Origin of the sequence: Clostridium sp. (assembly GCF_017888565.1) — a bacterium.
Classification (GTDB): Bacteria; Bacillota; Clostridia; order Clostridiales; family Clostridiaceae; genus Clostridium.
In genome coordinates, this window is record NZ_JAGHFX010000001.1 from 1 (window position 1) to 51,191 (window position 51,191).

The window sequence follows — 51,191 nt, forward strand, 5'->3', positions numbered from 1 at the left end:
ATTGACTGTCTACATAATGGGGGTAAGACCATTTCGTTAGCCCTTTATAAAAATAAGATATTAACTTTTTTAAGGCAATAAAGCTTACTTGAAATTGAATAAATTTTATATTAAATAGATTTCTGAGACTACACATTTAACTATCATTCTAATTCATTTCTATATTATCAAATTTATTGTTTAAAATTAATATATCAACTCTTCTATTTTTAGCTCTTCCTTCTTCTGTAGCATTATCTGCAACTGGTCTATATTCACCATAACCTACAGCTGATAATCTACTTGGAGATATTGATCCATAACTTATTAAAAATTCAACTACATTAGAAGCTCTAACAGATGAAAGTTGCCAATTTGAATGGTAATCAGAAGTAGTTATAGGTAAATTATCAGTATGTCCTTCTATTCTTACATAATTATCAAATTTATTTAAAATATTTGATACTGAAATAAGTTTAGGTTTTAATTCCTCTTTTATATCCGCCTTTTCACTATCAAAAAATAAACTATCAGTAAATCTTATAATAAGTCCTCTTTCTTCTATACTTGTAGTTACACTTCCTTCTAACTCTAAATCTTTTACTATATCATTTACTTGAGTTTCTATACCTTGTAATTTTTCCTCTTCTGTTTGAACTAATGGTTTTAACTCTCTCGGCTCATCAGTTGAACTACCTGAATTTTCAGCACTTCCTAGAACTGAAGATCCATCAGTAAATACATCTCCCATAGAAGTAGCTAACTGCTTATATTTTGACTCATTCACACTAGAAGCAGAATACAATACAACAAAAAATATCATAAGTAAAGTTATAAGATCTGAATATGTAAGCAACCATCTTTCATGATTTTCTGGTTTTTCCACTCTTTTTTTCATCTATTTACCCTCGCTTGATTCAAGCTTTTTTATGTCCTCTTCAGTTAAAAACCCTTCTAATTTACTTATTATAAAGCTTGGACTAGCCCCATAACTGTTCCTATAATCCCCATTGTTGGCGCGTACCCACCTGCAGCTTCAAAAATAGAAATTCCTTGATGATGCCTTTCTGAAATTTGTTCTAATCTTGTTTCTAATTATCCTTTCATAATCTCTGGATCAACTCCATCTACAATCATTTGCAGACCTTTTTTGATAAAAGTATCTGTTTCTGGATTGTTTAAATTTGCTTCTAAGCTCAACAATCCATTTTTTCTAGTTTTCACTGTAATTTCCTTAAAGAATTCTACATTTTCTATAAGGTTACTATTTCTCTTCTTAAATACTATGCTAAAAACCTTTGGAAAGCTTTTTAAAGTCTTTCCTGGAAAAGCAACACCAACTGCACCTATTGTTCCCCCAACAACTATTAATAGTGCTGTAAATTGATATAGAGCTCCTAACGCTCCTCCCTCTAAAAGAAATCCTATTATAATACAAGCAAAAGAAAATATAATACTGATTATTATTGTTATGTCCATATTTCGCCATCCATATAATTTATTTCTAAATTATATATTTTTTATATGTACATATCAATCTCACTATTTTGTTAATTATTATCTATATTAGTCGATTTTTTCTTTTTTAAAAAAACTATTGTGTAATAACTAACTTTATCGCTACAATACACAATAGTTTATTTTTATAATCTATTTTTTAACTCTTTTACCCAGCTTCTTGCTCCATTTACTGAATCCCAAGCAGCATCTGCATTTTTCATATAATATACTGCATCTTCTTCTGTACCTAAACTTTTAAGCTCAGGCGGATTTGTAGGGATTCTTTTTTGCTTAGTTATATAATCTATAACAAATGGATTAGAAGCATTTGCAATTCTTAATGCTCTTTCTGCTTCCTCTAATTTTCCTACTTTATATAAATAAAGAGCTTTTGAAAATTTTGTAGATGGTAAATAATCATTTTTATATTTATTTAATAAAGTTAAAACTTCACCATCTAAATTCTCTGTAATTAGCCATGAAAGTAATACTCCTCTTATTAATAACCTATCTTCTGGATCTAGATTTATTAAATCAGTAAATTCTTTTACAGCTTCTAATTTTTCATTTATACTCCATAATAAATTTCCAAGTCTATATTTAGCACTATAGTAGGGTCTTGTAATCTCTAAGTCTAAGAACTTTCCTATATATTTATCTATATTTTTTTCACCTATAACGTTTTTAGCAACTTCTACTGCTTTTAATACTAAGGTTTTTTGTTCATTTATGCTTAATGAATTGTCATAAGATAATATTATATAAGCTTCCGCACAATTTCCACTTATTTTTAATGCTTCTTTAGCTAATTTAGCCTTTTTCTTATAATTTTTTTGGTTCCATGCCTCATTAGCTATCTCATTAGCCTTTTTTAAATCTTCATCTTCTATAATCCCAAATTCTACTTTTGAAACGCAAACCTCATCTAATATTTCTTTCTTTTCTTCTTCTTCGCAATCTATCTTATTATCTACAGTTTTTAAATTATCAATAGCGTTACTTTCATTGCAAGTTATTAACCATTTATCATCTTCTAAATCTATTAACGTCCTCACTTCTTTTGATTTTGAAAGACCTGTGCTACTACTTACATCAAATAATTTATATAAATCTCCAGCCTTAATAGTTATACCTATCTTATTTGTAAATAACCCATTTTTTAATCCCAAAGCATGTACAATTCCACATGCCCATGAATTTGGTTTTCCTTTATTTAAATTAACTTCTTTTAATTCAGATATTTCTTTACATAAGCTCTCTGCAAGAAACAAATATTCTTCATTTAAGTTCTTTTTACAAACCTCTTTAATAAAACCCATTACCTCTAAATATCTTTCATTACTTACTTCAGATGTTTTTTGCATTACTTATTTTCTCCTTTTTCTATTATGTTATTTAGAATATTATAAAACTTACTGTACTTAAATAATATATTCCAATTGACGATTTAAGCCGATGTTTTATATTATATGATATTTAATTACTTTTTTCAAATATTAGCATATTTTCCAAAGTTAAATAAGTAAATTTATGTAAATTTGTAATAACCTTTCAATTATGATATAATATTATTTAGTAAATTGTTATATAATATATATGCTTTCAATTTTGCTATTTCACTTAAATAAGTGTATTAACTACTTAATATCCTAATAATTTTAATTATGTAAATTGCAATTGAAACATGTATTTTAAGGAGGTTAATAAATGAAAAAAAGGATTTTAGCAATATTAATATCATTATCTATACCTTTTTCAATAATTTCTTGTGGAGCTGAAGCAAATAATAACAAAAATAATACAGAATCTAATATTACTAATAATGAAAGCACTCTAACTGATGAAGAAGATAGTAATAAAGATAGTACCACAAACGATAAAACCGATAGTAATAGCTCTAATTCTAATGAAACAATAACTGATGATGCAAAGATTTATTATTACGATGTCGTTAGTGACAAAATAGTTTACATAAATAAAACTATTGAAATTAAAGATAAGGCTGTAGCAACTGCTTTAGTTAATGAATTAAAGAAAGCTCCAAGCGAAGAAATTGCCTCTGCTTTAAAAAGTGATATTTCTTTAAACTCAGCTAAAGTTGATAATGAAAATGATACTATAAAACTAGATTTTTCATCTAATTTTGTCGAAGCTCAAAACTTAGGCTCCGGTCCTGAGTCTAGTACTTTAACTGCTATTTGTAATACGTTTGGTGATTATTTTGATGTAACTAATGTTATTATAACTTTAGATGGAAAACCTTATAATTCTGGACACATTTCAATGAAAGATGGAGACACATTTAAAGTTAACTTAAATAATACATTTGAATTAACTAAATAAAGCTATAATCAATAATAATTTAAAATAAACTTCTTGTTATATTTTTGATTATAATTATGCCCTATAGAGTAATTAAACTAATTCTCTATAGGGATTTTCTATTCTACTTATATTCAATTCCTCTTGTATAAAACAAATCATCAGAAATTGCTGCTATGCCTCTAATTTTGCTACCTTTCTTTAATCTTTCTTCTTTAACTGGGTCTAAAGGATATGCATTTCCATTAAATTTTAATATCCTAAAATCTTCTTTATCACTATTTAACATCTTTACTACTAAGTCCCTATACCCGTTTGTTTTGCTTTCAGATATTATAATTGGATTTGTGATATTACTTATTTTTGATAAAATTTTATATTCATTATTTTTTTCCTCTAATATGGCTAAAGTGGCACCTCTTTCAGTACAAAATCTAGGTCCTTCTAAATAAACTAATACTTGATAACTATCATCATCTTTTAATTTAACTTTATTATATAAGTAATTAACTTTATCTTCATCAGGATTTAATAAAAATTCTTTTTCAATTATCCTTTCTATAGCTTCATCCTTAGCTAATTCAGATTCTATGAATTCAACCTTTGAAAAATCTAAGTAATCTTTACTTAACTTATTTTCTCCCCTAACTAACATATTTGGTGTCTTTTCACCTAATAGGCCTACAAAAGAATCTACTTTACTAAAATCAATACCTTCAAAGCTTAAAATATTACTCATTACGCCTAAAATATCTTTCTCATTTTTCCCTGTTATCTTTTGTATAACTAAAAGATCTAATATATCACTTCTTCTTAAATCTATTGGACTTAATCCAGATACATATAGAACCTTCCCTAGTATTCTTTTCTTTAAAATTCCATTATTATTATATAGGCTATTTAAATACTCCTTATCTTTTCCACTTATATCTATGGAATAGGTCATTCCCCTATTTATATCTACAACATCCACCATATATTTATCTTGATATATAACTTGATATGAATCAAGTTGATTATAATGATTTGTATCGAAAATCTTTATAGCTTTATCTCCATCTAAATAATACATATTAGCCGTTATATATCCATTACTCCCCACATCCTCTATTGTAAATAATATTTCATTATCTCTTGTAACTTTAAAATTCTGTAATACTATTCTAGGATTATATCCTTCTATACCACTTAAATCTATAGATATAGTTTTTCCATTTTCACCATCAGAAATTATAATTTGCATATTATAATAAATTTTATTTTTTCCAGTTCCTCTCTTATTACCAACTAAGTAAATAATATCTGGATCACTACTCCCTTTTACATCACTGATTCTAGTCATAATAACTTCTCTTTGTTTTTCTACATTTACTTCATTTCTCATTAAGTTTTTTACATACCTAGCCATAAAAACCTCTTATATAATATTATTACATTATATAATATTATATTATCGTAATTTGTGTTATTTAAATTATAATATTACCTATAATGTAGAATCTAAGATGTTTATTTTTGAAAATCAAATTTTAGTTGTTAAATGATATCAAATTAGCAAAAAAATAAGATAGGATAATCCTATCTTTATAATATAAATTTAAAACATATTTTTATAATTAAATACCTTGCAACTAATTATTAGATAATTTCTTTATAATTAAAATTTTCCTTCTCCATCGCAAACAGGGCATATAAAATTTCCATCGCCATTACAAGTTATACATCGAGAATTAGGTAATTCTTCTGTTCCACAATCACATTTTATTCTTCCTGTTCCACTACAACTTATACATTCACTCATATATTCTTCTTTATTAATATTCATTTATATTCCTCCTTTGCTAGTTCTATCTATTAATTATTGTCTTTTAAAATATTTTTATTCAAAATTTTCTAAATATTCAAAACAAATATAAAAGTCATAATACATTATGACTTTTAAAAATAATTATTCTAAACAGTAATTTCACTCTTTATTTCTAATGCATCTTTATTTAATTCTATGATTGGATTTATATAATTTTCTATAAATTCTACAACTTGACTTGGAGCTCTTCCTACAAACTTAGCTGGATTAATTATATTTCTTATTTCTTCTTCACTTAACATAAAACTATCATCTTTTATAATTCTCTCAATTAAATCATTATCTAATCCTTCACCCTTTACTCTTTGTGCCGCTGCCATTGAATGAACTCTAATTTTTTCATGAAGTTCTTGTCTATCTCCACCTCTTTTAACTGATTCCATCATAATATTTTCTGTGGCCATAAAAGGTAACTCATTATTTACATGTGCAGTTATTACTTTTTCATATACAACCATATTTTCTGCAATATTTATATATAAATTTAAAACTCCATCTAAAGCTAAGAAAGCTTCTGGCACTGCAATTCTTTTATTTGCTGAATCATCTAAAGTTCTTTCAAACCATTGAGTCGCAGCTGTTATTGCTGGATTTAAGGAATTCACTATAACATATCTGGCTAATGAACCCATTCTCTCACTTCTCATAGGATTTCTCTTATACGCCATAGCAGATGATCCTATTTGATTCTTCTCAAATGGCTCTTCAATTTCTTTCATACTTTGTAATAGTCTTAAGTCATTACTAAATTTATACGCACTTTGAGCAACTTCTGACAATTTATTTAAAACTATAGAGTCTAATTTTCTAGGATATGTTTGGCCTGTAACACCATAACTTTTTTCAAATCCCATTTTTTTTGCTACTATATTATCTAATTCCTTAACTTTTTCTTCATCATTATTAAATAAAGTCATAAAGCTTGCTTGAGTACCAGTAGTTCCTTTGACTCCTCTTAGTTTTAACGTTGATAATAAAAAGTCTATATTTTCTATATCTAATACTAAATCTTGCATCCAAAGAGTTGCTCTTTTACCTACAGTAGTTAATTGTGCAGGCTGAAAATGTGTGAATCCAAGAGTCGGCATATCCTTATATTTTATTGCAAAATTTGATAAATGATTTAATACTGTTACTATCTTCTTTTTAATTAATAATAAAGCATCCCTCATAATAATTATATCTGTATTATCACCTACATAACAACTTGTCGCTCCTAAGTGAATAATTCCTTTTGCACTAGGACATTGTAATCCATATGCATATACATGGCTCATAACATCATGTCTAACTTCTTTTTCTCTTTTTATTGCTTCATCATAATTTATATTATATATATTCGATTTTAGTTCATTTATTTGCTCTTCAGTTATATTTAAACCTAGTTCTTTTTCTCCTTCTGCTAGTGCAATCCATAACTTTCTCCATGTTGAAAATTTCATATCATCTGAAAATATGAAACTCATTTCCTTTGACGCATATCTTGAGTTTAATGGTGAATTATACAAATCTCTCATCCTTAGATAACCTCCGAATAAATTTTTATTTTTCCATTTAATAATTCGTATTATAACATAACATAATTATTTTTTCAGTATTTTTAAAATAATTTTCAGTTATATTTTTATTATTTTTTAATATATATATACTGTATTAATTCATAAGGAGGAAAAAATATGTGTAAAATAAATCTAATTGACAAAATATCTTTTATATTAGTATTAGTTGGTGCAATAAATTGGGGATTTATAGGTTTATTAAGTATAAACTTAGTTACTTTCTTAGTTGGTGGATCGGTTTTATTACAAAGAATAGTATATATTGCAGTATTTGCCGGAGCTATCGACTTGGTTTCTTTAATATTTAAGTGCAGATCTTTAAAATTATTCAGTTAACTACATACTATTATAACTATTAATTATATAAAAAAGTGGATATATATAAGATTACTATACTACAACTTATCTTAAGATTAACTTAAACTTATATATGTCCATTTGAAAACTAAAGAAAGAAAATAATCGAATTAATATTTTTTGAATATAAATGTATCAAATACTTTATATAAACACCTTTCAAAGCTTTAAACTTTCCTATACATAAAAAAAGTGCCTATTGGCACTTTTTTTATTAGTCTTCTAAACTAGCTATTAAGTTAGAAATTTCTTCTACTGCTAAAGCTTCGTCATCTCCACTTGCTAAAACAGTAATAGTAGCTCCTTTAGTTACTCCTAAAGAAAGAACTCCTATTAAACTCTTAACGTTTGCTTTCTTTCCGTTAAATTCTATGCTTACATCTGATTTGAAAGATGAAGCTTTCTTTACTAATAAAGTTGCTGGTCTAGCATGTAAACCAGTTCCGTTGTTTACTACAACCTCTTTAGATATCATTAAAAACACCTCTTTACATTAAATTTAAAATAGTTATCTATTTAACTATTTCATTATATATGTAAATAAAAAAAATTTCAAGGCTTATAGCATCTATTTTCCTTAATATGAAAAAGAACTACTTTTAATGTAGTCCTTTTCTTTATCTCCCCTAAAATAAATTCTCTCCCCAACTTAAATTCCAGAACTTACTATCTTGGTTGAACGATTAGTTTTATTGCTGTTCTTTCTTCACCATCTATTTCAATATCAGTGAATGCTGGAACACAAACAATATCTTTTCCGCTAGGGGCAACGAAGCCTCTTGCTATAGCAATTGCTTTTACGGCTTGATTTATAGCACCTGCTCCTACTGCTTGGATTTCTACTATATTTTTTTCTTTAATTATGGCAGCTAATGCACCTGCCACTGAATTTGGATTTGATTTTGTTGAAACTTTTAATACTTCCACTTTGTCTTTACCTCCTAGATAAAAATCGTTTACAATATATTGTAGAGTTTTTTTACTCTTGCAATATATATATTCTATAAGTTCTAAAAAAATCCTCCTTTATTTTGAAAATTTTTTTATCTTTTTTTCAAATTTCTACATAAAAAATAAAGTACATTTTGCAATGCAAAATGTACTTTATATTATTTAGCATAATCGACTGCTCTTGTTTCTCTTATAACATTGATTTTAATTTGACCTGGATACTCTAATTGTTCCTCTATACTTTTAGCTAAGCTTCTAGCTAATTCTACAGATCCAGCGTCATCTAAATGATCTGGTTTAACCATAATTCTAATCTCTCTACCAGCTTGAATTGCATATGATTTTTCTACACCTTCGTAAGAATTTGCAATTTCTTCTAGTTTCTCTAAACGCTTAATATAAGCTTCTAGAGTCTCTCTTCTAGCACCTGGTCTTGCTGCTGATATTGCATCAGCTGCTTGAACTAAAACAGCTTCTAGTGTTAACATTTCAACATCTCCATGATGTGCAGCTATAGCATTTGCTACAACTTGTGATTCTCCATATTTTTTAGCTAGATCTCCACCTATTACAGCATGACGACCTTCTTCTTCTTGTGTTGCCACTTTACCTATGTCATGTAATAAGCCTGCTCTCTTAGCTAAACTTACATCTAAACCTAACTCTGCAGCCATGACACCAGCCAAATATGAAACTTCAATAGAATGCTTTAACACATTTTGTCCATAACTAGTTCTATACTTTAGTCTACCAAGTAATTTAATTATTTCAGGATGAACACCGTGAACACCAGTTTCTAATGTTGCTTGTTCTCCTTCTTCTTTAATATCATTTTCTACATCTTTGGTAGCTCTTTCTACCATTTCCTCGATTCTAGCTGGATGAATTCTACCATCCACAATTAACTTTTCTAAAGCCATTTTAGCAATTTCTCTTCTAACTGGATCGAAACTTGATAAAATAACTGCTTCTGGAGTATCATCTATTATTAAATCTACCCCTGTTAATGTTTCAAGAGTTCTGATATTTCTACCTTCTCTACCTATAATTCTACCCTTCATTTCATCATTAGGAAGGGCAACAACATGTACTGTTGATTCTGATACATGATCTGCTGCGCATCTTTGAATAGCAGTTGTTATAATTTCTCTAGCTTTTTTATCTGCTTCTTCCTTAGCTCTAGCTTCTATATCTTTGATCATTATAGCAGTTTCATGAGTGATTTCTCTTCTAACTTCTTCTAAAAGGATTTCCCTAGCTTCATCACTAGATAAGCTTGCTATTCTTTCAAGCTCCGCTCTTCTTTTAGAGTGCAGTTCCTGTACATTTGCTTCCATTTCATCGATTTCTTGTAATCTTTTATTTTGTGCTTCTTCTTTCTTTTCTAAAAGATCACTTTTTTTGTCTAGGGATTCTTCTCTTTGAATTATTCTTCTTTCAAGTCTTTGAATTTCATTTCTTCTTTCTCTTGAATCCCTTTCTAGATCATTTCTAAGTCTATGAACCTCTTCCTTCGCCTCTAAAATTGACTCCTTCTTAGTAGCTTCAGCTTCTCTTTTAGCATTTTCTAAAAGAGTTTCCGCTTCTTTTTCTAATCCATCTATCTTACTTTTAGAAGCACTTTGTATAGCTTTATAAAGTAATAAGCCAAATATGACTAATACTATAATATCAACTATTATCCAAATAAGAATATTATCCATAACAACACCTCCTCCATTCATATAAACTTATGTTTAATAGAAAATGTAGTAGGCATCATACTTAATCAACTGATATTTGAAATATGATAAAACCAGTATTTGTTATTATTTTATCTTAAAATTAAAATTATGTCAAGTTTAGTTGTATAATTCACAAAGTAAATTTAATTGTTTACATTCCCATTATTACGTAAATTTGAGCATATTTATCTTACTATTAAACAAGAAAGTCGATAATAATAATATGAAAATATTATTATTATCGACTTTTATTATTAACATATTTAGTTAATTATATTCAAGTTCCTACAAGTTTTATTTTTCTTCTACATTCTTGTCAATAGCCACTTCTTTCATAAGAGGTAATTCATATTTCTCTCTTATTCTATTTTCTATTTCCAATGCAATTTCAGGATTATCCTTTAAGTATTGTTTCGCATTTTCTCTACCTTGACCTAATCTTACATCACCGTAAGAGAACCATGCTCCACTCTTTTGAACCATACTTTCTTTTACACCTACATCAACTATATTACCTGTTCTTGATATACCTTCATTATACATTATATCAAATTCAGCTTGTTTAAATGGAGGAGCGACCTTATTCTTAATTACCTTAACTCTTGTTCTGTTTCCTACAACGCTTTCACCTTGTTTTATTGAATCTATTCTTCTAACATCCAGTCTAACTGAAGAATAGAACTTTAACGCTCTTCCTCCTGTTGTAGTTTCAGGATTTCCAAACATAACACCAACTTTTTCTCTTAATTGGTTTATAAATATAGCTATACAACCTGTTTTTTGTATAGTTCCTGTTAGCTTTCTTAAAGCTTGTGACATAAGTCTTGCTTGAAGACCAACGTGAGAATCTCCCATTTCGCCTTCTATTTCAGCTCTTGGAACTAAAGCTGCAACTGAGTCAACTACTATTACATCTATAGCACCTGAACGAACTAATGCTTCAGCAATTTCCAGTCCTTGTTCTCCTGTATCTGGTTGTGAAACTATAAGATTTTCTGTGTCAACGCCTAATCTTCTAGCATAACTTGGATCTAAAGCATGTTCTGCATCTATAAATGCAACTGCTCCTCCAAGCTTTTGTGCTTCAGCAGCAACATGTAATGCAACTGTCGTTTTACCTGAACTCTCTGGTCCGTATATTTCTATTATTCTTCCTTTAGGTAATCCCCCTACACCTAAAGCTATATCTAAGTCAAGACATCCAGTTGAAATAGTTTCAATATTTAATGCACTATTTTCTCCAAGCTTCATTATAGATCCTTTACCAAATTGTTTTTCAATTTGACCCATTGCATTTTCTATAGCTTTTAACTTATCCATATCTATATTTCCCATATGGCACCTTCCTCTCTAAAACGAACATTTGTTCTATAAGTAAATTATATATTATATGTTGACTATAGTCAACATATAATATATTATTTCGTATTAATATCTTTAATATTAAAAGTTCCAACTATCTAAGATGGAACTTTTATTTTAATTATATCCTATTTATTTTATAATAAACTACTTATTAGTATTTATTATTTTTTTATTTTTACTAAAATAGTCAATTCCAGATACTATTGTCATTATAACAGCCAGAAATAGTATAAACCTTGGACCATATGTAATAATCATTCTAAACATACTACTTTCTGTAACTAGTGCTGTTAAATACTTTGAAGCTCCTACATTAACTTGAATTAGTAAAAATATTATAGCTGCTATTTGAGTAACAGTTTTAGCTTTTCCCCAAGTACTTGCTGCAATTATCTTTCCTTCAGAAGCTGCAATAGTTCTAAGGCCAGAAACTGCAAATTCTCTTGCTATTATAACAACAGTTGCCCAAGCTGGTATAACTTGAAGTTCAACTAATGATATTAAAGCTGCTGTCACTAAAAGCTTATCTGCAAGAGGATCCATAAATTTACCAAAATTGGTTATTTGATTTCTACTTCTTGCAATATATCCATCTAATTGATCAGTTAAAGATGCAATTATAAATATAAAAGTAGCTATGAAAGTTCCATATGGAATGTTTTTTACAGCAATAAATATTAAAAATAAAGGTACTAAAAATATTCTAAGCATTGTTAGCTTATTTGCTAAATTCATCGCATATCTCTCCTACTAAATCATACTCTAAAGCTTCCTTAATTTTGACTTTTACAATATCACCTTTTTCAAGATTTTTAGTTGTATCAACTAATATATTCCCATCAATTTCAGGTGCCATTTCTGAACTTCTTCCAATGAAATATTTACCTTTTCTTCCTTCTATAATAGTATCATAAACTTTTGATATTTTCAATTTGTTTAATTCTTCTACTACATTTTTTTGAACCATCATTAGTTTTTCTTGTCTTTTTTCTTTTATTTCTTCTTCAACTTGGTTTTCCATATTAGCTGCTGGAGTACCTTCTTCCTTTGAATACTTGAAAACTCCAACGTTATCAAGTTTGTACTCTTCTAAAAACTCGCATAATTCATTAAAATCTTCTTCTGTTTCTCCTGGAAAACCAACTATAAGAGATGTCCTAAGTACTATTCCCGGAATTCTTTCTCTTAATTCATCAATTATACTAGTTATTGTCTCTTTATTTGTTCTTCTTGCCATACTCTTTAAAATATTATTGCTTATATGTTGTATAGGTAAATCTAAGTATTTTACAACCTTTGGATTCATCGCCATTTCTTCAATTAAATCTTCTGTTATTTCTTCTGGATAGCAATAAAGTAATCTTATCCATTCAACTCCAGTAACATTAGAAATTTCTCTAACTAATTCATGAAGCTTATTTTCTTTATATATGTCCATTCCATAGTAAGTCAAATCTTGTGCTATTAATATAATTTCCTTTACCCCATTTTTTACAAGAAGCTCTACTTCTTGTAATATTGCTTCTTTAGATCTACTTCTAAATTTCCCTCTTATCTTAGGTATTATACAGTAAGTACAGTAATTATCGCATCCTTCTGCTATTCTAACATAAGCAGTGTGTTTATCAGTCGTTAACAGTCTTATTCCTTCATTTATATTTTCATCACTATAATTTGTTGCAAGTAGCTTTCTTTCTCCTTTTATAAAATCTAAGATAAGCTTATGTAACTTCATATAGTCGTTAACCCCCATAAGGATATCAATTTCTGGCATAAGTTCTAATAATTCTTCACCATATCTTTGAGCTAAACATCCTGTAGCTATAAGCATCTTACATTTATATTTATCCTTATACTCAGCCATTTCTAGTATTGTATCTATAGATTCTTGCTTTGCACTTTCTATAAATCCACATGTATTAACAATTATTATTTCCGCTTCCTTAGGATCATTTGTTATTTCATAAAATTTATTTATAGTTCCAAGTATAAGTTCAGAGTCAACTCTATTCTTATCACATCCTAAACTTACCATCCCAACTTTATATTTTTCCAAAGCTACTTCCTCCTACGTTTTATAAATTATTGCTCATTTGGCCTAAATATTATTTTAATGTAGAAAAATAATATTTACAAGTTTTTTTAATCTTCCATATTTAATTCTTCTTTCGAAACTAATACTTGCCTTGGTCTACTTCCATCTTTCTCTGATATAATACCACGTTCTTCAAGTTCATCCATTATTCTTGAAGCTCTATTAAATCCTATTCTAAGTTTTCTCTGTAAGAATGACGTAGATGCTTGATTGTATTCTATAACAACCTTTATTGCTTCATCTAAAAGTTCATCACTACTCTCGTTATCACCTAAATTACCAGCATCTTTTGTTCCATTTTCTATATGTTCAATTATAGATTCTTCATAATCTACATTTGATTCTTCATCTTTTACAAAGCTTACAACCTTTTCTACCTCTTCTTCTGATATAAATGCTCCTTGAACTCTAATAGGCTTATTTTCACCTATTGGACAATATAACATATCTCCTCTTCCGAGTAATTTTTCAGCACCTGTTGAATCCAATATAGTTCTAGAATCTATTCCTGAAGAAACAGCAAATGAAATTCTAGATGGTATATTAGCTTTAATCACGCCTGTAATTACATCTACAGAAGGTCTTTGAGTTGCAATTATCAAATGCATTCCTGCTGCTCTAGCCATTTGCGCTAATCTACATATATAATCTTCTACATCATTAGGGCACGCCATCATTAAATCAGCAAGCTCATCTACTATCATAACTATATATGGTAACTTTTCTTCAATTATTCCCTTTTCATAAAGAGCATTATAACTTTCGATATTCCTTACAGATGAATCTGCAAATAGCTTATATCTCTTATTCATTTCATTAACTGCCCAGTTTAATGCTGCTGCTGCTTTTTTAGGGTCTGTAACTACAGGAATTAAAAGGTGTGGTATTCCATTATATACACTAAGTTCTACAACTTTAGGATCAACCATCAACAATTTTACTTCATTTGGACTATATTTATATAACAAACTAACTATAAGGGTATTAATACATACCGATTTACCAGATCCAGTTGCCCCTGCAATTAACATATGAGGCATTGTAGATAAATCTCCCACTACACATTTTCCTGCTATATCTTTTCCTAATGCAAAAGCCAATTTCTTATTTGATGTCTTAAATTCATTAGAGTCTAAAACCTCTCTTAGAAACACTGCTGTTTGTTTATTATTTGGAACTTCTATACCTATAGCCGCCTTTCCTGGTATAGGAGCCTCCATTCTTACACCACTAGCTGCAAGTCCTAAAGCTATATCATCTTGTAGGTTTACTATTTTCGAAACTTTTACCCCAGGACTTGGTTGAATTTCAAATCTAGTTACAGAAGGACCTTTCGTTACTTGAACTACCTTTGCATCTACTCCAAAATCATTAAGGATACCTTCTAGCTTACCTGCATTTTCTATTAACTCTTTCTTATCCTCACTTTTAAGCTTCATTTTACTATTTATATTTAAAAGCTCTACTGATGGATGCTGATAAATTTTTTCTTCCTTCTTTTCATCCGTTAAGCTTTCTTCTATTTCCTTACTTACTACATCCTTAACTGTATTATCTAATTTTTCTTTTTTCTTAACCTTTTCTTTAATTTCTTTATTTACTGCTTCTTCTTGCTTTTCTTCATCAAAAACCTCTATATTAAAAGGATTACTTTTTTTATTTTCTTTAAACTCTTCAACTGAACTTTCTAGTGCTCCTTCATCTAATGAAGAATTCTTCATAAAATCAAGAATTTTTATTTTATTATTTATTCCATTTATAAACTCTTCTCTTTCTCTTTCCTTTACCTTAGGAACTGCATCTATTAATGGAGTTTTTTCTTTTTCTATTTCTTTTTCTACATTAACTATAGTCTTTTTTTCTTTCCTTTTTGGTTTTATCTTTTGACTTTCTTCTTTAAAGAACATGATTATATCATATAAAGTTATATCAAATATTAATATTGTTCCTATTGCCCACAATGTAACATATAATATATATGACCCTATATAACCAATAAGCTTACCTAATGGATAAGAAATTAAATGTCCTATAAGTCCTCCATGTACTCCGGAAACCTTAACTACTTCTTGCCAAGTTTCATAAAATCCTTCTTTTGATTGCAATACATGAATACTACCAGTTGCACAGCCTAACGTTATTGATATTATAATAAGAGTAATACCAAAAAACCTTCTTGTTACTTTAATACTTCCCTTTGAAACTATACTATGATACCCAAAATAAATTAAATATAATGGAAGTACGAAAGCACTTACTCCTATTAACTTGTATATTACTTGCCTTGATAAAATAGATAATGCTCCTGCCCAAGCTGTGTAAATTGCTATAGCTAATAAAATACCTACTGCTATATAAACTATTCCTTTAATATCTCCATTTTCTTTTACATCATTTTTTTTATTAGTGTCCTTTTTTTTATTAGTATTTTTTGCTTTGACTCTAGACACACAATCACCTCGCAATTTCCCCATTTATTGTAAGTCAATTATTTACATAATAATATTATAAACTTTAATAAAAAAAAAGCAATTTAAATAACTATCTATTATTTAAACCGCTTAAATTAATATAATATATTCCAAAGTAAACTTATTTTTTTCATAAATTTATATAATTATTCCTTAACTTCTTTTTTACTTTAATTTTCTCCAATTAACTCTTTCAATTTATTCAGTGCATCTTTAATTCCACCCTCTTCATCTATTAATCCACATTCTACTGCTTGTTTTCCAATTAAAATAGTGCCCATATCATTTAATAGCTCATCTGATTTTAGCATCATTTCTCTTAATTCATCTTTTTTTATTTTAGATGTTCTTACAATGAAATTATCTATACGTTCTTGCATCTTTTGAAAATAATTAAATGTTTGAGCTACCCCTATAACAAATCCATTCATTCTTATAGGATGAACTATCATTGTAGCTGATGGAGTTATAAAAGAATAGCTTGATGAAGTTGCAAGAGGTACTCCAATTGAATGTCCACCACCTATAACTATTGAAACTGTAGGTTTTGATAAAGAATTTATCATTTCAGCAATAGCTAATCCAGCTTCTACATCTCCTCCAACTGTATTTAGTATTATTAATACTCCCTTTACATTATCATTACGCTCCATAGATATAAGTTGAGGAATAACGTGTTCATACTTTGTTGACTTTGATTGAGCTGGTAAAACTTGATGACCTTCTATTTGGCCTATTATAGGTAGTATTTGAATGCTTTCATCTTGCGATACCCCATTATCAGTCCCAAACTCTTTTATTTCTTCTCTCTTTTCCTTGGCTTCTTTTAGCTTCTCTTCTTCATTTTCTATATCCTTATTTTCATCTTTTGATGAGTCAAAAAAATTATTCATAATAAAATCCTCCTATACAATATTATTTTGTACAAGAGGATTTATTTTATTCACCTAAATTAAATGCTTTATGAAGTAAATTAAGAGCTTTCTTAATATATTCAGATTTAATTAAACACCATATTGTCATATTAGAATCAGCTGTTTGAAGAATTTCTATTGAGCCTTTTGATAGTGTATTTATTATTTTCGCCATTATCCCCGGTACTCCAGTCATTCCTATACCAACTATAGCTATAGTGCTACAATTTTCTATTAAATTATATTTTATATCTGCCTCATTAAGAACTTTTTCTAATTTTTCTTTTTCGCATGAATCTATAGTGAAAATTTGTTCTGTTGGAAATATATTTATCAAATCTAGACTTATATTATTTTTTGCTAAAATTTCTAATAAATATCTATAATTTGCTTTATCTTTATTTTCATTTAATCTTACTGTTACTTGTGCTCTATTATTTAAATGTGTTATTCCTGAAATAGTTCTCTCATGATTACTTGTTCCATAACTATTAACTAAAGTACCTTTACAGTTACTCATAGTATTCTTAATAACTATTGGAATATTAGCTTTTCTTGCGCATTCAATAGCTCTTGGATGGATAACTTTTGCTCCTTGGTCTGCAAGTTGGAAAACTTCATTATAAGTTATTGTATCTATTAATGATGCATCATCAACTATTTTGGGATCAGCTGTCATTATTCCATCTACATCTGTATATATCTCTATTTCCTCTGCATTTAGGGCTTCTCCTATAATACAGGCTGATGTATCGCTTCCCCCTCTTCCTAGGGTTGTTAAATATCCCTTTTCAGTTACACCTTGAAATCCAGTAACTACTGGAACTTTTCCATTTTCTAAAATACCTTTAATATTTTCTGTTCTTGTATAAAGCAAATCTGCTTCAGAAAAACTATCATTTGTTATAATACCTGCTTGGCCACCAGTAAGTGGAACTGCTTGGATACCTTCATTTATTAAAACATTACTCATTACTACACTGCTTATAATTTCTCCACAGCACATAAGCATATCAGTTGCTTGTAGGTTATTCCTCTTAAAATTATTATCTAATAAAGATAATAAAGTATCTGTAGCATAAGGTTCTCCTTTCCTTCCCATTGCAGATACAACTACTACAGGTGAAAATCCTTCATTTATTGCATTTTTAACCTTAGCTACTACTTGATTTCTCCTCTCTTCAGTAGATACAGATGTACCTCCAAATTTTTGTATAATTATTTTCAAGTAATAACCTCCCTAAAATTATGCTCTAGCCCTTTTTATCTTTTCCTTATCAGCTGAAACAACTATAACATTTGCTCCAATTTTAGTAACATAGCTCCATGGGACTTCTACATATTCTCTACTACTGAATAGGCCTAGCTTACTTCCGGCAACAGCAGCAACTATAAATTGTAAATTTCCATCTTCATCAATTATAAAATCTAAAGCTTGCTGAGTATCATATTTTTCTGCTTCTTCTGTATTGAATATTTCATATCTCTCTAAATCACTAAGAAGTCTATATTTAGATTCTCTTTTTGACTCCTCTTCATAATATTCACCTTTTCGTCTATCTCCTCTTAACATAAGATTCACCTCCACACTATCTTATGTAAATCTTATGCTAATTAAAGATAATTTAGTACATAATAATATTATAAAATCATATTCTTCTTAGTCCATCTTTATTTGAATTATCATAAGCCTTTATATTTGGCTCTATTATATTGTTTAATTTCTCCCACTCTATATCTTGACCTACATATGCTGAGCTTATTATGCCTGGTTTAAAGCAAGTATCTAATACATAATTTATGTCATCAGCATTTATATTGTTAATCCTTTTTATTACTTCCTCTTGTGTTTTAATCTTATTTTGAAGTAGCATGCTCTTTGCATTTGAAAACATTCTAGATGATGTACTTTCTAAACCTAGTATATAACTTGCCTTTATTTTTTCCTTGTTAATTTCTAGTACCTCATTAGAAATTCCTTCTATAGCAAATTTTTTAAGTTCATTATTTATAACATCTAATGCCTTATCTGCAGATTGCTTACTTACTCCTGTGTAGATATTATTTATCCCAACTCCTAAATATGGCTGTCCATATGAATAAATAGTATAACAAAGACCTAACTCTTCTCTTACATTTTGGAATAATATAGATGATGCTCCTCCTCCAAATACGTTATTTAAAAGCACAAGAGAATAAGCCTTTTCATGTGCATATGGTAACCCTTTAAACGCTAAATTTATATGAAGTTGTTCTATTGGTTTATTTGTATATTTACTTTGTGAAAGTAAAATTGGAGTTTTATATTCTGGCTTATAATCTCCTTCACCTTCCCATGAACCAAAATTTTCTTCTATCATTTTCATTAATTCTTTTTCGTCAAATTTTCCACATACAGAAACTACTGAATTATGAGGTGCATAATGTGATTTTACAAATTTCTTTATCTTTTTACTATTAAATGAATTTATATTATCTATAGTACCGAGTATAGGATAAGCTAATGAATTATCTCCAAAAATAGCCTTTGATGAATCATTATCTAAAACATCTTCTGGAGTATCTTCACTCATATTTATTTCTTCAATTACTACACCTTTTTCTTTTTCTATTTCTTCATCATCAAATTTAGAATTTAATATCATATCTGCTAAAATTTCTATAGATAAATCTAAATGTGTATTTAAAGCTTTTATATAATAACAAGTTGCTTCTTTACTTGTATAAGCATTTATTTGGCCACCTACATTTTCTATTTGTTGAACAATTTCTTTTGAAGTTCTTTTTTCTGTTCCCTTAAAAAACATATGCTCTATAAAATGTGATATGCCATTTAACTCTAGCTCCTCGTTTCTTGAACCATTTTGAACCATAACACCAACACTTATTGAATTTACATGATCTATATATTCTGTTACAACTCTTAAACCATTTTTTAATGTATATATATTGTACATAGTTCCTCCTCTTTGTTTATCTTATATTTAATTCTATATTATTATTATTCTATATTATTTTAGAGTTATGTAATACTTATTTATTTATATTTAATTTAAATTTTATCATATAAAGAAAAAAAGGCAATAAATTGCCCTTTACTAACTTTTTCTATTCGCTTTTTTCTTTATTTTCTTCTGACTCATCAGTTAATGCATCTTTTCTTGAAAGATTAACTCTTCCTTGATTATCTATTTCAGTTACCTTAACTAATATTTCATCGCCTACAGATACAACATCTTCAACTTTATTTACTCTTGCTTTATCTAATTTTGATATATGGCATAATCCTTCTTTATTAGGAAGAATTTCGACAAAAGCACCAAATGTAGCTATTTTAGTTACTTTACCTAAGTAAACTTCTCCAACTTTAACTTCCTTTGTTAAACCTTCGATAATAGCTATTGCTTTATTTACTCCATCATGATCGGCTGAAGATACAAACACAGTACCATCTTCTTTAATATCAATTTTAACTCCAGTTTCTTCGATAATCTTATTAATAACTTTTCCACCTGCACCTATTACATCTCTTATCTTTTCTGGATCTATACTTATTATTGAAGTTTTAGGAGCATATGTTGAAACTTCTCCTCTTGGTCCTGGAATACATTCACTTATTTTATCTAAAATATGAAGTCTAGCCTTTCTAGCACCCATTATAGCATCTTCTATAACTTTAAAACTTAAACCTTTTATCTTAGTATCAACTTGTATTGACGTAATTCCTTCTACAGTTCCTGCAACTTTGAAGTCCATATCAGCAAAGAAGTCTTCTATTCCTTGAATATCAGTTAAAACTTCTTCTCTTGTAAGGTCTTCTGAAGTTATAAGTCCCATAGCTATACCTGCTGCTGGTCTCTTAAGAGGAACTCCTGCATCTAATAATGCTAAAGTACTACCACAAACTGAAGCTTGTGATGTTGAACCATTAGAGCTTAATACTTCTGATACTAATCTAATAGTATATGGAAATTCTTCTTCAGAAGGTATTAATGGTTCTAATGCTCTTTCTGCTAAAGCTCCATGACCTATTTCTCTTCTTCCTGGTCCTCTAAGAGGTCTAACTTCACCTACTGAATAAGCTGGGAAGTTATAGTGATGCATATATCTTTTTGATTCTTCTTCACCTATACCATCGATTATTTGAATATCACCTACTGCTCCTAAAGTAGCAACAGTCATTACTTGAGTTAATCCTCTTGTAAATAATCCTGTACCATGAGTTCTTGGTAAAATTCCTACTTCACATGATATTGGTCTTACCTGATCAAATGCTCTTTCATCCGGTCTTCTATGGTGATTTAAAAGCATATCTCTTACAACTTCTTTTTGTAAGTTGTAGATTATTTCCTTTATATCTCCTACGTTTTCTGGATACTTTTCTTCAAATTCTGCATAAACCTTTTCATTTACTTCATCCATTGCAGAATTTCTTTCATCTTTGTCAGCTATCCACATAGCTTCTTTAATCATTTCGCCAGCAAACTCTTTGATTTCATTTTCTAATTCCTTACTTGGCTTGTATAGTTCAGGAACTATTTTTTCTTTTCCGAATCTTTGCATTGCTTCTTCTTGGAATTTAATAATATCTTGGCAACTATCAAATCCAAATTTAATAGCAGCAAGCATAACATCCTCTGGAATTTCTTGACCGCCAGCTTCAATCATCATAACTCTTTCACTTGTTGCACAAACAGTTAATTGAAGTTCACTTTCTTCTCTTTCTTTAGATGTCGGATTTAAAATGAAGTTTCCATTGATTAGACCTACTTGCACAGCTGCAACAGGAGTTGTAAAAGGAATGCTTGATAAGCATAATGATAATGACGCTGCATTAATTGCTAGAATTTCTGGTAGGTTATCCTTCTCCACTGATACTACTGTACAAACAACTTGCACATCGTTTCTATATCCCTTTGGAAATAAAGGTCTTAATGGTCTGTCAACAGCTCTTCCAAATAATATAGCATTTTCTGAAGGTCTCCCTTCCCTTTTAATAAATCCACCTGGTATTTTTCCTACTGAGTATAATCTCTCTTCATATTCTACGCTTAGAGGAAAGAAATCTATACCCTCTCTTGGTTTTTCTGAAGCATTAACATTAGTTAAAATTACTGTGTCTCCATAGCTAATAAATGATGCTACGTTTGATAACATCCCAACTTTTCCAAATTCTAACTTAAGTTCTCTACCAGCTATAGTTGTTTTCATTACATTGTTCATTTTGTAACCTCCCTTCAGGCTTATATCTTATCATTTAAAATTGTTAAAATAATAGAGCGGCTTAAAAACCGCTCTAAAGACTATCTTCTTAAGCCTAATTTTTTGATTATAGCTCTGTATCTTTCGATATCTTGATCAGCTAAGTAATTTAAAAGACCTCTTCTTTGTCCAACCATCATTAAAAGACCTCTTCTTGAGTGGTGATCTTTCTTGTGCATCTTTAAGTGACCAGTTAAAGAATTAATTCTTTCTGTTAATAAAGCGATTTGCACTTCTGGTGAACCAGTATCTCCTTCATGTCTTCCGTGTTCTTTGATTATTTCTTGCTTTCTTATTGCGTCCATTGTTCGCACCTCCGTAAAATTATCCCCTATATCCATGAAATGAGCTAGCACCCTCATATCTTAGAATTAGGTTCTTCTTTGCTATTATAACAAATGATATAGATATTGTAAATTATAATTTTACATAATTATATTACTATATCTCTATCCTTAGCAAAATTTTCGTCCTTTTTTATTTGTTCAACAAGCTCATCTAATGAATTAAACTTTATTTCTTCTCTAATTCTTTCAATAAAATAAACTTTAATCTCTTGTCCATAGATAGTATTATTAAAATCTAGTATATATGTTTCTATAGTTAATTGTTGCCCATTTACCGTAGGATTATACCCAACAGATGTAATTCCTTTATAGGCTTTATTATTATACTCTACATTAGTATAATAAACTCCCTTATCTGGAATTATAATTTTACTATCAAACTCTAAATTTGCAGTTGGAAATCCTATGGTTCTTCCTAACTTTTTGCCATGAATAACTTTTCCTTTAATTAAATATGGCTTAGATAACATTTTAGAAGCTTCCTTCACGTCTCCTTCTAAAATACTCTTTCTAATTCTAGTACTACTTATTACATCACTATTATAAGTATATGGCTTCATTACATATAATTTATATCCATATTTACTTTGAAGATCTTCCAATAGTTTTACATCCCCTAAATTTTTATATCCAAATTTAAAGTTAAATCCAACTATAATTCCTTTTACATTATAATCTACACAAAGTAATTTTATAAAATCTTCTGCAGAAACTGACATAAATTCTTTAGTAAAACTTCTTAGTACTACTATATCTACATTTTCTTCTTCTAAATACTTAAGCTTAGTTTCTAAATCCATAATTAATTTAGGTGCACTTTCTGGCTTTACTAATGTTTTAGGATGATTTTTATATGTAAAAACCATACTCTTACCATTTTTCTCTTTAGCAACTTGGACAGTCTTTTTTACAAGGGATAAGTGACCAGAATGAAGTCCATCAAAACTTCCTAATGCTACATAGTTTTCACTATCCTTATTATCCATAATAATATCATCTATTACTATCATATCCTGCTCCCCTAATTAATTAATAATTTTTCTATTTTAAAGCCTTGATGATCACTTTTACCAAGTCCTATAAAAATTCCACTTTCATCATAAACTCTATATAGTTTTCCTATTTCAATATTTTCTTTAGTAAGCCTCTTATCAAAAACTTTAACACCATTAATTAAAAGTTTTGAAAATCTACTTAAAACTATTAATTTTTCATAGGAATCTAAAGCATCTTCTATACTTATAATGTAATCTTTTATATTTTCAGAATTTATATCTTCTATATTAACAGACTCATCCTCAGTAAATTTAGATGTTTTACTTCTTTTTAGCTTTGTCATAGTAGCTCCAACATTTAAAGCTTCCCCTATATCATAACAAAGACTTCTTATATATGTCCCCTTTGAACATGTAACTTTCATACTAATATATGGATTATTTATCCTTACATTTTCTATTTTGTATATACTTATGAGTCTACCTTCTCTTTCTACTTCTATGCCTTTTCTTGCTAATTCATAAAGCCTTACACCATTTTGTTTTAAAGCAGAATACATAGGTGGAACTTGAGAATATTCTTTTTCAAAAGAATAAATAGCTTTTAATATATCTTCATTTCCAATATTAGATGGATCTTTTTCTTCTATTATATCTCCCTCTAAATCATATGTAGTAGTTTTCATACCAAGCTTAAACTCTACTTCATAGATCTTGTCACTATTCATTATATAATCAATAATTTTTGTTCCTTTTCCTATACATATAGGCAAAACACCACTTGCTTCTGGATCTAGTGTACCAGTATGTCCAACCTTTCCAGTACCTGCTGCTTTTTTTATTATTCTCACAGCATCAAAAGAAGTCATACCAGTATTCTTAAAAATATTAATTACGCCGTTCATTATAACAACTCTTTCTCTATTTCCTCTAGAATTTTGTTCTTAGCCTCGTCTAATTTTATCCCCTTTAAAGTTATCCCTGCCGCTTTTACGTGACCACCGCCACCTAGCTTTTCAGCTATATTTCTAACATCAAATTTATCTTTCGATCTCAAACTTGCCTTAGAACCATTTTCTACTTCCTTTATTAATAGTGCAACTTCTACACCTTTTATTTGTAATCCAAAAGCTATTATATCTGATGTATCCCCTATTTCTATTCCAAGCTCATCCCCATAAGCCATAGGAATTTTAATTAGCGCTACTTTTCGATCAAATAAAAGTTCCATATCATTTAATGCTTTACCTATTAATCTAATCTTTTCAAAACTCTTATTATCAAAAAGATTTTGGTGTATATAAGTGTTATTCACACCAATTTTCTTTAATTTTGCTGCAATATTATGAGTTCTAAAAGTTACATTTGAATGTCTAAATGCACCTGTATCTGTAACTAATGACGTATAAAGACACGTTCCTATATCTCTTATATCATCATTTTCATCATTAAAATCAATTCCTAATAACTCTAATAATTCAAAAACTACTTCTGCTGTAGCTGCAGCTTCTATATCTACATAATTTAACTCTCCATATTTATCATTTGTAATATGATGATCTAAATTTAATATACTTCCTTTAAAATTATCTAGATCTGCAGATATTCTTTCATAATTTCCACAATCTAATACTACAACTATTGAAGTATCATCAACTGGAGTTATTAAATTTCCTGTAGCTTCATTTGCACCTTTAAGAAACTGAAGATTTTCTGATATTATATCTTTTGAAATTAAATAAGCATCTTTTTTTAAGGTTCTTAATCCATTTAATAGTGCAAGTGCACTACCTACTGCATCACCATCAGGTGATACATGGTAGGTAATGCCAACTTTTTTACTATCTAAAATTATTTTAGATATATCTTTTAATGTATCCATTACTTTTCCTTAACCTTTTCTATAAGCTCTTCTATCTTCATACTATAGCTTATAGAATCATCAAGTTCAAATAATATTTGAGGTGTATTCCTCAAATTTATTCTTTGACCTATTTCTTTTCTTATATATCCGCTTGCACTTTTTAATGCTGCAAAGGTTTCGTTCTTTTCTTCTTCATTTTTACCAAAAATACTTACAAATACCTTTGCATATCTTAAATCTTTAGTTACTTTAACTGCTGTAATTGAAACCATAGCAGTCATTCTAGGATCTTTAATTTCATCTCTTATTATAACGCTTATTTCTCTTCTAACTTCTTCGTTTATTCTTCCACCTCTGTAATTAGCCATTTAAAATCACCTCTTTATTAAAGCTGCTTTCTTTCAATTGCCTGCATACTAAATGACTCTATTACGTCACCTTCTTTAAGATCATTAAATTTTTCAACACTTAAACCACACTCATAGCCAGTGTTTACTTCTTTTGCATCATCTTTAAATCTCTTAAGTGAAGCTAAAGTTGATTCAAATATTACTATTCCATCTCTTATAACTCTAACCTCTGAGTTTCTTATTATTTTACCATCTGTAACATAGCATCCAGCAATTGTTCCTACATTTGAAATTTTATAAACCATTCTTACTTCTGCTTTTCCATTTACTACTTCTTTATATTCTGGATCAAGCATTCCAATCATAGCTGATTTAACATCTTCTATTGCGTCGTAAATTATTCTATATGTTTTAATGTCAACGCCTTCTTTATCTGCTATAACTGTTGCATTTGAATCAGGTCTTACATTAAATCCTATAAGTAATGCATTTGAAGCTGTTGCAAGGGTAACATCTGTTTCAGTTATAGCACCAACACCACCGTGAATTACTCTTACCTTAACATCTTCTGTTGAAAGCTTTTCTAATGATTGCTTTATAGCTTGAACTGATCCTTGAACATCAGCCTTAACTATGATTCCAAGCTCTTTAACTGTTCCTTCTTGAATTTGACTATATAAATCTTCAAGAGAAACTCTATTTGCTGAATGGAAGCTTTCATCTTTAATTTTTTGTCTTCTTGTTTCAGCCATATTTCTTGCTGTTTTTTCATCTTTAACAACAGTAAATCTATCTCCTGCTGCTGGAACTTCTGAAAGTCCTAAAATTTCTACTGGAATAGAAGGACCTGCTGCTTTTATACTCTTTCCTTTATCATCAAACATAGCTCTTATTCTACCATATGTAGAACCAACTAAAATTGAATCTCCTACATGTAATGTACCATTTTGAATAAGTAATGTTGCAACTGCACCTCTACCTTTGTCAAGTTTAGCTTCTATAACAGTACCCTTAGCTTTTCTCTTTGGATCTGCTTTAAGTTCTCCCATTTCTGATGTTAATAAAACCATTTCTAATAATTGTTCTAAATTTTCGCCAGTTTTTGCTGATACAGGAACACATATAGTGTCTCCACCCCAGTCTTCAGCTACTAATTCATATTCAGTTAATTCTTGCTTAACTCTATCTATATTAGCTCCTGGTCTATCTATTTTATTTATAGCTACTATCATAGGAACTTCTGCTGCTTTACAGTGGCTAATAGCTTCTTTTGTTTGTGGCATTATACCATCATCTGCTGCAACAACTAATATAACTACATCTGTAACTTGAGCTCCTCTTGCTCTCATTGCTGTAAAGGCCTCATGTCCTGGTGTATCTAAAAATGTTAATTTTTCACCATTTACATTTACAGTATAAGCTCCAATATGTTGAGTTATACCACCAGCTTCATGAGCTGTAACATTAGCTTTTCTTATGGCATCTAATAATGAAGTCTTACCATGGTCAACGTGACCCATAACTGTAACTATAGGAGGTCTCTTAACTAGGTTTTCTTCTACAACTTCTTCTTCTTCAACTACTTCTAACTCTTCTTTTTCTTCTTTTTTAACGACTAAGCATTCATACTTTTCACATACTTTTTCAGCTGTTGCAAAATCTATTTCCTGATTTATTGCAGCCATTACTCCTGTAAAAATAAGTGTTTTTATAACATCTGCAGTTGGCTTTCCAAGTTTTTCTGCAAGTTCTTTAACAGTTATAGTTTCACCAATTTCAACTACTCCTGATCCACCTTCACCAACTGATTCAACTACATCTTCTGCTTTCTTTTTCTTTCTCTTTTTAGCTTGATTATTAACTTCTTCAGCTAATATTTCTTCATATTCGTCAACTATAGTTTTATCTGTTGCTGATCCAGCCTCTCCAATTAATTCTTTAATTAATTCTGCATCTTCATCCTCTATAACGCTCATATGATTTTTCACATCAACACTAAATTCATTCATTAATAATTCTATAAGTTCTTTTGAACTGATTTGCAGTTCCTTTGCCAATTCATATACTCTGATTTTTGACAATAAAATCACCCCCGGTTAAATTTTAACTTTTTCCTCTTCGTAAAGGGTATAAAGTTTTTTAGCCATATTTTCGTCTGTTATAGCTAGTATTTTTACTTCTTCTCTTCCAATTGAAGTTCCTAACTCTTCTTTCGAAAAGTCTTCTATAAATTTTATGTCTTTTGCTATACAATGATTTTTAAACTTCTTTTTTGTACTACTTGAAGCATCATTTGACATTATGAATAAAAAAATAGACTTTCTATTTCTTTGTTCATCACATTTACTATACCCTTCAACTAAATTTCCTGATCTTTTAGCTAGGCCTAGAAAATTAAAAAATTTATTCATTTTCAATCTCTTCCCTTAATCTATTATATATAACTTCATCTATAGCTATATCTAAGTTTCTTGAAAGTCTTTTAGCTTTGAAAGCTTTTTCTAAACATTCTTTATCTTTACAAATATATGCACCTCTACCTGATTTTTTACCAGTTAAATCAACAGAAACTTCACCTTCTGGGCTTTTAACAACCCTTATAAGTTCCTTTTTAGGTTTCATCTCCATACATCCTGTGCACATTCTTAAAGGAATTTTCTTTACTTTCATAAAAATCCTCCCTTATTCTATAGTTTCTTCAACTGTTTCTTCTTTTAATGCATCTGCTTGGGATTTGCTTTTTATATCTATTTTCCAATTTGTTAACTTCGCTGCAAGTCTAACATTTTGCCCTTCTTTTCCTATTGCAAGTGATAATTGATTATCATCTACAACTACTTTTGCAGATTTTGTTTCTTCACAAGCAACAACTTCTAAAACTTTTGAAGGGCTTAATGCTGCTGCTATAAATTCTTCTGGATCTTTGCTCCATTTTATTATGTCTATTTTTTCACCTTTAAGTTCGTTAACTATATTTTGAACTCTTGTTCCTTTTGGTCCAACACAGGCTCCCATTGGATCTACATTTTCATCATTTGAGTAAACTGCAATTTTACTTCTTGAACCAGCTTCTCTTGAAATGCTCTTAATTTCAACAACACCTTCATATATTTCAGGTACTTCTAATTCAAATAGTCTTTTTACTAATCCTGGATGAGTTCTTGAAACTAAAATTTGAGCTCCCTTTGATCCATTTTTAACTTCTACAACATATAGTTTTACTTTTTCATTAAATTTATATTCTTCTCTTGGAATTTGTTCATTTGGTCCAATAGACGTTTCTATTCTTCCAAGATTTACAAAGACATTACCTTTGTCTTTTCTTAAAACAGTTCCTGTAATTATGTCGTATTCTAACTCTTTGTATTCTGAATATACTATGTTTCTTTCAGCTTCTCTTATTCTTTGAGTTACTACCCCTTTAGCAAGCTGAGCTGCTACTCTACCAAAATTCTTTGGAGTAACTTCTAAATCAACTATATCATCAAGATCATATCTTGGGCTAACTTCTTTAGCTTCTTCTAAACTTATTTCAGTTACATCATCATAAACATCTTCAACTACTACCTTTTGAGCGTATACATGAATTTCCCCTGTTTCTCTATTTATGCTTACTTTAACATTTTGTGCTGAAGTTGTTGGACTAGCGTAGTTCTTTTTATATGCTGCAACTAAAGCATCCTCTATAGTAGTGAAAATTAAATCTTCGCTAATCCCCTTATCTTTAACAATTTCTTTAAGAGCACTTATAAACTCTTGGTTCATTTCTAATATCCTCCTTATTATATTTCCCCTTCTAAATTGGCTGATTTTATTTTATCTTTTGGAATTGTAATTAATTCATCAGCTTCGATAACAACTGAATCATCATTTACTTCCTTTAATATGCCTTTTAAATTTTTTCTTCCATTTAATGATTTTGTAAATCTAATCATTACTTCTTTTCCTATTTGCTTTTTAAAGTGATTGTCTGTAAATAATGTTCTATTTAATCCTGGTGATGAAACTTCTAAAAAGTATGCTTCTTTAATTGGATCCTTTTCATCCATAACATCACTAACTCTTCTAGATAAGGCTTCACAATCAGATAAAGCTATACCACCATCTTTGTCAATATATATTCTTAAATAATATTCTCCATTTTCCTTTACATACTCAATATGATAAATTTCATAATTTAGTTCTTCAGCTATAGGTCTTACTAATTGATCAATAGTTTCTAATAATGCATCAACTTTCATATTAACCCTCCTTTACTATATTCAGTTTTTAATTTTAAAGTTTTACTAAATCTTAACTACTCTATAAAAAAAGCAACTATTCGTAGTTGCAATTAAATAGAAAGAGCGGGCATTTATAACTCCCACTCACATTCTCTAGCTATTAGTAAATTACTTCTTTAATTATCCTATCATAATTTCCTAATAAATACAAGGGGTAGCAATTAAATTATTACGTTACTTATATTAATTACTTGCCCCATATATATTGTTTTTATACTTAATTTAAAATAAAGATAATTGATTTGTTTCTGACATCCCTTCAAGGCATCCATGATTACTTAAAGTTTCTATTACGGTTTTTGAAACTTTTGATCTTACTCTTAAATCTTCCTTAGATATAAATTCCCCTTCTTTTCTTGCCTCTACTATACTTTTTGCTGCATTATCTCCAACACCTTGAAGCGCACTTATAGGCGGTCTTATTCCATCTTTCTCAATTGTAAACTTTGTTGCTTCTGATATATACAAATCTACCTTTAAGAATTTAAGTCCTCTTGCATAAAGTTCATAGGAAAGTTCCAAAACAGTAATCAATCCTTTATCCTTTGCTGTAACTTTATTTCCAAGTTCATAAAGTTCATCTAATTTTGCTTTTATTGCTCCTGGCCCTTTGCAAATAAGGTCTGCATCAAAATCATCTGCTCTTACAGTAAAATATGTTGCATAATAAGCTTCCGGATAATATACCTTAAAATATGCTATCCTTACAGCCATCATTACATAAGCGACAGCATGCCCCTTAGGGAACATGTATTTTATTCTTTTACATGACTCTATATACCAATCAGGAACATTATTTTCCTTCATAGTTTTCTCAAATTCCTCTGTTAATCCCTTACCCTTTCTAACACTTTCCATTATAGTAAATGCCATCTTAGGTGGAACTCCAGCATACATTAAATAAACCATAATGTCATCTCTTGTGGATATACAATCTTTAAGTGTAGTATATCCTTCTTTTATGAAGTACTGTGCATTATTAAGCCATACATCTGTACCATGTGAAAGGCCAGATATTCTCACTAAATCAGCAAAACTTTTTGGTTGCGTATCTACAAGCATTCCTCTAACAAATTTTGTTCCAAATTCAGGGAGCCCATAACTACCAACTTCACATCCTAATTCATCCTTGGTTACTCCTAATGCTTCTGGTGAAGTAAATAGTGAAATAACCTTTTTATCATTTAATGGTATAGTTTTTGGATCAACTCCTGTTAAATCTTGAAGCATTCTAATCATGGTAGGATCGTCATGCCCCAGTATATCAAGTTTAAGTAGTCTTCCTGATATGGAGTGATAATCAAAATGTGTTGTAGTTACATCTGATGTTGGATCATCTGCTGGACGTTGTATTGGTGTAAAATTATAAATTTCATTATCACTTGGAACAACCATAATACCACCTGGATGCTGCCCTGTTGTTCTTTTTATTCCTGTACACCCAATAGTTAGCCTTTCAATTTCAGCACTTGTGGCTCTAAGTTCTCTTTCATCTAAATATTTTCTTACATATCCATATGCTGTTTTTTCAGCAACGGTACCTATTGTTCCTGCTTTAAATACGTATCCTTTACCAAACAAAACTTCTGTGTATTTATGAATTTCTCCTTGGTTGTCACCAGAGAAGTTAAGATCTATATCTGGTTCCTTATCGCCTTCAAAGCCTAGGAAAGTTTCAAATGGTATATCATGACCATCTTTTATATATTCAGCTCCACATTTTGGACAATCCTTATCCTCTAAATCAGCTCCAGAGCTTACAGAACCATCTAAGAAAAACTCAGAATTTTTACAATTAGGACAAACATAATGTGGTGGTAACCCATTAACTTCAGTTATATTTGACATTGTTGCAACAAAGGATGATCCAACAGATCCTCTCGATCCAACTAAGTATCCATCTGCTAAGGATTTTGCAACTAGCTTTTGTGCAATTAGATAAAGAACAGCATAACCATTATTTATAATTGAATTTAATTCCTTATCTAATCTTTTTTGAACAATTTCAGGTAGCGGATCTCCATAAATTGAGTGCACCTTTTCCATAGTCATTTCTCTTATTTCATCATCTGCACCTTCTATTTTAGGTGGATATGTTTCATCTGGTATTGGTTTTAAAACATCTATTGAGTCTGCAACTTCTCCTGGATTAGTTATTACAACTTCTTTTGCCCCATCTATTCCTAAATAAGAAAACTCTTTTAACATTTCTTCAGTAGTCTTTAAATATAAAGGGGGCTGCTTTTCAGAATCTGAAAAACCTTGTCCTGCCATTATTATTCTTCTAAAAACCTCATCTTGCGGATCTAAAAAATGGACATCTCCCGTTGCTACTACTAGTTTATTAAGCTCTTTACCTAAATTATATATCTTAGTGTTTAAAATCCTAAGTTCTTCTTCATCTTTTACATTTCCCTTATTTATAAGATACTCATTATTGCCTATAGGCTGAATTTCTAAATAATCATAAAATGCCATAATTTCTTTCAATTCTTCATCTGATTTTCCATCTAAAACAGCTCTATATACCTCTCCTGCTTCACAAGCAGAACCAATAATAAGACCATCTCTCATTTCCATAAGCTTACTTTTTCTAACTCTCGGACTCTTATGAAAATTATCGATATGAGCTTCTGATACCAATTTATATAAGTTCTTCATTCCCTCCTGAGTCTTTGCAAAAATTATTATATGATATGTCTTTTCCTTTTTAATATCCATTTTTTCAAGGAATTCTTTATTTAAATCATTAAGGCTATTCATATTTAATTCTTCAATCATCTTCTTAATAGCTATCAAGAAAATTTCTGCTGTTGCTTTTGCATCATCAACTGCTCTATGATGATTTTCAAGCGAAACTCCAAGGTGTTTAGCTACTAGATTTAACTTAACTCTTTTTAATTCAGGATATAAAAATCTTGCGAGAGGAACAGTGTCTACTATAGTTGAATTGAATTCAAGACCTAAATCATTACAATTCTTTTTTATAAATCCGGTATCAAAAGCTGCATTATGGGCTACTACCGCACAACCATCTATAAACCCCATAAATTTAGGCAAAACAACCTCTATAGGGTCTGCATCTTGAACCATTTCATCTGTTATTCCTGTCAGTTCTGTTATCTTATAAGGAATTCTACATTTAGGATATACAAATTCACTAAATCTATCTATTACTTCTCTTCCCTTAATTTTCACAGCTCCTATTTCTATTATCTTATCATTTTTAGCTGAAAATCCTGTAGTTTCTATATCAAATACTATAAAAGTATCATCAAAACTTTGCCCCATATCATTTAATGCTATTGGTATTCCATCATTAACTAAATATCCTTCTACTCCATATAGCACCTTTATTTTATTTTTTTTAGCTGCAATTTGAGCATCTGGAAAAGCTTGAACAACACCATGATCTGTTATTGCAATAGCTTTATGTCCCCACTTTGCTGCTCTTTCTATTATCTTAGTAGCTGATACAACACCATCCATGGCACTCATAGTAGTATGACAATGAAGCTCAACTCTTTTTTCCTCTGCTCCATCCATTCTTTCTATTTTACTCATTCTTAAGATATCTCTACCCATTATTACTACTTCTCTAGCATATGTATCATAAATAGCTTCTCCTCTTACTTTACAGTATAGGCCTTTCTTAACATTATCCAATACTTCTTCAGTTTCTTGTGGCTTTAAAAAGCATTTTACAGTTATTGAACTTGTATAATCTGTAATAAAGAAAGTTAATATAGTCTTACCTGTTTTAGTTTCAACTATATCTGTTTTGAACACTTCCCCTATAACAGCAACAACTCCTGAGGTCTCATCAATTTCCTTAATTGGAATAGCTTCTTGACTTATACCTCTACCTAAGATGCTATTTTCACTTTTAGGTTCTCTCTTAAATTCTCTTTTTTCATATGGCTTCTTAGGCTTAGAACTTTGCTTTTCCTCGCTAGGCTTAGTTGTAGACTGTGCCGAAATATTTCTACCACTGAAAATTTCTTTTAAAACTTCTTTTTCTTTTTCAAGCTTTTCAGTATAGTCATTTTCTACTTCTAGGCTGCTATCATACTCTAAAGTTATCTTAGATTTTATTCCAAATATACTTTCTATCTTTAATGCTATTTGTTTTGGAATATCTTTTGTATTTAGATGCTCATTTATTTTCTCATATCCACTAGATATATTTATGGTATTACCGCTAACAGTCTTCTTCCCTTTAGTAAGTACAGATTTAGATAAAGGAGCTTTTTTCATCACATCTTCTGTAACCTCAACCCAATGCTTTTCTACTATTTCATTTAGTGTTAAATTTGATATATCTCTATAAAATAAAACTTCTATATTAATATCGATTCCTAATGTTTTCTTAATTGCTCTTTTAACTTCATCTTCTTCTTGATTATTTAAACCATCTTTTCCACGTAATACTACTTTTAGAAGATTGCTTTTCTTTAAAAACTGAAACTTTATTATATTTATTCCTTTATCTTCTAATGATTCATTTTTATTTATTTCTTTCTTTATAAGTTTTAAAGCATCTTCACTCAAATAAAAACACCTCCTATATAATTGATAATGGACAATTGATAGCGGAAAATTTAAAATGGAAAATTTAAGATGGACAATACAATTATCAATTCAGATTTTAGTGTCTAATATTTGGTACTTAAACATTAACGAAATAATTGACAATGTAAAATGTCAATTAAGTAGTTATTTAACTTAATTTTTCATTATTCATTGTCAATTATTTTAATTACATATTTTCTATTTCTTTCATTAACTCTTCAATTAAATCTTCTTCTTTTACTTTTTTAACGATTATACCTTTTTTAAAGATTAAACCTTCTCCTCTACCACCAGCAATTCCAATATCTGCTTCTCTTGCTTCTCCTGGTCCATTAACAGCACATCCCATTACAGCAACCTTAATATTTTTATTTATGCTTTCTAATTTTTTTTCAACTTCTTGTGCTATTTTTATAAGATTTATTTGAGTTCTACCACAAGTTGGACAAGATATAAATTGTAATCCACTTTCTCTTAATTTTAAAGCTTTTAATATTTCTTTTGCAACCTTTATTTCTTCAATTGGGTCACTAGTTAAAGATACCCTAACAGTATCACCTATACCTTCGGCTAAAAGTGTACCAAGTCCAATACTTGATTTTATTGTTCCTCTAAAAGGTGTTCCAGATTCTGTTACTCCTAGATGAAGAGGATAATTACAACTTTCACTCATTAGTCTATAAGCCTCTATCATCATTACAACATCAGATGATTTTATTGATATAACTATATCATAAAACTCTAATTCTTCTAGTATCTTAACATGTCTTAAAGCTGATTCTACTAATCCCTTAGCAGTTGGTTTCCCATCTCTTTCTAAAATATCCTTTTCTAAAGATCCTGAATTTACACCAATTCTAATTGGTAAATTTTTAGCCTTTGCTGCTTCTGCAACTATTTTTACTTTTTCTATACTTCCAATATTACCTGGATTTATTCTTAGGGCTGATACCCCATTTTCAATAGCTGCTAAAGCTAATTTATAATCAAAATGTATATCTGCAACTACAGGGATTGGTGAATTTTCACATATCCCCTTTAGTGCCTCTGCAGCCTTCATATCAGGAACTGCACATCTTATTATTTCACATCCTGCTTTATATAAAGTATTTATTTGTTCTAATGTAGCTTCTACATCTCTTGTATCTGTATTTGTCATTGATTGAATAGATACAGGAGCATCTCCTCCTATATAACAACTTCCAACCTTAACTTTTCTTGTTTTTTTTCTTTCCATTTTCTTTTCTCTCCTAAAGTTGTATAGGGAATAATATATCTTTTATTGTAACTATAATCATAAGTCCAAAAAGTAGCATTATTCCAACGTAGTTCATCGCCCCAACTATCTTATCTGGAACTTTTCTTCTTGTAATAAGCTCTATTAATAATATTACAGTCCATCCACCATCTAGTGCTGGGAATGGTAACATATTAAACACAGCTAAATTTATACTTATGAAAGCTATAAAATACATAAGATTCCATATACCATTTTTTGCGGCTTCACTAGACATTCTAATAATAGATACCGGTCCCCCTACGTCCGTTTTAAAATTAACTTCTCCCATAATCATCATTTTTAAACTTTTATAAGTTTGACTAATTACTGATAGTGTTTCCTTGAAGCTTTGTTTAAAACTTTGCACAATACCTGGATTATCTACTCTTTCAAATCCAAAGCCTATCATGTATCTTTCCCTTCCATTTTCCTCTGTCAACTTAGGAGTAACAGTAACTTCCTTTTTCTCCCCACTTCTTTCAATTAAAAAGTTAATTGGATTATCTTTTGCAAGACTTATTCCTATTGTTAAATCATCTGCAGAAAATACTCTACTTCCATTAACTTTTAAGAATTTATCGCCTTCTTGTAACCCTGCCTCCATTGCTGGCATATTTTCAATTAAGCTATTTACCTTAGGTAAACTATATCCAAACTTATTTAAAAACACTGTAAAGATAATTATAGCAAATAAGAAATTCATAGTTGCTCCTGCTATAATAACACTTATTCTTCTAAGAGGCGATTTTGAAGAAAAGCTTCTTTCATCTTGAACCTCTTCTTCTTCTCCCATCATTTTAACATATCCTCCAATAGGAAACAAACCTATTGAATATTTTGTTTCTTTTCCTTGAGTAGAAAGTATTTTAGGTCCCATTCCAATAGCAAATTCTTCAACCTTTATTCCATTAACCTTTGCCATAATAAAATGCCCAAGTTCATGAACTATTATAAGCAAACTAAATCCTAATAACGCATAGATTATATACAATATATCTCTCCTCCTAATTCCATCTTGCCCTTATATATTCTCTTACTTTCTTATCTAATTCAATTACATTTTCTAAAGTAATTTCATTTGATTTTTCATCTTTAAAGTATTCTAAAGCTTCTTCTATTATTTCTGCAACTTGTAAAAATTTTATCTTTTCTTCTAATAGTAAAGCTACTGCTTCTTCATTAGCACCGTTTAATATACATGGTGCTAGCCCGCCCTCTCTTCCAGCTTTATAAGCAAGCTTTAAGCATTTAAAAGTTTCTAAGTCAGGTTTTTCAAAAGTTAGTGCTCCAATTTCATAAAAATTAAGTCTTTCTGCTATAGCATGTTTTCTTTCTTTTTTATTAATTGCATATTGTATAGGTAACTTCATATCTGTTGATCCTAACTGAGCAATAACGCTTGCATCATTATATTCTACCATAGAATGAATTATACTTTGCGGATGAACTACTACTTCTATGTTTTCATATGAACAATTAAATAAGAAATGTGCTTCAATAACTTCAAGTCCTTTATTCATAAGTGTTGCTGAATCTATAGATATTTTTTGACCCATATTCCATTTTGGATGTTTTAATGCATCCTTTACAGTAACACTTTTTAAATATTCAGTATCCTTTCCTCTAAATGGTCCCCCTGAAGCTGTTAAAATAATTTTCTTTACATCTTTTTCAGTATACCCATTTAAGGCTTGGAATATAGCACTATGTTCTGAATCTACCGGCAGTATATCTACTCCCATTTCTTTTGCTTTTTTCATTACTAATTCGCCAGCTACAACTAAAGTTTCTTTATTAGCTAATGCTATATCTTTTTTTGCTTCGATGGCTTTTATAGTTGGTCTTAGCCCAATCATACCCACTACTGATGTTAAAACCATATCTATCTCATCTAAAGTAGCAATTTTTTCAAGACCTTCTATCCCCGAATAGACTTCTATCTTTAAATTGTTATCTAAGCAATATTTTTTTATAGCTTTTGAACTTTCATCATCCATCATGGCTACATACTTAGGATTAAATTCCTTTATTATTTCCTTAATCTTTTCAACAGATGAATTAGCACTTATACCTATAAGCTTAATTTCATTATTTGAGTTTCTTATCACATCCAAAGTTTGAGTGCCTATCGAGCCTGTAGCCCCTAAAATTGAAATGTTTTTCATACTTACCTCCTAGCATTTAGTATTTAACTACTGTAAATCATATCTTTTGCAATTATACTGTAAATCGGACCTGCAATTATACCAACAAATCCAAACATTTTTACCCCTACATAAATCGATACTATAACTATTAATGGATGAATCTCTAGCTTACTACTTAGAAATTTTGCCTCTAATATTTCCCTAACAAACCTTTCTAACAAATATAACGAAATTAATCCAATTACTAATAAGTACCTCTTCATTATAATATTGTATATTATAATTGGCATAAAAACAATTGTTGTTCCAACAAAAGGAAGTATATCTAAAATAGAACATAGACTTCCTAAAAAAATACTATTATGTATTCCAAGTATCTTAAATCCTAAAGTTATTATAAAAGCACTTAATATTATCAATCTGACTTCTATTTTAAAAACTTCTTTTAAATTTTTTATTTTCTCCATAAAGTTATTTATAATTTCTTTAGGAAATAAGTTTTTTAGTAAATCATAAATTTTATTCTTATCTACCAATATAAAGTAATCTATTATATTTGCTAAGAAATAAGAAACAACTCCATCACCAGTCACAATCGCCCCTTGCATTATCATATTACTACTAAAGAATCCACTTAATGTTTGCAACATCTTGTTTAAGTCAAAATTTAAAAGTATTTTCATATTTTTAATAAATGCATCTACCTCTGACATATTATTTCTATAAAATTTATAAAATAAACTTAAAATTGTATTTCCGAAATAAAATATCATAATAAATATAAAAATATTTATTATGAGTAGACTTAAGATTGCGCACATAGATTTCGGTAAATTAATTTTCACAAAAAATTTGTATACTGGTTGAGTTATTAAAATCATTATAACAACAATAATAAAGGGTTGAAAATAGTTTTTTATTAATATTGTAATTAATGAAATAATAATAAATGTAATTACTAAGTTTATTATTTTATTGTAAGTATCGTATAATTTCATAATACTACTCCTTATTAACTCATATATAAGTTGTACTAGAAACTATATTTAACTCAAATATATAACCAATTGAAAGCATTCAAATATATCTAGTATTAAGTAACTTATATATAAAAAAATTTAAATACTCATATGTTTTCAATCATAATATTTTACTTAACTTAATATACTAGATATTTAATATATTAGCATATTTAAATTTACAGATTACTAATTGAAACATCAATACTATGATTATATTAATATTAATGCTAATACATACCTTACTCTTTCATAATATAAATTTATTTTAAACATGAAAAAGGTAGGGAATGGTTATCCCTACCTTTTTTAAATTGATAAATTGTATATATTCTAAATATTTGATCTTATAGTACTTTCATCTAAATTCCTACTATGAAAGTTAGGTAATAAAAAACTACAGCTGAATTAAATAATATAGAATCAAATCTGTCTAAAATCCCGCCATGTCCAGGTATTAAATTACTATAATCTTTAATTCCCACATATCTTTTTACAGATGATGCGACTAAATCGCCAAACTGACCCATTATTCCACATAATGCACCTATTAAAAAGAAATGAATTATTGAAACTTCAGGTACATAGTTACCAATTATTAATCCATATATTCCACATCCAATAGTGCTTCCTAAGAATCCACCTACCGAACCAGCAACAGTCTTTTTAGGACTCACTTCTGGGCAAAGCTTTCTTTTCCCTAAATACTTACCTGCATAATATGCAGTTGTATCTGCAATCCAAGATCCTAAGAAAATTAACCATACTAAATACTCGCCACCAACTTTACTATTTACTATAGGTATAAAGCTAAATAGCACACCTACATATAAAAAACCTAATAAAGTTATTGAAACATCAATAAATGTATATTTTAAATTTATAATAGGTATAATTAGTAAAACTATAGCCGCAAGAACTATAATATACATAATTTCTTCAAAGTTATTTCCTCTTAAATAAAAAATTACTAAAAGTACATACCCTACTATAGGTACCGGCTTAAACTTCTTTTCTTTTAATGCCTTATAAAATTCATATAAACCACATACTGAAATAACTATTGTAAAAGACTTAAGCCAAATTCCACCTAGTAAAATAAAGAGTATAAATGGAGCTATTATAGCTGCTCCTAAATATCTACTATTTAACTTCATTTTTCCACCTCAACTATTATACTCCCCCATATCTCCTATCTCTATGCTGATAATCATATATGGCTTTATGTAAGTGTTCTTCATTAAAATCTGGCCAACATACATTGGAATACCAAAATTCTGAATAAGCACATTGCCATAATAAAAAATTGCTAATTCTTTGTTCACCTGAAGGTCTTATAATTAAATCTGGATCTGGCATATTATTGGTATATAAATATTTTTCAAATACTTCTTCATTAATATCATTTATATTTATTTTTCCCTTTTTAGCCTCTTCTGATACCATCTTAACTGCTCTTATTATCTCATCTCTACCACCATAATTGAAAGCTATATTTAATACTATTCCATTATTGTTTCTAGTTATATTTATTGCTTCATTAACTTCCTTTTGAGCCTCAATTGGTAACTTATTTATATCACCCAAAATTCTAATCACAACACCATTCCTATTTAATTCAGCTAATTCACTTCTTAAATATTCAACAAGCAATTTCATAAGTGCAGAAACTTCATCATCCGGCCTCTTCCAATTTTCAGTTGAAAATGCATATAAAGTCAAGTATTTTATTCCTAATATATGAGCTTCTTTTATTACTCTTCTTATAGTTTCAACACCAGCTTTATGCCCCATAGTTCTTGGAAGCTTTCTTTGCTTAGCCCACCTTCCATTACCATCCATGATTATAGCTATATGTTTAGGTATATTTTCTTTATCTAAAACTATTTCTTCTTTATTAATTTTGTTTTTACTAGTTTTAAAAATATCTAACATATTTATGTTCCCTCCACCATTACTAATATGGAAAAAAACCTGCTAAAGGCAGGTTTTAAATTGACATAATCTCTTTTTCTTTTGCCACAATTATTGTATCTACTTCTTTAACGAAAGAATCTATTATTTTTTGAACTTTTTCTTCTGAATTTTTAAGTTCATCTTCAGTTATTTCTCCATCTTTCTTTAATGCTTTAATTTTATCATTAGCTTCTCTTCTGATAGATCTTAAAGCAACTTTTGCTTCTTCACCTGTTTTCTTAACATTTTTAACAAGATTCCTTCTTGTTTCTTCTGTTAATTCTGGAACTACTAATCTAATTACACTACCATCATTTGATGGGTTTATTCCTAAATCTGAAGTAAGTATAGCTTTTTCGATTTCTTTCATTAAACTTTTTTCCCAAGGTGAAATTACTAAAACTCTTGGTTCTGGTGCTGAAATATTAGCTACTTGATTTAATGGACATGGGCTACCGTAGTAATCAACTTGTATTCTATCAAGCATTGTTGGGTTAGCTCTACCAGCTCTCATAGTTGAAAGATCAGATTTTAATACAGAAATAGTTTTTTTCATTTTTTCTTCTGCTTTTTGAATAATATCCTTAATCATAAAAACCTCCTATTTTTTAGATGAAACTAACGTTCCTATTTTTTCACCAGAAATAGCTCTTTTTATATTTCCTGGTTCTTCTAATCCAAATACTAAGATTGGAATATTGTTATCCATGCACAATGAAGTTGCAGTTGAATCCATTACTTGTAATCCTTTTTCAAGCACTTCTATATAAGTAAGTGTATCATATTTTTTAGCATCTGAGTACTTATATGGATCTTTATCATAAACACCATCAACTTTTTTAGCTAAAAGTATAACATCTGCCTCAATTTCTGCTGCTCTTAAAGCCGCTGTAGTATCAGTTGAAAAATATGGATTTCCTGTTCCTGCTGCAAATATAACTACTCTACCTTTTTCTAAATGTCTTACTGCTCTTCTTCTTATAAATGGTTCAGCAATTTCTTTCATTTCTATAGCAGTTTGAACTCTTGTCATTACTCCATTTTGTTCAAGTGAATCTTGAAGAGCTAAAGCATTTATACATGTAGCAAGCATTCCCATATGATCTGCTTGTGATCTATCCATTCCTTCTCCACTTCTTCCTCTCCAGATGTTTCCTCCACCTACTACTAATCCTACTTCTATTCCCATTTCTACTAAATCTTTAACTTCTAATGTAATTCTTTTTATTATATCAAAATCAAACCCAAATCCATTTACCCCTGCTAAAGCTTCTCCTGAAACCTTAAGAATTACTCTCTTATATTGACATTTTTCCATTCTTAGTACCTCCATATATTATTTGGTTACTTCCTAAAAAAAGAGAACACATATGTGTCCTCCTTTGTATTACTTAGTCATCTTAGCTACTTCTTCTGCGAAGTTATCTTCTGCTTTTTCGATACCTTCTCCTCTTTCGAATCTTACAAACTTATTGATAGTTATAGGAGAACCAACTTCCTTTGATTTTTCTTGAAGGTATTTGCTTATGCTCTTATCGCCATCTTTAACCCATGCTTGATCTAAAAGACAAACTTCTTTGTAGTATTTTTGAATTCTTCCCATTACCATTTTTTCAACTATGTTTTCTGGTTTTCCTTCATTTAAAGCTTGAACTCTATAGATTTCTTTTTCTTTTTCTAAAGATTCTTGATCTACATCTTCTCTGCTTAAGAATGTTGGGTTAGCAGCAGCAACTTGCATACAAACGTCTTTTGCTACTTCTGTTAAAACAGCAGTATTATCAGCATCGCATCCTAATTCAACAACAACACCGATTCTTCCACCACCGTGGATGTAACTTTCAACTACACCATTTGCTACAGCAAACTTGTTGAATCTTCTTACAGTCATATTTTCACCTAACTTAGCTATTAAAGCAGTAAGTGCTTCTGAAACTGTATTTTCAGCATCATATTTTTCAGCAACAAATTCTTCTACAGTTGTAGCAGAAGTTGTAGATGCCATTTGAGCTAATCTATCTGCAAAATTCACAAATTCTTCATTAGCAGCAACGAAGTCTGTTTCACAGTTTAACTCAACTATACCTGCTGATTTCTTATCTTCAGATATGTAAGTTTTTACTATACCTTCAGCAGCAACTCTTCCTGCTTTCTTAGCAGCAGCAGCAAGACCCTTTTCTCTTAATATTTCAATAGCTTTTTCCATATCTCCTTGAGCTTCTGTTAAAGCCTTTTTGCAGTCCATCATTCCTGCACCAGTTTTTTCTCTTAATTCTTTAACTGATTGAGCAGTTATCATAATGTAAATTCCTCCTAACTTAATGTAAACCTTATTATTTAGGTCAAAAGGTAAATGAGTTAACTCACCTACCCTTTAATTTTATTACTCAGCTAATTGTTCGCCTTGTCTTCCTTCGATTATACCATCAGCAATTTTAGCAGTTATTAATTTAACAGCTCTGATTGCATCATCGTTTCCTGGAATTACGTAATCAACTTCTTCTGGATCACAGTTAGTATCAACTATACCTACTACTGGTATTCCTAATATCTTAGCTTCTGAAATAGCGTTCTTTTCTTTTCTTGGATCAACTACAAATATAGCACCTATGTTAGTAGAATCTAAGTTCTTAATTCCACCTAAGTTCTTTTCTAGTTTTTCCATTTCGCCTCTTAACTTTATAACTTCTTTCTTTGGTAAAACTTCAAATGTACCATCTTCTTCCATAGTCTTTAAAGTTTCTAATCTGTTAATTCTTGTTTTGATAGTTTTGAAGTTTGTTAACATACCACCTAACCATCTATTATTAACAAAGTGCATATTTGATCTTATTGCTTCTTCTTCGATAGCTTCTTGAGCTTGTTTCTTAGTTCCTACAAATAAAATCTCTTTTCCTTCTGCAGCTACTTCCTTTATGAAGTTATAAGCTTCATCTACTTTCTTAACTGTCTTTTGAAGATCTATTATATATATTCCATTTCTTTCTGTGAATATATAAGGAGCCATCTTAGGGTTCCATCTTCTTGTTTGGTGTCCAAAGTGTACACCTGCTTCTAATAATTGTTTCATTGATATAACTGACATTCTGTTACCTCCTGGTTTTTTCCTCCATTACCTTCTTATAAAGTTTCCTTAAATAAGGCACCGTCTTTATAAATCTAATAATGTGTGTATTTATTTACCTTAGTTAGTATAACATAAGCTAAATGTAGTAGCAACATTTTTTTCATCTAAAAATCAATAAATGTAAAATTAAATACTTTTTACATCATAAGAAAATTCAATCTATTTTTCCTATTTTTTATTTTATAAAACTTTTTCTATTATTATTAAATATTTTTATATATAATATTATAACTTTTCTTATAAATTCTAAAAGCGCCAGATTACAACAAGTAACTTGACGCTTTTAGTTTATGTTAATTTATCTTTTTTAATTCATCTAGTAGCTTTTCATTTAATATCTTTATATGTGTTCCCTTCATTCCAAGAGACCTTGACTCTATTACCCCTGCACTTTCAAACTTTCTAAGTGCATTAACTATAACACTTCTTGTTATTCCAACTTTATCAGCTATTTTTGATGCAACTAGTAATCCTTCGTTTCCTTCTAACTCACCAAAAATATGTTCAACAGCTTCAAGCTCAGAATAAGATAAAGTTCCTATAGCTAATTGTACAACTGCTTTCTTTCTTGCTTCATCTTCTATTTCTAATTGCTTTGATCTTAATATTTCCATACCTACTATAGTTGCACTATATTCAGCTAAAACTAAATCTTCGTCTGTAAATTCTTCACCAAATCTTGCAAGAATTAAAGTACCAAGTCTTTCTCTATTTCCGATTATAGGAACTATTGTACTAATCTTATCTTCCATAATACAATTTCCTTGATTTTCAAAAACACATATCCCTTTATTAGCTAAATTAGCAATACTTTCATGAACATTTAATAAATTATCATTATACTCTTTTGGAAATCTCTTTTCATCTATAACTTGATTTTTCATAACATCACATTCAAAACTTTTTGAAAATGAATATCCAAGAATCTTGCCTTTTCTGCTTGCCACATAGACATTACATAATAATACTTCGCTTAATAAAGAGCATATGTCTTCAAATGCTACAGGATCTGTACCGGATTTTTGCAGTATTTTATTCAACATTCTTGTCTTATTTAATAATGATGACATCCCATCTTCCTCCTATAAAAAGCCTGTTAAATTTTTTGAAAATTTAAAATTCATTAAATTTTCTCAAAACATCTTAATTACTTATTTATACTAACATAGGAAGTACTTATTTTCAACAAATTTTTTACGCTTTTCGACATTACACTTGAAAAATTGCTTATTTTAATACTTTATTAAACTGTAATTGATTTCTATTTATTAATTATTATTACTTTCCCTATTTAAGTTAACAGTTTTGTTACAATTCGAATCAGAACATTGTGCATAGCTTCCTTTTGTCTTGCTGTATTTTAGAACCATATAAGCTCCACAGTCTGGACATTTATCTTTTAACGGCTCGTTCCAACTAACAAAGTCACATTGAGGATAGTTAGCGCAACCAAAGAATTTTTTACCTTTTTTACTTTTCTTGGCTAATATCTTTCCTTCACATTTTGGACACGGAGCTTCTATTTCTTCAACAATCGGTTTTGCATTTTTACATTCAGGATATCCCGGACAAGCCAAGAAATCTCCATATCTACCATGCTTTATTACCATCATGCGACCACATTTATCACATGGAACATCGCTTACCTTATCTTCTATAACAACCTTTGATACTTCTTTTTCAGCTTTATCTATTGCAATTTTCAATGGCTCAAAGAATTCTCCAACTACTTTTCTCCACTCTTCTTGACCTTCTTCTATATGATCAAGATTTCTTTCCATTTCAGCTGTAAAATCAACATCTACTATTTGCTTAAAATATTCACTAAGCATATTATTAACTATAAAGCCAAGTTCTGTTGGAAATAATGTTTTCTTTTCTCTCTTTATATAATCCCTACTTAATATTGTAGTTATTGTTGGAACATAAGTACTTGGCCTTCCAATCCCCTTTTCTTCTAGCAATTTTACAAAAGATGCTTCACTATAACGCGCTGGTGGTTGTGTGAAGTGTTGTTTTCCTTCTATATCAACCTTATTTAATTCATCATTTTCTTCTAATTTAGGTAATGACACATCTTCACTATCTTCTTCTGTTAGATATTCATAAAGCTTCATAAATCCCTCAAATTTTATAGTAGATCCACTTGCTCTAAACTTATAATCTCCATTTTTAATTTCTACATTATTTGTATTTAATTCACATGAAGCCATTTGACTTGCCATAAATCTATTCCAAATCAATGAATATAATTTAAATTGCTCTGTAGTTAAAGAGTTCTTTGCAATTTCAGGAGTAATATCAATTATAGATGGTCTTATAGCTTCATGAGCATCTTGAATATTTTTCTTTCCCTTATATATTCTTGGAGAACTTGGTGCATAATCTTCCCCAAAATTCGAATTAATAAACTCTAAAGCTTTTCCTTGTGCTTCATCAGAAATTCTAACTGAGTCAGTTCTCATATAAGTTATTAATCCAACTGTGCCATATCCTTTAACTTCTATACCTTCATATAGTACTTGAGCTATAGACATAGTTCTTTTAGTCATAAAATTTAACTTTTTTGATGCTTCTTGCTGAAGTGTACTAGTTGTGAAAGGTGGTAATGGATTTTTTACCTTTGTTCCTTTTTTCACTTTAGTAACTATAAACTTATCTTTCTTTAATTCTTCTATTATTTTATCACTTTCTTCTTTAGTACTTATTTCAATCTTCTTGCCTTTATATTGTGATAACTTTATTGGAAACTTCTTTCTATCTTTAGTTGCTATACAATCAACACTCCAATACTCTTTTGGTTCAAAGCGATTAATTTCTTCTTCTCTATCACATATAAGCTTTAATGCTGCTGATTGAACTCTTCCAGCACTTAACCCCCATTTTATATTTTTCCATAATATAGGGCTAATTTCATAACCAACTAATCTATCTAATATTCTTCTTGCTTGTTGCGCATCTACTAAATTTATATTTATCTTTCTTGCTTCTTTTATAGATGACTTTACAGCAGTTTTAGTAATTTCGTTAAATACAATTCTACATTTTTCATCTTCTGAAATATTTAAAATATTAGCTAAATGCCATGATATCGCTTCACCTTCACGGTCAGGGTCAGTTGCAAGATATATTTTATCTGCTTTCTTAGCTGCTTTTTTAAGCTTACTTAAAAGTTCACCTTTTCCTCTTATAGTTATATATTTTGGATTAAAATTATCTTCTATATCAACGCCTAATTTACTTTTTGGCAAATCTCTTACATGTCCCATAGATGCTTCTACTATATAATTCTTACCAAGATACTTTCCTATAGTCTTAGCCTTTGCAGGTGATTCTACTATTACAAGATTTTGTCCCATACATAAAAACTCCAGTAATTTTTATGGAGTTTACACCCCCTTAAATTTATAATGATTTTGCATAATAATTGCCTGGAAGACAAATAATTTCATTTCTATTTTGCATTTCAAATAATAACTCAAACAATACCTTTCTGTCAACATTTACAGATTCTATTATATCATCTAAGTGTTTTGGTTCATTATCTATAACCTTTAAAAGATACTCTTTATATCCATTATTTTCATTTTTTTCTTTAATATCTTTTTTTATATTAAAAAAATCATATAAATCTTCCATTTCAGTAAATGGCTTTGCTCCATCTCTTATTAATTTATTGCATCCTTCGCTATTACCATTTATCACGGGTCCCGGAACTGCCATTATTTCTTTACCTATACTTAAAGCATAGTCTACAGTAATAAGAGTACCACTTTTTTTATTTGCTTCTACTATTATTACTTTATCACTTATTCCACTTATTATTCTGTTTCTTCTTGGAAAATTATATGCCATAGGTGGAGTTTTAGGTAAAAATTCTGAAATTAGTAACCCTTCTCTTATAACTTTCTCATATAAAAATTTATTGCATTTAGGATATACTACATCTATTCCACATCCTAATACTCCTATAGTCTTACCATTATATTCTAAAGCAATTTTTTGTGCTACTGAATCTATTCCAGCTGCTAATCCGCTTACAACAGTTATATTATTTTCGCTTAATTCCCTTCCAATAATTTTAGCTACTTCTATTCCATATTGAGTACATTTTCTTGCTCCTATTACAGCTGCTAATTTTCCCCTTAATAATTCTAAATTACCTTTATAAAATAGTACGTAAGGTGGTTCTTCAATATGCTTTAAAATTTCTGGATATTCTTTTGAGTTAATTGTAATATATCCTATTCCATTACTATTTATGTAATTATTAAAATCACTAATTTTCTCTTCAGAAATATCTTTATCCTTTATCTTTTGTAATTCTCTTATTTCATATTTTTGCTTCCTGATATTACTTTCATTTTCATATCTTTTTAATAGCAATAATTTCTTTTCGTTAGATATATTAGTTAAAATAAACCATAATTCGTCATTTTTCATAATAACCACCTTTATTTAAATTATTTCTCCATCCACATTTTTTCTATAGCCTAAAGCTTCAAAAACATGATGTTCGTATATTTTATCTGAAGCTTCTAAATCTGCAATCGTTCTAGAAACTTTTATTATTTTATCATATCCTCTCATAGTTAAATTGTATCTTTCATAACACATCTTTAATAAATTTTTTGCACCTTCTGAAATTTTAAATAAACACTCAAAATCTCTTCCTCTCACCTCTGAATTATAGCTATATTCGCTATTTTTATATCTATTTTTTTGTATTTTTCTCGCTTCTAGTACCTTTATTTTCATCTTTTCAGAGCTTAATTTATCATTTTTTCTTGATATATCCTCATACTTTAATCTAGGTACGTAATTTAACAGATCAATTCTATCTAAAAGCGCTCTTGATAATCTATTTAAATATTTTCTCCTTTCATTTTCAGAGCATATACATCTATTTTCATCTATTCCTCCTAAGTAAAGCCCACACGGACAAGGGTTAAAAGCTCCAACAAGCAAGAAATTAGAAGGTAATTTATATGTTCCATTAATTCTATTTATATTAATTACTTTTTCTTCTAATGGCTCTCTTAAAACATCTAGTACATCTCTTTTGAATTCTAATATTTCATCTAAAAAAAGTACTCCATTGTGTGCTAAAGTTATTTCCCCTGCTTTCACTTCTTTTCCACCGCCAACTAAAGCTATTTTAGTTATTGTATGATGCGGATTTCTAAAAGGTCTAATAACACCATCTTCCCCTGAAAATATTCCAGATGCACTATATATCTTTGCAATTTCCATTTCTTCCTTATAAGTAAGGGGTGGTAATATCGATGGTAATGCCTTTGCAAGCATTGTTTTTCCTGAACCAGGTGATCCATAAAGTAATATATTATGTTTACCTGCTGCTGCAATCTCCATTGCTCTTTTAGATGTTTTTTGTCCGATTATATCTGAAAAATCTAAATATATTTTATTAGCCTTTTTAACTTCGCCTTCAAAACTAAATGGTAATAAATCCTCATTATTAATAAATGAAACAACTTCTTTCAAATTTCTGAAAGGATAAAAATTTCCTATATTAAAGGATCTTAATTCATTTAAATTATTTAAAGGAAAAATAAAATTATTTTTCTTATTATTTTCACCTTCAAATATTATCGGAAGTATTCCCTTTATCTCTTTTAGTTCTCCTCCTAAAGAAAGTTCACCAAAAACTATAAAGTCTTTCAAATTTTTATTAATAATTTGATTTGATTTCATAAGTATGCCAAGAGCTATAGGTAAATCAAGTAATGAACCTATCTTTTTGATATCAGCTGGAGCTAAATTTATAGTAATTCTTCCTAGCGGAAACTCAAAGCCACTATTAACTATAGCAGACCTCACTCTTTCCTTCGATTCTTTTATTGAAGCATCAGGAAGACCCACTATACTAAAACTTGGCATTCCTTTATTAATATCTACTTCAACATTTATAAGTATTCCATCAAGTCCATTATGTGTAGCACTTATTATTTCAATTGACATAATTATCACCTCTTAAACATTATTGACATTATAATTTAATTATTAAACATTAATTTTTTATGATTTAATATATTATTTTTGTCAATATTATAAGGTGATAATAATTTTTTATAATTATTAATTTTATTTAAATTAATGGTGGTATTTTATGAGTAAATTTAATAAATGTATTGGCTTTTATGGTGAAGATCTAGCTTCATCTTATTTAAAATCAAAGGGTTATTACATATTAAATAAGAATTTTAAAAATAAATACGGTGAAATAGATTTGATATGTAGGCATAATGGCTTAATTGTTTTCGTAGAAGTAAAAAGTAGGTACAACTACAACTATGGCTTACCATGTGAAGCTGTTACTTACTCAAAACAAAAACAAATAATTAATTTATGTAAATTTTATTTACTTACAAGAAAATTATTTGATTATAACTGTAGATTTGATGTTGTAGAAATTTACTTTAATAAAAATAATGAATCTTATATACTACAACACACGAAAGATGCTTTTCGATGCTATTAATGAAATAAGTATAAATGGTACTTCATCAAAATAAATTTTGATAGTAATCAATAAAAGAAATATTAATTTTTTGAGGCTTTTTAATATTAGAAATTTTATTAAAACATTAAAACATTTAGCTTTATGCATATATAAATAATAGATAAAAATTTCTATTTAAATCTAAAAACTCTTTTAAGTAGGTAAAATCAATGGATTAAAAGTGGCTCACGTTTCGTTACCCTCTAAAAATAACAGGGAAGCATAAAGGGGGTCGCAAAATGGTCTGACCCCTAAAAAGTAGACATTGTTAAAAGGGATATATCATTGTGAATTACAAAAATGGCTTCGATATTTAATTGGAGCCATATTTTTTAACCTTTTTTGAAATCTAATATTATTATA

Annotated in this window: 48 protein-coding genes; 3 read left to right on the forward strand and 45 right to left on the reverse strand. The window is 29.2% G+C overall.

What is annotated here, in order from left to right:
• Positions 1-148: 148 nt before the first annotated feature.
• The 4 genes from J7M87_RS00005 to J7M87_RS00020 all read right to left on the reverse strand — a co-directional run bounded on the left by J7M87_RS00005 (position 149) and on the right by J7M87_RS00020 (position 2,843).
• The gene (locus tag J7M87_RS00005; protein ID WP_291647446.1) at positions 149-877 is read right to left on the reverse strand and encodes a flagellar motor protein MotB; all 729 of its coding nucleotides are present in this window, start codon (positions 875-877) and stop codon (positions 149-151) included.
• Between the two features lie 68 nt (positions 878-945).
• Complete coding sequence (locus tag J7M87_RS00010) at positions 946-1,053, reverse strand: MotA/TolQ/ExbB proton channel family protein (RefSeq protein ID WP_365843966.1); 108 nt, start codon at positions 1,051-1,053, stop codon at positions 946-948.
• Between the two features lie 21 nt (positions 1,054-1,074).
• Positions 1,075-1,458 carry a motility-associated protein gene (locus J7M87_RS00015; RefSeq protein WP_291647448.1) on the reverse strand — a complete coding sequence of 128 codons (384 nt, stop codon included), beginning with the start codon at positions 1,456-1,458 and terminating at the stop codon, positions 1,075-1,077.
• Between the two features lie 164 nt (positions 1,459-1,622).
• On the reverse strand, positions 1,623-2,843 hold the full coding sequence (locus J7M87_RS00020) for a DUF6398 domain-containing protein (protein WP_291647450.1): 1,221 nt from the start codon (positions 2,841-2,843) through the stop codon (positions 1,623-1,625).
• A 343-nt stretch (positions 2,844-3,186) separates the two neighbouring features.
• Between J7M87_RS00020 and J7M87_RS00025 the strand changes: the two genes are divergently transcribed.
• Positions 3,187-3,822 carry a GerMN domain-containing protein gene (locus J7M87_RS00025; protein ID WP_291647453.1) on the forward strand — a complete coding sequence of 212 codons (636 nt, stop codon included), beginning with the start codon at positions 3,187-3,189 and terminating at the stop codon, positions 3,820-3,822.
• Between the two features lie 103 nt (positions 3,823-3,925).
• Here J7M87_RS00025 and J7M87_RS00030 read toward each other — a convergent pair whose 3' ends face one another.
• The 3 genes from J7M87_RS00030 to purB all read right to left on the reverse strand — a co-directional run bounded on the left by J7M87_RS00030 (position 3,926) and on the right by purB (position 7,185).
• The gene (locus tag J7M87_RS00030; RefSeq protein WP_291647455.1) at positions 3,926-5,209 is read right to left on the reverse strand and encodes a hypothetical protein; all 1,284 of its coding nucleotides are present in this window, start codon (positions 5,207-5,209) and stop codon (positions 3,926-3,928) included.
• Positions 5,210-5,458: 249 nt separating this feature from the next.
• Positions 5,459-5,626 (reverse strand): hypothetical protein, encoded by a 168-nt coding sequence (locus tag J7M87_RS00035; protein WP_291647457.1) that lies wholly within the window; start codon positions 5,624-5,626, stop codon positions 5,459-5,461.
• Positions 5,627-5,754: 128 nt separating this feature from the next.
• Positions 5,755-7,185: an adenylosuccinate lyase gene (gene purB / locus J7M87_RS00040; protein ID WP_291647459.1), complete on the reverse strand. Its 1,431-nt coding sequence runs from the start codon at positions 7,183-7,185 to the stop codon at positions 5,755-5,757.
• 159 nt (positions 7,186-7,344) lie between these two features.
• Between purB and J7M87_RS00045 the strand changes: the two genes are divergently transcribed.
• A complete protein-coding gene (locus tag J7M87_RS00045; RefSeq protein ID WP_291647461.1) occupies positions 7,345-7,563 on the forward strand; it encodes a DUF378 domain-containing protein in 219 nt (72 codons plus the stop codon).
• A 235-nt stretch (positions 7,564-7,798) separates the two neighbouring features.
• Here J7M87_RS00045 and J7M87_RS00050 read toward each other — a convergent pair whose 3' ends face one another.
• The 37 genes from J7M87_RS00050 to J7M87_RS00230 all read right to left on the reverse strand — a co-directional run bounded on the left by J7M87_RS00050 (position 7,799) and on the right by J7M87_RS00230 (position 50,287).
• Entirely contained in the window at positions 7,799-8,059 is a 261-nt protein-coding gene (locus tag J7M87_RS00050; protein WP_271831565.1) for an HPr family phosphocarrier protein, read from the reverse strand.
• Positions 8,060-8,250: 191 nt separating this feature from the next.
• Positions 8,251-8,511: a stage V sporulation protein S gene (locus J7M87_RS00055; protein ID WP_016206312.1), complete on the reverse strand. Its 261-nt coding sequence runs from the start codon at positions 8,509-8,511 to the stop codon at positions 8,251-8,253.
• A 182-nt stretch (positions 8,512-8,693) separates the two neighbouring features.
• Positions 8,694-10,238, reverse strand: a complete 1,545-nt coding sequence (gene rny, locus J7M87_RS00060) for a ribonuclease Y (protein WP_291647472.1) — start codon at positions 10,236-10,238, stop codon at positions 8,694-8,696.
• A gap of 315 nt (positions 10,239-10,553) precedes the next feature.
• On the reverse strand, positions 10,554-11,594 hold the full coding sequence (gene recA, locus J7M87_RS00065; RefSeq protein WP_291647474.1) for a recombinase RecA: 1,041 nt from the start codon (positions 11,592-11,594) through the stop codon (positions 10,554-10,556).
• A gap of 174 nt (positions 11,595-11,768) precedes the next feature.
• Positions 11,769-12,359 carry a CDP-diacylglycerol--glycerol-3-phosphate 3-phosphatidyltransferase gene (pgsA, locus tag J7M87_RS00070; RefSeq protein ID WP_291647476.1) on the reverse strand — a complete coding sequence of 197 codons (591 nt, stop codon included), beginning with the start codon at positions 12,357-12,359 and terminating at the stop codon, positions 11,769-11,771.
• Complete coding sequence (gene rimO / locus J7M87_RS00075; RefSeq protein WP_291647478.1) at positions 12,343-13,680, reverse strand: 30S ribosomal protein S12 methylthiotransferase RimO; 1,338 nt, start codon at positions 13,678-13,680, stop codon at positions 12,343-12,345. Before rimO ends, pgsA begins: the two co-directional genes overlap by 17 nt.
• Positions 13,681-13,766: 86 nt before the next feature.
• Positions 13,767-16,169: a DNA translocase FtsK gene (locus J7M87_RS00080; protein ID WP_291647480.1), complete on the reverse strand. Its 2,403-nt coding sequence runs from the start codon at positions 16,167-16,169 to the stop codon at positions 13,767-13,769.
• Between the two features lie 191 nt (positions 16,170-16,360).
• Entirely contained in the window at positions 16,361-17,083 is a 723-nt protein-coding gene (locus J7M87_RS00085) for an ATP-dependent Clp protease proteolytic subunit (protein WP_291647482.1), read from the reverse strand.
• Positions 17,084-17,129: 46 nt separating this feature from the next.
• Positions 17,130-18,332, reverse strand: coding sequence for an aspartate kinase (gene dapG, locus J7M87_RS00090; protein WP_291647484.1), 1,203 nt, complete (start codon positions 18,330-18,332; stop codon positions 17,130-17,132).
• A gap of 18 nt (positions 18,333-18,350) precedes the next feature.
• A complete protein-coding gene (locus tag J7M87_RS00095; RefSeq protein ID WP_291647486.1) occupies positions 18,351-18,677 on the reverse strand; it encodes a YlmC/YmxH family sporulation protein in 327 nt (108 codons plus the stop codon).
• Positions 18,678-18,753: 76 nt separating this feature from the next.
• A complete protein-coding gene (locus tag J7M87_RS00100) occupies positions 18,754-20,061 on the reverse strand; it encodes a pitrilysin family protein (RefSeq protein WP_291647488.1) in 1,308 nt (435 codons plus the stop codon).
• Between the two features lie 151 nt (positions 20,062-20,212).
• A complete protein-coding gene (locus tag J7M87_RS00105; protein WP_291647490.1) occupies positions 20,213-22,327 on the reverse strand; it encodes a polyribonucleotide nucleotidyltransferase in 2,115 nt (704 codons plus the stop codon).
• Positions 22,328-22,407: 80 nt separating this feature from the next.
• Positions 22,408-22,671, reverse strand: coding sequence for a 30S ribosomal protein S15 (gene rpsO, locus J7M87_RS00110; RefSeq protein ID WP_008678426.1), 264 nt, complete (start codon positions 22,669-22,671; stop codon positions 22,408-22,410).
• A gap of 128 nt (positions 22,672-22,799) precedes the next feature.
• Positions 22,800-23,723: a bifunctional riboflavin kinase/FAD synthetase gene (locus tag J7M87_RS00115; protein WP_291647494.1), complete on the reverse strand. Its 924-nt coding sequence runs from the start codon at positions 23,721-23,723 to the stop codon at positions 22,800-22,802.
• Between the two features lie 11 nt (positions 23,724-23,734).
• A complete protein-coding gene (gene truB, locus J7M87_RS00120; RefSeq protein ID WP_291647496.1) occupies positions 23,735-24,613 on the reverse strand; it encodes a tRNA pseudouridine(55) synthase TruB in 879 nt (292 codons plus the stop codon).
• Entirely contained in the window at positions 24,613-25,590 is a 978-nt protein-coding gene (locus J7M87_RS00125; protein ID WP_291647498.1) for a bifunctional oligoribonuclease/PAP phosphatase NrnA, read from the reverse strand. The genes truB and J7M87_RS00125 overlap by 1 nt, the downstream gene beginning before the upstream one ends.
• Positions 25,590-25,940 (reverse strand): 30S ribosome-binding factor RbfA, encoded by a 351-nt coding sequence (gene rbfA, locus J7M87_RS00130; protein WP_291647500.1) that lies wholly within the window; start codon positions 25,938-25,940, stop codon positions 25,590-25,592. Before rbfA ends, J7M87_RS00125 begins: the two co-directional genes overlap by 1 nt.
• A gap of 17 nt (positions 25,941-25,957) precedes the next feature.
• A complete protein-coding gene (gene infB / locus J7M87_RS00135) occupies positions 25,958-28,003 on the reverse strand; it encodes a translation initiation factor IF-2 (RefSeq protein WP_291647502.1) in 2,046 nt (681 codons plus the stop codon).
• Between the two features lie 15 nt (positions 28,004-28,018).
• Positions 28,019-28,333: a ribosomal L7Ae/L30e/S12e/Gadd45 family protein gene (locus J7M87_RS00140; RefSeq protein WP_142689944.1), complete on the reverse strand. Its 315-nt coding sequence runs from the start codon at positions 28,331-28,333 to the stop codon at positions 28,019-28,021.
• Entirely contained in the window at positions 28,326-28,592 is a 267-nt protein-coding gene (locus J7M87_RS00145; RefSeq protein WP_008678413.1) for a YlxR family protein, read from the reverse strand. The genes J7M87_RS00140 and J7M87_RS00145 overlap by 8 nt, the downstream gene beginning before the upstream one ends.
• 12 nt (positions 28,593-28,604) lie before the next feature.
• On the reverse strand, positions 28,605-29,687 hold the full coding sequence (gene nusA / locus J7M87_RS00150) for a transcription termination factor NusA (RefSeq protein ID WP_291647508.1): 1,083 nt from the start codon (positions 29,685-29,687) through the stop codon (positions 28,605-28,607).
• A 17-nt stretch (positions 29,688-29,704) separates the two neighbouring features.
• Entirely contained in the window at positions 29,705-30,163 is a 459-nt protein-coding gene (rimP, locus tag J7M87_RS00155) for a ribosome maturation factor RimP (RefSeq protein ID WP_291647510.1), read from the reverse strand.
• A 264-nt stretch (positions 30,164-30,427) separates the two neighbouring features.
• Positions 30,428-34,756 carry a PolC-type DNA polymerase III gene (locus J7M87_RS00160; protein WP_291647512.1) on the reverse strand — a complete coding sequence of 1,443 codons (4,329 nt, stop codon included), beginning with the start codon at positions 34,754-34,756 and terminating at the stop codon, positions 30,428-30,430.
• A 208-nt stretch (positions 34,757-34,964) separates the two neighbouring features.
• On the reverse strand, positions 34,965-36,053 hold the full coding sequence (gene ispG, locus J7M87_RS00165) for a flavodoxin-dependent (E)-4-hydroxy-3-methylbut-2-enyl-diphosphate synthase (RefSeq protein ID WP_291647537.1): 1,089 nt from the start codon (positions 36,051-36,053) through the stop codon (positions 34,965-34,967).
• Positions 36,028-37,047 (reverse strand): M50 family metallopeptidase, encoded by a 1,020-nt coding sequence (locus tag J7M87_RS00170; protein WP_291647514.1) that lies wholly within the window; start codon positions 37,045-37,047, stop codon positions 36,028-36,030. The genes ispG and J7M87_RS00170 overlap by 26 nt, the downstream gene beginning before the upstream one ends.
• Positions 37,048-37,060: 13 nt before the next feature.
• Positions 37,061-38,221, reverse strand: coding sequence for a 1-deoxy-D-xylulose-5-phosphate reductoisomerase (gene dxr / locus J7M87_RS00175; RefSeq protein WP_291647516.1), 1,161 nt, complete (start codon positions 38,219-38,221; stop codon positions 37,061-37,063).
• Positions 38,222-38,244: 23 nt separating this feature from the next.
• The gene (locus tag J7M87_RS00180; protein ID WP_291647517.1) at positions 38,245-39,201 is read right to left on the reverse strand and encodes an AI-2E family transporter; all 957 of its coding nucleotides are present in this window, start codon (positions 39,199-39,201) and stop codon (positions 38,245-38,247) included.
• Between the two features lie 383 nt (positions 39,202-39,584).
• Positions 39,585-40,379 carry a phosphatidate cytidylyltransferase gene (locus J7M87_RS00185; protein WP_291647518.1) on the reverse strand — a complete coding sequence of 265 codons (795 nt, stop codon included), beginning with the start codon at positions 40,377-40,379 and terminating at the stop codon, positions 39,585-39,587.
• A gap of 16 nt (positions 40,380-40,395) precedes the next feature.
• Complete coding sequence (locus J7M87_RS00190; RefSeq protein WP_291647519.1) at positions 40,396-41,157, reverse strand: isoprenyl transferase; 762 nt, start codon at positions 41,155-41,157, stop codon at positions 40,396-40,398.
• A 55-nt stretch (positions 41,158-41,212) separates the two neighbouring features.
• Positions 41,213-41,770, reverse strand: a complete 558-nt coding sequence (gene frr, locus J7M87_RS00195) for a ribosome recycling factor (RefSeq protein WP_008678400.1) — start codon at positions 41,768-41,770, stop codon at positions 41,213-41,215.
• Positions 41,771-41,779: 9 nt separating this feature from the next.
• The gene (gene pyrH / locus J7M87_RS00200; RefSeq protein ID WP_291647521.1) at positions 41,780-42,496 is read right to left on the reverse strand and encodes a UMP kinase; all 717 of its coding nucleotides are present in this window, start codon (positions 42,494-42,496) and stop codon (positions 41,780-41,782) included.
• A 69-nt stretch (positions 42,497-42,565) separates the two neighbouring features.
• Complete coding sequence (tsf, locus tag J7M87_RS00205) at positions 42,566-43,477, reverse strand: translation elongation factor Ts (protein WP_291647523.1); 912 nt, start codon at positions 43,475-43,477, stop codon at positions 42,566-42,568.
• A gap of 84 nt (positions 43,478-43,561) precedes the next feature.
• Positions 43,562-44,263, reverse strand: coding sequence for a 30S ribosomal protein S2 (gene rpsB / locus J7M87_RS00210; RefSeq protein ID WP_291647524.1), 702 nt, complete (start codon positions 44,261-44,263; stop codon positions 43,562-43,564).
• 335 nt (positions 44,264-44,598) lie between these two features.
• Positions 44,599-45,375, reverse strand: coding sequence for a GTP-sensing pleiotropic transcriptional regulator CodY (codY, locus tag J7M87_RS00215; protein WP_291647526.1), 777 nt, complete (start codon positions 45,373-45,375; stop codon positions 44,599-44,601).
• A 198-nt stretch (positions 45,376-45,573) separates the two neighbouring features.
• Positions 45,574-47,664: a type I DNA topoisomerase gene (gene topA / locus J7M87_RS00220; RefSeq protein WP_291647528.1), complete on the reverse strand. Its 2,091-nt coding sequence runs from the start codon at positions 47,662-47,664 to the stop codon at positions 45,574-45,576.
• 46 nt (positions 47,665-47,710) lie between these two features.
• On the reverse strand, positions 47,711-48,748 hold the full coding sequence (gene dprA, locus J7M87_RS00225) for a DNA-processing protein DprA (RefSeq protein WP_291647530.1): 1,038 nt from the start codon (positions 48,746-48,748) through the stop codon (positions 47,711-47,713).
• Positions 48,749-48,763: 15 nt separating this feature from the next.
• The gene (locus tag J7M87_RS00230) at positions 48,764-50,287 is read right to left on the reverse strand and encodes a YifB family Mg chelatase-like AAA ATPase (protein WP_291647531.1); all 1,524 of its coding nucleotides are present in this window, start codon (positions 50,285-50,287) and stop codon (positions 48,764-48,766) included.
• Positions 50,288-50,435: 148 nt separating this feature from the next.
• On the opposite strand from J7M87_RS00230, the gene J7M87_RS00235 reads away from it, so the two are divergent.
• The gene (locus tag J7M87_RS00235) at positions 50,436-50,807 is read left to right on the forward strand and encodes a YraN family protein (RefSeq protein WP_291647533.1); all 372 of its coding nucleotides are present in this window, start codon (positions 50,436-50,438) and stop codon (positions 50,805-50,807) included.
• A gap of 303 nt (positions 50,808-51,110) precedes the next feature.
• On the opposite strand, the gene J7M87_RS20380 is transcribed toward J7M87_RS00235, so the two are convergent.
• Positions 51,111-51,191, reverse strand: an 81-nt coding sequence (locus tag J7M87_RS20380) for an IS3 family transposase (protein WP_365843969.1), incomplete at its 5' end; no start/stop codon positions are given.

What these genes read in the sequence shown, in the direction of transcription:
- J7M87_RS00025 (WP_291647453.1), top strand. Translation starts at nt 3,187, where the DNA reads ATGAAAAAAAGGATTTTAGCAATATTAATATCATTATCTATACCTTTT.
- rpsB (WP_291647524.1), bottom strand. Translation starts at nt 44,263, where the DNA reads ATGTCAGTTATATCAATGAAACAATTATTAGAAGCAGGTGTACACTTT.
- rimP (WP_291647510.1), bottom strand. Translation starts at nt 30,163, where the DNA reads ATGAAAGTTGATGCATTATTAGAAACTATTGATCAATTAGTAAGACCT.
- J7M87_RS00145 (WP_008678413.1), bottom strand. Translation starts at nt 28,592, where the DNA reads ATGAAAGTAAAGAAAATTCCTTTAAGAATGTGCACAGGATGTATGGAG.
- pyrH (WP_291647521.1), bottom strand. Translation starts at nt 42,496, where the DNA reads ATGGAAAAATGTCAATATAAGAGAGTAATTCTTAAGGTTTCAGGAGAA.
- J7M87_RS00095 (WP_291647486.1), bottom strand. Translation starts at nt 18,677, where the DNA reads ATGTTAAGAGGAGATAGACGAAAAGGTGAATATTATGAAGAGGAGTCA.
- J7M87_RS00035 (WP_291647457.1), bottom strand. Translation starts at nt 5,626, where the DNA reads ATGAATATTAATAAAGAAGAATATATGAGTGAATGTATAAGTTGTAGT.
- truB (WP_291647496.1), bottom strand. Translation starts at nt 24,613, where the DNA reads ATGAACGGCGTAATTAATATTTTTAAGAATACTGGTATGACTTCTTTT.
- J7M87_RS00115 (WP_291647494.1), bottom strand. Translation starts at nt 23,723, where the DNA reads ATGATAGTAATAGATGATATTATTATGGATAATAAGGATAGTGAAAAC.
- rpsO (WP_008678426.1), bottom strand. Translation starts at nt 22,671, where the DNA reads ATGGACGCAATAAGAAAGCAAGAAATAATCAAAGAACACGGAAGACAT.
- J7M87_RS00105 (WP_291647490.1), bottom strand. Translation starts at nt 22,327, where the DNA reads ATGAACAATGTAATGAAAACAACTATAGCTGGTAGAGAACTTAAGTTA.
- topA (WP_291647528.1), bottom strand. Translation starts at nt 47,664, where the DNA reads ATGGGACAAAATCTTGTAATAGTAGAATCACCTGCAAAGGCTAAGACT.
- J7M87_RS00190 (WP_291647519.1), bottom strand. Translation starts at nt 41,157, where the DNA reads ATGTTAGATATTTTTAAAACTAGTAAAAACAAAATTAATAAAGAAGAA.
- rny (WP_291647472.1), bottom strand. Translation starts at nt 10,238, where the DNA reads ATGGATAATATTCTTATTTGGATAATAGTTGATATTATAGTATTAGTC.
- tsf (WP_291647523.1), bottom strand. Translation starts at nt 43,477, where the DNA reads ATGATAACTGCTCAATCAGTTAAAGAATTAAGAGAAAAAACTGGTGCA.
- J7M87_RS00100 (WP_291647488.1), bottom strand. Translation starts at nt 20,061, where the DNA reads ATGTACAATATATATACATTAAAAAATGGTTTAAGAGTTGTAACAGAA.
- J7M87_RS00045 (WP_291647461.1), top strand. Translation starts at nt 7,345, where the DNA reads ATGTGTAAAATAAATCTAATTGACAAAATATCTTTTATATTAGTATTA.
- J7M87_RS00050 (WP_271831565.1), bottom strand. Translation starts at nt 8,059, where the DNA reads ATGATATCTAAAGAGGTTGTAGTAAACAACGGAACTGGTTTACATGCT.
- frr (WP_008678400.1), bottom strand. Translation starts at nt 41,770, where the DNA reads ATGATTAAGGATATTATTCAAAAAGCAGAAGAAAAAATGAAAAAAACT.
- codY (WP_291647526.1), bottom strand. Translation starts at nt 45,375, where the DNA reads ATGTCATCATTATTAAATAAGACAAGAATGTTGAATAAAATACTGCAA.
- J7M87_RS00020 (WP_291647450.1), bottom strand. Translation starts at nt 2,843, where the DNA reads ATGCAAAAAACATCTGAAGTAAGTAATGAAAGATATTTAGAGGTAATG.
- recA (WP_291647474.1), bottom strand. Translation starts at nt 11,594, where the DNA reads ATGGGAAATATAGATATGGATAAGTTAAAAGCTATAGAAAATGCAATG.
- J7M87_RS00140 (WP_142689944.1), bottom strand. Translation starts at nt 28,333, where the DNA reads ATGAATAAATTTTTTAATTTTCTAGGCCTAGCTAAAAGATCAGGAAAT.
- J7M87_RS00125 (WP_291647498.1), bottom strand. Translation starts at nt 25,590, where the DNA reads ATGGATACATTAAAAGATATATCTAAAATAATTTTAGATAGTAAAAAA.
- nusA (WP_291647508.1), bottom strand. Translation starts at nt 29,687, where the DNA reads ATGAACCAAGAGTTTATAAGTGCTCTTAAAGAAATTGTTAAAGATAAG.
- pgsA (WP_291647476.1), bottom strand. Translation starts at nt 12,359, where the DNA reads ATGAATTTAGCAAATAAGCTAACAATGCTTAGAATATTTTTAGTACCT.
- J7M87_RS00085 (WP_291647482.1), bottom strand. Translation starts at nt 17,083, where the DNA reads ATGAATAATTTTTTTGACTCATCAAAAGATGAAAATAAGGATATAGAA.
- J7M87_RS00015 (WP_291647448.1), bottom strand. Translation starts at nt 1,458, where the DNA reads ATGGACATAACAATAATAATCAGTATTATATTTTCTTTTGCTTGTATT.
- J7M87_RS00005 (WP_291647446.1), bottom strand. Translation starts at nt 877, where the DNA reads ATGAAAAAAAGAGTGGAAAAACCAGAAAATCATGAAAGATGGTTGCTT.
- J7M87_RS00030 (WP_291647455.1), bottom strand. Translation starts at nt 5,209, where the DNA reads ATGGCTAGGTATGTAAAAAACTTAATGAGAAATGAAGTAAATGTAGAA.
- J7M87_RS00235 (WP_291647533.1), top strand. Translation starts at nt 50,436, where the DNA reads ATGAGTAAATTTAATAAATGTATTGGCTTTTATGGTGAAGATCTAGCT.
- J7M87_RS00185 (WP_291647518.1), bottom strand. Translation starts at nt 40,379, where the DNA reads ATGAAGTTAAATAGTAGATATTTAGGAGCAGCTATAATAGCTCCATTT.
- J7M87_RS00180 (WP_291647517.1), bottom strand. Translation starts at nt 39,201, where the DNA reads ATGAAATTATACGATACTTACAATAAAATAATAAACTTAGTAATTACA.
- dprA (WP_291647530.1), bottom strand. Translation starts at nt 48,748, where the DNA reads ATGAAAAATGACGAATTATGGTTTATTTTAACTAATATATCTAACGAA.
- purB (WP_291647459.1), bottom strand. Translation starts at nt 7,185, where the DNA reads ATGAGAGATTTGTATAATTCACCATTAAACTCAAGATATGCGTCAAAG.
- J7M87_RS00230 (WP_291647531.1), bottom strand. Translation starts at nt 50,287, where the DNA reads ATGTCAATTGAAATAATAAGTGCTACACATAATGGACTTGATGGAATA.
- dxr (WP_291647516.1), bottom strand. Translation starts at nt 38,221, where the DNA reads ATGAAAAACATTTCAATTTTAGGGGCTACAGGCTCGATAGGCACTCAA.
- rbfA (WP_291647500.1), bottom strand. Translation starts at nt 25,940, where the DNA reads ATGGCTAATTACAGAGGTGGAAGAATAAACGAAGAAGTTAGAAGAGAA.